Here is a 57671-nt window from a genome sequence, read left to right as displayed (position 1 = left end):
TAGTTGGTCGCCAGCCCCAATGCCGCGATCAACTTCACGTCACCGGCCCCCAGACGGCCCAGCGCGTAACCCGGCAGGGTAAACAACAGCGCCAGGGCAAATGCCCCGCCACCCTCGGCGGCGGGCGCGCCGAGCCAGGTGGTACCGCTCCAGAGCAGGTAAACCAGCGCCAGCAAGCCTGCGCCGAGGGTCAAGCGGTTAGAGATCTGACGTAGACGGATATCTTGCACAGCGCACAGCGCCAGCCAAACGAATAGGACGAGGCTTTGAATCACGTAAAAAAAATCCCTTTTTGCTGATTGATTCTATGCTGATATCAGGTAGTGGTAGTCAGGGTAGACGAGTCATGAAAAAAGGCCTCCCTAGAAAGCAAAAAGGTGCCGCCGCGCTGGAGTTCGCGATGGTCTTCATGATTTTTTTTGCCGTGTTTTATGGTCTGGTCAGCTACAGCCTGCCGTTACTGCTGATGCAGTCCTTTACCCAAGCCGCCGCTGAAGGCGTAAGGCGTAGCGTCGCGCTGGACCCCTCCACGCCAAGCTACACAACGGCACTGCCCCAGCAGGCCGTCACGGCGGCCCAGGCACAATTGTCCTGGATCCCTTCCCAGTTCAAATTCCTGCCCACGTATGTCACGGCAACCTATAGCGCGAGCTCGCTGCTGACAGTGCAAATCAACTATCCAACGTCCAGCCTTCAGAACGTGTTGCCGTTTCTGGTACTGCCAGGCTTTGGGACCGTCCCCGCCCTGCCTCCCACGCTTTCGGCCCAATCGAGCATGCAGTTTTGACCTCAGGGGATAAATTGTTCGGCCGCCTGCTCGGCCGTGGCAACCACCTGGATGCGGACGCACCCGCAGCGCTGCCCCCCACCGCCGCCTTGTTGTTCTACCTGGACGCCCAGGGCCGGGTGCTGGACATCCACGGCCCGCTGCGCCATCGACTGGAACAACCCGCCGCGCAACCGCACCAGCCTGCCTTGCTGCTCGACTACCTCACGCCGATGAGCAGCCTGGTGATCGAAGGCACGCCGGGCGACTGGCAGGGGCAAAGCCTGGACCTGGAGTTCAAAGGGCTTGCCGGGCAAACCCTGCATACCCGCGGCTGGGTTCAACCCGAGGGCAAGGCTTGGCTCCTTCAATTGCTGGACATTGGCGACCTGATTGCCCATCGCCAACTGACTCAGCGACGCGAACACAATCAGCGCGTAAACGACCAGATCAGCGAGCAACTGCGGGTCTGCAGCCTGACGCGCCTGCCCGAGGTGCTGCAAGACACTCTCCAGACCATCTCCCAGCACTGGCACATCCCCTGCACTGCCATTGCCTTGCTGGACGAACAGGGCCAGGAGTGGTGTATCCAGGGCTGTTACACATCCCACGACGCTCCGGCACTCTGGAGCAACGGGCAAGCCCTGGGCGCCAGCCTCGACAGCCTGGGCGGTACAGCGCCGGTGAGCCTGGGGGTAAACCGAGGCCACAGTGACCACCCGCGCCTGCAAGGGCTGTTTGGCAATACCGATGGTTTTCTGGTGCCCTATCACGATGGTCATGGCGTGGGTGCATGGTTGCTGTGCGGCCTTTATAGCCGCCAGGAACCCACCAGCGACCGTGACTGGCTGCAACTGACCGCCGCCCTCGCCGCACCGTTGCTCGGCCGCCTGCGCGAACAGCACCATCAGCAGCAACTGGAGCGCCTCGACGCCCTGCAAGGACTGCTCGGCACCGGCTGGTGGGAACTGCCCCCACACAGTGAGGACATTGAACTCGCCCCGCAGTTGCTGCACACCCTCAACCACGGCGAGTCCACCACACGGCTCTCGTTGCCGATGTGGCTCAAGCTGATTCACCCGGCCGACCGGGAAGAACTCGCCAGCCGCCTGCAAGACCTCAAGACCCTGGGCAAGCCGCTGTCCACCAGCGTTCGCCTGCAACCTACCGACCCGACGCAAAACCCCATCTGGTACCGCGTACAGGGGCAAGCGCTGGGCTCGGGCGGGCACCGCCGCCTGGTGGGCTTCATGCTCGACATCAGCGATATCAAAAACCAGGCACAACAGGCCGCCGCCGCCCACGCACGCCTGGACAACCTGATCGCCAGCTCCCCGGCCGTGATCTACGTGCAGCGCTACGTCGAAGGCACGCTGCAACCGGTGTTCTTCAGCGACAGCCTGCTGCCGCTGCTTGGCCGCACCCTGGCTGATTTCACCCCGGCGACGCTGAACCAATGGATCCACCCCGAAGACCGCGACCTCTACTTCGACCGTACCCGCCAACTGCTGCGCGAAGGCAGCGTGCGCAGCCGCTACCGAGTGCTCGACAAACAGGGCGATTACCACTGGCTGCTGGATGAAGCCCGGCTGCTACGCGACGACCTGGGCTTGCCCGTGGAAGCCGTGGGCCTGTGGCTGGATGTGACCGAGACCACCCTGGCGGCGCAACGGGTCAAGGAGAGCGAGGAACGCTATCGAATCCTGGTGGAAGACTCCCCAGCGATGATCTGCCGTTACCGCCCGGACCTGACCCTGACCTTCGGCAATACTCCCTTGGCCAATTACATGGAGTGTTTGCCTGAACAACTGCCGGGCATGAACCTCAGCCAGTGGTTGTCCGAAGAACAACGCGAGGCATTTGTGCAGCGCATCCGGCAGTTGACCCCGGAGTTCCCCGTGAGCACCGCCGAAATCAGCCTGCAACTGCCGGGGCGCACACATGCCTGGTGGGTGTGGTCGGACCGGGGCGTATTCGACGAACAGGGCCAGTTGCAGGAAGTGCAGGCCGTGGGCCGCGACAACACCGAAGTGCGCCGCTCCCAGCAGCAACTGACCCAAAGCGCCAAAATGGCCACCCTCGGCGAAATGGCCACCGGCCTGGCCCACGAGATCAACCAGCCGCTGAATGTGATGCGCATGGCCATCGTCAACGTGCTCAAACGCTTGAGCAACGGCGATGCACAGATCGACTACCTGACGGAAAAACTCCAACGCATCGATTCCCAGGTCCAGCGAGCCGCCCGCGTGGTGGACCATATGCGCGTGTTCGGCCGCCGCTCTGAAGTCGAACAACAACCCTTCAACCCGGCGCAGGCGGTGGAAGGCACCTTGTCGCTGCTCACTGAAGGCCTGCGTGGCAAAGGCATAGAACTGCGGGTGACGCAGACGGACATTGCGGTGCAGGTCAAAGGCTACGTCGACCAGTTGGAGCAGGTGCTGATCAACCTGATGGTCAACGCCCGCGATGCCCTGCTGAGCAAGCGCGAACACGACCGCGACCTGCGGCCGTGGATCTCGGTGCAGATCGAACACGACAGCCGTCACGTGCGCATCTGGGTCGAGGACAACGGCGGCGGGATCGACCCACGGCTGCTGGAGCGGATTTTCGAACCGTTCTTCACCACCAAGCCGATTGGCGTGGGCACCGGCCTGGGGTTATCAGTGAGCTATGGCATTGTCGAGAACATGGGCGGCCGGTTGAGCGTCGCCAACAGTGAACATGGGGCGAAGTTTTGTGTGGAGTTGCCGCTGGTGAGCGAGGTTTAGATCACCAGGTACGCATTACCCGAGTGGCAACTGAGGTTGGCGCCCACGCCGACCTGGTTAAGGTCGACTCCCAGCCCCAGCAACAGGGTATTCACCAACGAATTGATCAAGGGTATCAGCGTGGCATTCAACACGTTGAGCAGCAGCGTGGTCACACCACTCAACACGGATCCTAGCCCACCGATCAGGTTGCCCAGCACGTTCGCGTTGCCGGGGGTAGGCCCGTACATATTCAGGTTAAGCCCGGCCGTCACGCCGTTCACCGGATCGGTCAGGCCGCTGACGATATTGGTGGTGCTGTAGCTGGAGTAATATGGCGGCTGGGAAATCTCCGGCAAATTCGGCGATTGGTAGGTGTAGGGAATGTTGTAAGTACCGCCTACCTGAATATTGGCCGACAATCCCAAACCACCGCCTACGCCCGTGACCACCGGATTGCAGAACACAATTAACGTGCAGGTCTTCGTACCGATATCGACGATCTTCAACGGCGTCACCACCACCGTAGGGGGTGTAGGGCCAGTGCCGAAAACGCTGCTGCTGGCAATCTGGCCCATCCGCAGATTGACCAGTGATGTGTTGGTGGCCGTGGTCAGGGTTTTACTGGTCGGGCTGGCGCAGCTGTAACCTGTGACCCAACTGGCGGCACTCGCCGCATCCAGCTCGATATCGATACCCACCGGCGGCGGCAGCACTTGCAACACCGGCGACGTACACGAGACCGCGCAGGTCAACGAATTGATCACCCCGACCAGGTTCAGGCTGAGCAGCGCATCCAGGGTGCCCAGCAACGGGCTCGCCAACCCGTTCACCGCGTTCGTCAGCGTGGAGACGGTGTTGAGTATCGGCAGGTTAACCGACAGCTTCGTGCGTAACTGAGCCGTTTGGACGTAAATCCGGTTTGGGCCGGTCATAGGATTCTGCCCGGGCGCCGTGGCAAGCGCCGGGTTACCGATGGCCGACAGCTGTGGCGGCTGCAACACCTGGACGCTGGCAGTGATTTGCGCCACCCCCGGCAAGTTGATGGGAAAACTGGCCACTAGGCCGTTTTGCTTGTTGGCCAATTGCACGAACCCCTGAATCAGATCGAATACCCGCATGTTGACCGCCAGGGCGGCGACGCTGGCACCACTCTCCACCGACAGCACATTGCCCAGCACCACCGTGGTCGCCCCCGCTGCGACTTTAAGGGCCTGCAGGCTGGCAATGGTCGCGGTGGCCGACAATGTATGCGTGGGGTCCAGCACATTGATTGCCGACTGAATCAGTTGGCCAACCGCGATGGTGTTGCCCAGTACCTGTGTATAACCACCGGCCGTCAGCCCCAGGTCGAGCTTCAGTTGGTTCAGGTAACTCAGCAAAGAAATGTTGGTGTTGATCAGGCCGTTCCAGCCCGCCACCGAGAGGTTCACAGCGCCACCCAACAATCCGCCGGTCAGCGCGTTAAGCAGGGGCGCGTTATTCGTATCCACCACCAACGCCGTGCTGCGAATGGTCAATGACGCCAGCGGTGGCCCCAATGCGGCGACCGCCACTGCACTCACCGTCGTCTGTGCGGCCACCGCGGTACCGTTGACCATATTCCATATGCCGCCGGCAACGCTGGTCGCCACAGTCTCGGAGGCCACCACCTGGATCGCATCGTTTTGGCTGGCGTTGGCGCTGAACACCCGCTGATTGCTGGCATTGGTCACCAACGTGCCGCAGGTGACCACCAGTGCCCGGGTGTTGGCGACTATCGTGAAGCCATTGCGCGTGGCGTTCTGCGTGGCGTAATCGTTGGCCGTGGTGCTCGATGCGCATTGCCCGCCCCGATTGGCAGCTTCCAGGGCTGCCGTATCGGCCACGGACTGCAACTTGCGCTTTTCCACGTACAGGCGACTGCTGTCGATGACCAGCAACAGGAATAGCAAGGCCATCCCCAGGGTCAGGGCCGCCATCAGGCCAATCGCACCGCGTTGCCTTGCAGGCCCGCCCTGGCGACCGGAACGAAGTCGAAGAGACATCGAGCACTCCTTTGCCGGCACACTGCCGAGCGCTTACTCTCCTGTGTTGCCTGGGAGTGTAGTCAAGAGCGGCGGGGGCTGCAGGCCAGTCGCCATGGGCAGGCGACTGGCGGAGGGCGGATTAACGAATCAATGCGGCGGGTAGTTGGACAGCACCTTGGTCACCGTTGCACGAATCGCCGCGCTACGGTCTTGAGGGTCAGGCGAGCTGGCGAGGATTTGCTCATCGCTGCCACGCCACACCAGTTTGCCGTCCTTGCCGTCGAGCAAGTCGATCTGGATGGTGGCGACCTTGTAGGTAATGTTGCGGGTTTCGTTATACATCGGCGCGCCCCAGTAGCCATTCCATGGGCCGCCCCAGGCGCCGCCGTAGTTGGTGGTGACTTGCTGCTGGCGGTCTTCGACGATCAGATAGGTCTGCACATTCAGGTCAGCCTTGGTACCCGGCGCCGCAGGGCGCAGACCACGCTGGTCGAGTTGCTCGCCCACGGCCTGGCGGATGCGCTGTTCGGTGAGGTCACTCTTGATCCGCGGGTCATCCGGGCGGTATTGCAATGCGGGCTCTTTCCAGCTCCAGCTGCGGTAGGCGCCAAAGTCCCGGCTGGCGTCGAAATCATGGTTGACCTGGCTGGTCTGGCAACCGCCCAGCAACACAACAACAGCAAGTGCAGCAATACGACGAAGCATGGTTGTTCTCCAAAAGACGATCCGGGCCTGAGATGAGAATAGCTGCTAACTGGGTGGGTAGGCAGTCATTGCCTTTTGCATCGCCTCACGCAGGGAGTCGGCGCGTTCGCTGAGGCTGCCCTGGCTCGTGGTTTCGGCGCTGGTGCTCCAGACCGGCTGGCGGCTACGGGCATCGAACAGGCTGATGCGCGCCACCGCCACTGTCACTTCATAGGTGCGTACCACCGGCACGCTGTTGTACATGCCGTAGCCGTTGCCGTAGCGGTTATAGCCGCCGTAACCGTAGCCATAGTCGTCCTGGACCTGGCGCAGGCGTTTTTCCAGGCGCACATCGGCGCTCACCAGCAGGTCGGGGGCGCGGTTGTCATGCAAAGGGCGCAGGCCGCGCTGGTCGAGGGCGCCGCTGACGGCCTCGGCAATCTGCGCCGAATCGGCCCAGGCCGAACCCGCCGGCAGTTGGTTGTTGAGCCAGGCCCAACTGCGATAGGCGCCATAGTCGCGCACCGGCGCCGGGTAGGCGCTGGCATCAAAGGTGTTGGCCGCCTGGGCAGGGGCCGGCGGCATCGGGGCAGATGCCGCCACATACGGGTTGGGGCTTTGGCAACCCGCCAGGCCCAGGCCCAGCAGGATCAGTCCAAGACAGCGCTTCATTTCGACCTCCGCAGACTGGGCCGCTTAAACCGGACGGCAGATCCAGTGCAAATAACGCCCAAGTCCGGCAAAGCTTGGGTGACGACGGTGTGCGAGCTCCATCTCCAACAAATCCTGCAACTCGGCGCGGGCCTGGAATTCCACCGGCATATAGTCGTTGAACACCCGCACGCCACTTTGGGTTTCGACCTGCCACAAGCCCTCTAGTTGCGTCGCCAACTCCCGTGGGTCCAGGGGTTGTTGCGGCGTGAGGCTCTGCTTTTCGCCGGCCATGTCGTTCTTGCGCATTTTGCGGAAGTGACCTTTGAGCAGGTTGCGGTAAATCAAGGCATCGCGATTGTAGAAGGCCAGGGACAGCCAGCCACCGGGCGCGGTCAACTGGTGCAGCACCGGCAGGATCGCGTGGGGTTCGGCCAGCCATTCCAGCACGGCGTGGCACAGCACCAGGTCGTAGGGTTCGGTGAGCTGGCCGAGCAGGTCTTGCCAGGGTGCCTGAATGAAGGTGGCGGTCTGCCCGGCTTCGGCGAAACGCTGGCGGGCGCCTTCGAGCATCGGCTCAGCGGGTTCGGCCAGGGTCACGTCGTGGCCGCGCTCGGCCAGCCACAGTGACATATGGCCCAGGCCGGCACCGATATCCAGTACCCGCAATGGGCGATCCGGCAGCGCTTCAATCAGGTCGGCCTGGAGCACCGCCAGGCGAATCGCACCCTTGGCACCGCCGTAGATCTTCTCGGCGAAACGGGTGGCCAGCTGGTCGAAATGACGGTCACTCATTTGGCAAACCGCCGTTCGCTGTCGGCCAGCTTGGCCTGTACCACCTGATCCATGTCCAACCCCAATTCGCTGCACAACAGCAGCAGGTACAGCACAATGTCACCCACTTCCTGGCCGGCATGAGCGAGTTTGTCGGCGGGCAACTGGCGCGACTGGTCTTCGCTCAGCCACTGGAATATCTCCACCAGCTCGGCCATTTCAACGCTGGCGGCCATCGCCAGGTTCTTGGGGCTGTGGAATTGCTTCCAGTCGTTGGTATCGCGGATGCGGTGCAGGCGTTCGGTGAGGTGGTCGAGATTCATGGGGCGCTCCTGAAGGTGTATAGCTTCGGGCGCAAGCCGCGCGAAGGCAAGTGAATCCCTGCGGCCCGTAAACCTCTATGCTAGAAGGGAACTAGCTTGGGCCAATAACGAACAAAGGCTCAGGTTCGGCAGCTACGCCCACCGTCTTATCAGGACACACACATGCAAACAGACTTTTTCGGATGGCTGGGTCTCAAAATCGGCCAGATCATCCACTTTATCGTCGAGTTGTTCAGCGGGCTGTTCAACACCCTGTCCCACGCGGGCGGCGACTTTGTCGACGGGCTGTCCAGATCCTTAGGGATGGACACCTCGATCATCAGCATCCTCATGCTGATTATCGGCTTGATGCTGTTGTACTCGGCGGTGCGCGCCTTTATGCGGGCTTCGATCATCATGGGGATTATCTGGTTGATGCTCGGGCTCTGGGTGCTTAGTTGGGTGGTGCATTAATAAAGGGCCAGCAAGGCAAATCCCTTTAATTTGAGGGACGTTTCCGAGACAATCTTTCAGCCTTGTGCCTGCCCGGACCGGTGGCTAGTCTTCGCTCCTTCACTGCCTATCAGTGATCGGGTTTAGTCGCCCGGAATTAGTGAGCGCAAGTTGTCGCCATGCTTCATGGCGGCTGTGCGCAGGGCACCTTCGGGTGCGCCGGGTTCCACTAGCCGGTCGACTAACCTGCGTACAGCCGCCACCCTCGATTAGTCGCGCGGGTGTCAGCTCCTTACCTACTAGTGGAGTTACACCATGCATAAGCCTGTTCCCGACCCACCCAGCGACCTCCTCAACGACCGCGCCGCCTTCAATCGCGCCCTCGAACACTACCTGCCCTCGCAGGGTTTCCACACCATCAACGAAGACCTGAGCTTCGAAGACTCCCTGCTCTACACCGCCAGCCTGCTCAGCAGCGCCTCGGCCACTGCGCTTGATTGCGGCGAACTGCTGGAGAGTCCACAGCGGGCGAAGATCCTGGCGGTTTGGCATCTGCTGGAAATTGCCAAGACCACCGTCGACCGCTCCATCGAATGCCTGCACCCCCGCAAAACCTGACACTACGCGGTCAAAACTGTGGGAGCGGGCTTGCTCGCGAAAGCGGTGGATCAGCCAATACATCCGGCGACTGACACACCGCTTTCGCGAGCAAGCCCGCTCCCACATTGGCCCTGCGGCGCAGCTAATGGACAGTTACACTACCGCTCCCCAAAGGAGCCCGCATGACTTCCCTGCTAACCGACTGGCGCGACCGCCCCACCCACCGCCGTGTGTGGGCCCTCGCCGCGCCGATGATCCTGTCGAACATCTCCGTGCCGCTGGTGGCGCTGGTGGACAGCATGGTCATCGGCCACCTGCCCCACGCCCATCAACTCGGTGCCGTGGCCGTCGGGGCCAGCCTGTACACCTTCCTCGCCTGGGCCATGGGCTTCCTGCGCATGGGCTCCACCGGGTTTGCCGCCCAGGCCGCCGGGCGTGGTGATGGCGCGGCGCTGCGGCAGATTCTGTTGCAAGGACTGTTGCTGGCGCTGGGCCTGGCCATAGTGCTCGGCAGCATCGGCATTCCGTTAAGCGGCCTGGTGCTGGACTGGATGCAGCCCTCCCCTGAGCTAAACCAACTGACCCGGGAATTCTTCCACACCCGCCTCTTCGGCCTGCCCGCAGCCCTGGCCAGCTACGCGCTGGTGGGCTGGTTCCTCGGCACTCAGAACGCCCGCGCGCCGCTGGCGATTCTGCTGACCACCAACCTCGTCAACATCGCCCTCAACCTGTGGTTCGTGCTGGGCCTGGATTGGGGCGTGGTCGGCTCGGCCCGCGCGTCGGTGATCGCCGAATGGACCGGCGCCCTGCTCGGCCTGGCCCTCACCCAAAAAGCCCTGCGCGCCTACCCCGGCCATATCGCCTGGGCCGCACTCACGCTGTGGCAAAGCTGGCGCCCGCTGCTGGCGGTAAACCGCGATATCTTCATCCGCAGCCTGGCCCTGCAATCGGTGTTTTTCATGATCACCGTGCAAGGCGCCAGATTGGGTGATGCGACGGTGGCGGCGAACGCGCTGCTGCTGAATGGTCTGTTGCTGACGGCTCACGCCCTGGACGGGCTGGCCCACGCCGTGGAAGCCTTGTGCGGCCACGCCATCGGCGCCCACGACCGCCAGGCCTTGCGCCGCTCGCTGGTGGTGGCCTGTGGTTGGTCGCTGCTGGCCAGTATCGGTTTTGCGATCCTGTTCGCCGTGTTCGGCCACTTGTTTATCGCCATGCAAACCGACATCCCGAGCGTGCGCGAAACCGCCGACATCTACCTGCCCTACCTCGCCGTACTGCCATTGATTGCCGTGTGGAGCTACCTGCTGGACGGCCTGTTTATCGGCGCCACCCGCGCCCGGGAAATGCGCAACGGCATGCTGCTGACGGTGGTGATTGTGCTGCCCTTCGCCTGGGCCTTGCAGGGCCTGGGCAATCACGGCCTGTGGATAACCTTCCTGCTGTTCATGGCCCTGCGCAGCCTCACGCTGTGGGCAATTGCCTGGCGCCTGAACCAACAGGACCGCTGGCTCACTGGCCCGGCGTGAATTTTATAAACGCCGTGACCCGGTCCAACACGGGCGCCAGCCAGCGCAGCGGCCGGGAGATCGAGGCCACCAATGTCGCGTGGCTGGTCTTGGTGAAGTAGAACGCCTCCACCGGCACGCCCGCCGCCCGCAGCTTGTTCGCCAACCCGCCGGTATTACGCGTGGGGTTGACCAGGTTGTCGTCCACCGAGGCAATCAACAGGCTCGGCGGCGCGTCATGGCTGACGTGGTTGATGGGTTGGGAATCGGGTGGCGAATCCGGGAAGAAGAACACCGGGCGCACCTCGCGGTTTTCAATCGGCAGGAAATCATACGGCCCGGCGAGGCCGATCCATCCCTTGAAGACTGACGGCGACAGGCCGACCCCGGCCAACCACTGTGGGTCCAGCGCCAGCATTGCCGCGTTGTACGCACCGGAACTGTGGCCCATCACATACAGCTTGCGGGGATCGCCACCGTACTCGGCACTGTGCTGATACGCCCAGGCCACCGCTTGGGCGCCGTCCTGCAAAAACGCCGGGTAACGCACCTGTGGATAAAGTCGGTAGTCAGCAATCACCACCACGATGCCCCGTGAGGCCAGGGCTTCGCCGACGAAACCGTAGTCATCCTTGGAGCCGCTGTTCCAGCTGCCGCCATAGAAAAACACCACGACGGGCGCGTCGGGCAAGGCGGTGACGGGACGGTAGATATCGAGTTTCTGGCGGAGGTCATCGCCGTAGGCGATGGAGGAGGTTTTGGTGAAGGTGCTGGTGGGGGTGAGTGCGTTGAGCACTTTGATGGGGGAGCAGGCTGCGAGCAGAGTCGCGATGGCCAGGGTGAACACTTGCAGGAGCTTTTTCGACATTATTCAGGCCCTATAAAAACTGCAGGACTTGCGGCGATCCAAATGTGGGAGCGGGCTTGCTCGCGAAGGCGGTGTATCAGTCTGCACATGTATTGACTGACACACCGCCTTCGCGAGCAAGCCCGCTCCCACACTGGATCTCTGTCACGTTGAGATCTTTGTCAGCCTGGGAGCGGTGTGCTTACGAGGACAGGTACGACGAACGGGTCAAACCAAGACGCAACGCATCCAGGAACTGAGTCCGCTCCGCCGCCGTGATCTTCGCGCTGGCGCACTTGTCACGGTAGTGAGTCATCAACTCCTCCGGCGACAAGTGCACGTAGCGCAGCATGTCTTCGATGGTGTCGTGGGTCTCGATCCCGGCGCTGTACACCGAACCGTCTTCGCGCTGGTAGATGTTCACCGAGTCGGTGTCACCGAACAGGTTGTGCATGTCACCAAGGATTTCCTGGTAGGCACCTACCAGGAAGATCCCCAGCAGGTAGTCCTCACCTTCTTTCACGGCGTGCACCGGCAGGCTGGTCTCGATGCTTTGCTCGTCGACGTACTGCTTGATCTTGCCGTCGGAGTCGCAGGTCAGGTCCTGCAGCACCGCACGGCGCAGCGGCTCTTCGTCGAGGCGATGCAGCGGCAGGATCGGTAGCACCTGGCCGATGGCCCAGGTGTCCGGCAGGCTCTGGAAGACCGAGAAGTTGCAGATGTATTTGTCGGCCAGCTTGTCGTTGAGCTCGTCCAGCACCTGGCGGTGGGAACGCTGACGGGCTTTCAACGAGTCGTGCAGGCGGCGGCAGACGGCGAAGTAGCACTGCTCGGCCAGGGCTTTCTCGGCCAGGGTGATCTTGCCGTCGGCGTACTGGGTGGCCACGTCGCTCATGTAGTGAGTGGCGCGCCAGTAGGTTTCGGTGACCATTTCGATGTCGGTCGGGCCCAGCAGGTCCACCAGCCATTGCACGGTTTCCGGCAGGCTTTCCTTGTTCTCGATCAGCGGCACGTCGTCGTTGTGTTTCTCGACGTCGGTGACTTGCACCACCAGCATGGCGTGGTGGGCGGTCAGGGAACGGCCGCTCTCGGAGAAAATGTGCGGATGCGGCAGGCTCTGGGCGTCGCAGAATTCCTTGAGCATGCCCACGACCACGCCGGCATAGTCATCCATGTCGTAGTTGATGGAGCTGGCGTTACGCGAGTGCGTACCGTCGTAGTCCACGCCCAGGCCGCCGCCTACGTCGATGTGGTCCACCGGCAGGCCGAGGTTGCGCAGTTCGCCGTAGTAACGAATGGCTTCCTTGAACCCGTGCTGGTAGTCGGCCAGGTTGGCGATCTGCGAGCCCATGTGGAAGTGCAGCAGGCGAATGCCCTGGTCCAGGCCCGCCGCGCGGAAGCGCTCGACCACCGACAGCAGTTGCGCCGCCGACAGACCGAATTTGGATTTCTCGCCGCCGGTGTCTGCCCACTTGCTCGACGCCAGGGACGACAGGCGCACCCGCAGGCCCACCTGTGGCTTGACCTTGAGGTTGGCGGCTTCTTCGATCACCAGGCCGACTTCGGATTCTTTCTCGATCACGATGAACACGTTGTGGCCGAGCTTCTGGCCCATCAGCGCGAGGCGGATGAACTCACGGTCTTTGTAACCGTTGCAGACGATGGTGCCGCCTTTCGGCGCCAGGGCCAGCACGGCCAGCAGCTCGGGCTTGGAGCCGGCTTCGAGGCCGATGGACACGTCCTGGGTGGCGATGATGTTTTCGATCACCGCCTCCTGCTGGTTCACCTTGATCGGGTACAGCGCGGTGTATTGGCTCTGGTATTCCAGGCGCTCGATGTTGGAATCGAAGGCACCGGTCAGCTGGCGAACACGGTCTTGCAGGATGTCGGGGAAGCGCACCAGCAACGGCAGGGACAAGCCGCTTTTGCGCAGCTCGTCGACTTGCTCGTACAGATCGACAGGCGTGCTGTTCGGGCCGTTCGGACGGACTTCAACGCGACCGGCATCATTGATCGCGAAATACCCGGCCCCCCAATGGCGAATCCCGTAAACACTGCGGCTGTCCGCAACTGTCCATTGGCTGCCATCGTCTTTGCGTGTGCGTCGTACGGACATCGAAGTCCCCTATAAATGAAGTCGAAGTGCACCGGCCTGATCAGAGGCTGGCGCAGTCTAAAGAATGAAAATGACGATTTGCCTGTGAGAGGGGTAGACCCCACTTGCAGGACAGAGTTTAGACACCGGTCAGGAACAGGCTCTGTGAAAACCATGGAGACGACAGTTTGCGTTCAGCAAGCGGGTCATCGGGGTGGTTTTCACAGAGGCTGCTAGCCGCCGGATTTCTTCGCCTTGTAACCCAGCTTGATCAGCTCGGCCAACAGCAACTCGACGTGGTCGCCCTGGATCTCGATGACACCGTCTTTCAAGGCGCCACCGGTGCCACAGCGCTTTTTCAGCGTCGTGGCCAACTCCTTCAGGGCCTCTTCGGCCAGGGGCACGCCGGTGATGGTGGTCACCGTCTTGCCGCCACGGCCCTTGCTCTCGCGACGGACGCGGGCAATACCATCGCCTTCGGGAATCAGGGTTGTTTTGCAGGTACACGCGTCCACGGGCTGGCGACAGTCCGGGCAGTGTCGACCTGCGTCGGTGGAAAATACCAGGCCACCAAGGGCGGCGAAGGATGCGGCTTTTTTGGCCACCGGCAATCCTCTTGGGAGGACAAAGACTGATCGATGGGGTCATCGACCGCGAAGCCCCACTCAGGCAGGGGCAGCGCTACTGAGCCGCGAGAGCGGTTCAGCCTGAAAAGTCGCGCAGTGTAACGGCAAAAAGGCCCCTTGCTAAGAGCCAAATGGCGCCAATTTATGCAACTTTAGCGACGCAGGGCCAAATAACGACGCAGCCCTTCCTGTGCATCCGGGCAATAGGGCTTTTGTTCGGCCTCCTCCAGCACCGTCGCCAGTGGCAGAAAGCGCGCCTCCATGACTTCTTCCGGCTGGATCCGCAGGGGCCCGTCCCACACCGCCGAGAACGAGGTGCACCAGAGCCGGCTGTCGCCGTCTTCGAAATAGAAGTGGTCGTGCGGGGTCAATTCGACGCCGCTGACGCCCAACTCCTCTTCCAGCTCCCGGGCTGCCGACTCGGCGTAGGACTCATGAGCCGCCACCATCCCGCCCGCCGCCGTGTCCCAGAACCCCGGGTACATGGCTTTGCTCAAGGTGCGCCGGTGCACACACAGCTCACCGGCCGAGTTGAACAGGAAGATAAAGGTGCAGCGTCCGATCAGCCCGCGCTGGCGCAAATCGGAGCGCACCAGGCTGCCGAGCAGGTTGTCCTGCTCGTCGACCCAGGCAATCAGTTCGGCGTCGGAGGCGGCGCGGTGCGCAGCCTCCCTGGTGGAAGCGTCCATCATCAACCCTGGTTCAGGAGCTGACGCAAGTCGATCACTGCAGCGTTGGCCCGGGAAATATAGTTGGCCATGACCAGCGAATGGTTGGCCAGGATGCCAAAACCGCTGCCGTTGAGAATCATCGGGCTCCACACCGGTTCCTGCGAGGCTTCCAGCTCACGAATGATCTGGCGCACGCTGACGGTGGCGTTCTTCTTGGCCAGCACATCGGCGAAGTCGACTTCAATGGCGCGCAGCAGGTGGGACAGGGCCCAGGCCTGGCCGCGGGCTTCGTAGAACACGTTGTCGATCTGCATCCATGGGGTTTCCACCACTTCTTCGTCGAGCTGCGGCACTTCACCCGGCGCCAGCGCTTCGGTTTTCAGCGCGGTGTTGAGCTTGACCCGGCCCACGCTGGCCGACAGGCGTTGCGACAGCGAACCCAAGCGGGTCGCCACATCACCCAGCCAGTTGTTCAGGTTGTCGGCACGGGCATAGAACAGCGCGCCGCGCTGATTCGGGTCGGACAAGCGTGCTTCGTAGCGGCTCAGGGAATTGATGCCTTCCTGGTATTCCGACTCGCTGGACGGCAGCACCCAGCTTTTGTTGTCGAAGTTGAAGCGCGGTTCGGCCTTGGCCAGGTCCGCGTCTTCCGCCGACTGCGACTGGGAACGGGCGAAGTCCTTGCGCAGGGCACGGGTCAGGTCACGCACCTGCACCAGCACGCCGTATTCCCAGCTCGGCATGTTGTCCATCCACAGGCCCGGCGGGAAACGGTCGTTGGAAATATAGCCACCCGGCTTGTTCAGCAAGGTGCCGGCCACGGTCTTGAGGGTTTCGACGGTGGTGAAGCCTACCACCATTTGCTTGCCTTCCTTCTCGGCCGCAATCTGCGCGTTTTGCTGGACCGGGAACAACGCGGGCTCTTCACTCCAGTACCAACCCAGGGCACCGGTGACCAACAGATACAACGCAACCAGCGAGAGCAACGCACGGCTCATCAGCAAATTACGGAAATAGCTGCGGGGGGCCGACTTGGTTTCAGGGGCCGGGCCCTTTGCACTGCCTGCGCGGTTTTTCCAGTCCAGCATGGCGATATCCTTTCAATCACTTGAGTTCAATAGCTACGACCACAACCCTACCCCATCGTGCCGAGCATTGCGGCGCTTTTAGTCGGGGTGGCGCAAGTGCGCGGCTCGACTATAAAGGATGCACGATGTTTACGCCCGCGCGACTGCATGGTCGGTAAATGAATATCCAGGACCTTGCAGTTAATTGACGTATGACACTCGTGCAACGGAAAAGAGGTGCTAGCATAGAGCCATCAGTTCGACCTCAGCATGCAGCCTAACTAGTAGTCAGGATATGACCGAGCCAGAAGACCCCAGCCGTGAGCGTCTCAAGCACCATTTTGCCCAGCGGGTAATTCATCAGGCACGTCAAATTCTTGAGATCTGGCAGCGCCTGCAACGCAGCGAATGGTCGACCGCCGACTTGACCGAACTCGGCGAGGCCAACCTGCGCCTGCTGCGTTTTGCCGAACGCTTCGAGCAGCCGGAACACGGCCAGCTGGCACACCAGATCAGCGCTTCACTCAAGGCGGTGGACGACAACCGCGGCCGCCTGAGCAGCCACCTGATCACCGAACTCAATCGCCTGATGCAGCGCCTGTCCCGCACCGGCCTGCGCCAGGGCGACCACTTGGAACAAACCCTCCTGCCGCCGATGCGCAAGCCGATCTACGTGATGCTGGCCGACCACGACCGTGCCGAGCGCCTGGCCAAGCAGTTGGAGTTTTTCGGCTTGAGTGCCCAGTCCCTCGACAGCGTGGCAGCATTTCGCTCATCGATGGCCGAGCGCTTGCCGGCGGCCATCGTCATGGATGTGGATTTCTGCGGCACCGGCCTGGGCCTGAAGCTCGCCGCCGAAGCCCAGGAAGGCCTGGAGCAAAAGCTGCCGCTGCTGTTTTTCAGCCTGCACGAAACCGACACCCCCACCCGCCTGGCCGCCGTGCGCGCCGGCGGCCAGGAGTTCCTCACCGGAACCCTGGAGGCGTCGAGCCTGCTGGAAAAAATCGAAGTACTGACCTGCGTCGCCCAGTACGAACCTTATAAAGTGCTGATCATCGACGACTCGCGGGCCCAGGCGATGCACACCGAGCGCCTGCTCAACAGCGCCGGCATCGTCACCCGCACCCTGATCGAACCGATCCAGGCCATGGCCGAGCTGGCGGACTTCCAGCCCGACCTGATCATCCTCGACATGTATATGCCGGCCTGCACCGGTACCGAGCTGGCCAAGGTGATCCGCCACAATGACCGCTACGTCAGCGTGCCGATCATCTACCTCTCGGCCGAAGACGACCTGGACAAGCAACTGGACGCCATGAGCGAAGGCGGCGACGACTTCCTCACCAAGCCGATCAAGCCTCGGCACCTGATTACCACCGTGCGCAACCGTGCGGCGCGGGCGCGCAACCTCAAGGCGCGGATGGTGCGCGACAGCCTCACCGGGCTGTACAACCACACCCACATCCTGCAATTGCTCGAAGACTGCAGCTTCCGCGCACGCCGCGAGAGCAAGCCGCTGAGCTTTGCGATGCTCGACATCGACCACTTCAAGCGGGTCAACGACAGCCACGGCCACCCCATGGGCGACCGGGTGATCAAGAGCCTCGCGCTGTTTCTTAAGCAGCGCCTGCGCAAGACCGACTATATAGGCCGTTACGGCGGTGAAGAATTTGCCATCGTCATGCCCGACACCGATCTCGACGCCGCCTGCAAAGTGCTCGACGAAATCCGTGGGCGCTTTGCCGAGATCCACTACCCCGCACAGCCCCAGGATTTGTGGTGCACCTTCAGTGCCGGTGTGGTGGAGCTGTGTGATGGCTCCGACAGCCTGATGATGGCGGCCCAGGCCGACGAGGCGCTGTACCGCGCCAAGGATGCGGGGCGTAACCGGGTGATGGCGGCGCGCGCATCAAAGCAAAGTGCCACCTTTTCACCGGAATCCACCGAATCCGTCATAACTCTGTAATGGAAACGCAATAACTTCAGGCACTTACTTCTGCTGTCGGTTGAAACCACGCATGCGCCTGAAGCTGCTGACGAATCTGAACACCCTCCTTCTGGTCGCCGTTTGCCTGGCCCTGGGCGCGACGCTCTGGTGGTCGCAACGCGCCCTGGAGCGGCCCTATCTGTTGATGGAGCGCTACCTGGGCCTGTCGCAGACCTTTCAAAACCAGGCCGCGCGCAATATCGACGATTACCTCGCCAGCGGCGACGCCCTGCGCCTGAGCAGCGCCAGCCAGAGCCTGGAAAACCTGTTGCAGCATCTGGATGAGTTACCCGCGGACCTGGCGCAAAACCTGCGCCCCAGCCTGTTAGACCTGGATACCTTCAGCAAGACCGACCTGCTGGCCGCCGGCAAGCTGGCGGGCGACCCGCAGGCCTTGCTGCTGCAAGCCGAACGCGAGCTCGGCGCCAATCTGGAGCAACTCAACCAATACGCCAGCGGTGTCACTGCCCCCGACGCGGCACGTTACCTGCCGCCGTTGCTCGCCGCGTCCCAGCACCTGGCCAAACTCTCCCTGGCCCGGGACAAGCTGGTAAGCAGCGGGCGCAGCGAACTGGCCGACGATGTGGAGCGCGAAGTCAGCAATATCCGCAGCCAGGCTGACGTGCTGGGGCAACTGCCGTTGCTGGGAGTGACCGCCAGCAGCGAGTCCAATACCGACGACTTCTCGGCCATGATGGGCCTGGAAAACGCTGAAAAAACCGTAGCCCAGGACACCGGCGTCGACCTCAAGCGCGAACTCAACAGCCTGCTGACCCGCTACCCCGCCGAGCTGAAACGCACCCGCGAGCAAATCCAGCAACGCACCGAACTGGCCAGCAGCACCCACCTGAAAATCAACGCCGTGCAGCAAGCCATTGCCGGGCTGGAGCCGGTGGTGCGGGCCCAGCATGCGCAGATCCAGGGCGAAGTGCGGCTGATGCAAGGCGTTATGATCGGCCTGATTTTGCTGATCGCGCTGTTGATCGACACCTTGCAACGGCGCCTGGCGCGGGTGCTGACCAACCTGGCGCCCGCCTTGTCCACCTGGGCCGAAGGCGACTTCAGCCAGCACATTGCCTTGGGCAAGACCAACCGCGAACTGCACGATATCGAGGAGTCCCTGAATCGCCTGCGTGCCTATCTGGTGGACCTGGTGGGCACCATCCGCGGCAACGCCGAGCAAGTGGCCGGTAGCAGCAGCGCCCTGGCGGAATTGAGCAGCGGCATGCACGACGGTGCCGAGCGCCAGGCCGGTGACACCGCGCAGATTCGCGATTCCCTGGGCGAACTGGAAGCCACGATCCAGCAGGTTGCCGGCGACGCCAGCCAGGCCGCCCAGGCCAGCCGCAGTGCAGGCCAAGCCGTGGAACAGGGCCAACGGGTGATCGGCCTGAGCCTGACCGGGTTGCACGCCTTGGTCGGCGAAGTGCAGATCAATGCGCAGATGATCGAGAAACTCGCCGAGGAATCCGCAACCATCGGCGGCGTACTCACGGTGATTCGCTCCATTGCCGACCAGACCAACCTGCTGGCGCTGAACGCCGCCATCGAAGCCGCCCGGGCCGGTGAGGCCGGGCGCGGGTTCGCCGTGGTAGCCGATGAAGTGCGCTCCCTGGCCCAGCGCACCGCCGGCGCCACCGCCGAAATCCAGCACCTGATCGCCGGCCTGCAAACCGCCGCCCGGCAATCGGTAGAAGGCATGCGCGCCCAGGTCGAGCACGCCGAAGCCACCGCCGAGCAGGCCCAGGCAGCTGACGGCGCGCTGGATGAAATCGTCGGGGCGATCCAGACCATTTCCGACACTGCGGTGCGAATTGCCGATGTCACCGCCCAGCAAAGTGGTGCCGTGAGCGAAATCCGCGATAACAGTGAGCGGATTCACCAGCTGGGTGAGGACAACTTGCTGCGAATTGGCCAGGGACGCCGCCAGGGAGAGCACTTGCTGGTACTTGGCGGGCAACTCAATACCGCCGTGCAGGCATTCCGCGTCTAACCGGCTCTCCTGTCTTATGAAGATCAAAATGTGGGAGCGGGCTTGCTCGCGAAGGCGGCGCACCCGTCAACGCATGTGGCGGCTGAACCACCGCCTTCGCGAGCAAACCCGCTCCCACACTGACCGGATTCAGCCTTGCGGTCACATATTTTGCGCAATCCTCGCTAATCGTGCAGCCTACTGCATAGAACTGGACAGTCACAAAGCCTTTGCGGCATAGTCGCCGGGTTCTACCGTGCCCACATCAATAACAAGGAACAGCCGATGGCGACCTTACTGGTTCTTCACGGACCCAACCTGAACCTGCTCGGCACCCGCGAACCGGGCGTCTACGGGTCAGTGACCCTCGAACAGATCAACCTCGATCTGGAACGACGGGCACGTGATGCCGGCCACCATCTGCTCTACCTGCAAAGCAATGCCGAGTACGAACTGATTGATCGCATCCATGCCGCGCGCAGCGAAGGCGTGGACTTTATCCTGATCAATCCCGCCGCTTTTACGCACACAAGCGTTGCATTACGTGACGCGCTGCTGGCGGTGAGCATCCCATTCATCGAAGTGCATTTATCGAACGTGCACAAACGCGAACCTTTCCGCCATCACTCTTACTTCTCCGACGTTGCGGTAGGAGTGATCTGCGGCCTTGGCGCCAGCGGTTACCGACTGGCCCTGGAGGCCGCCCTGGAACAGCTTGAAGACACGGCCAAGCGCCCCTGACCGACCCTTTGGGAGTTGATGATTCATGGATATCCGTAAAGTTAAGAAACTGATCGAACTGCTGGAAGAATCCGGTATCGACGAGCTGGAGATCAAGGAAGGCGAGGAATCCGTACGGATCAGCCGTCACAGCAAGACCCCGGCCCAACAGTTCTACGCACCGCAGATGCAAGCGCCGGCTCCGGCCGCTGCGCCAGTGGCTGCTGCTCCGGTTGCGGCTGCTGCCGAAGCCCCTGCTGCGCCAAAACTGAACGGTTTCGTGGTCAAGTCGCCAATGGTCGGTACCTTCTACCGCACCCCGGCACCGACCTCGCCAGCCTTCGTTGAAGTCGGCGCAACCGTGAAAGTGGGCGACACCATCTGCATCGTTGAAGCGATGAAGATGATGAACCACATCACAGCTGAAAAAGCCGGCGTCATCGAATCCATCCTGGTAGAAAACGGTCAGCCGGTTGAGTACGACCAGCCGCTGTTCACCATCGTTTGAACCGCGGAGCGCCTTCGATGTTGAAACCTGCGAAGAAACTGCAAAAAGTCCTGATCGCCAACCGCGGCGAGATCGCGCTGCGTATCCTGCGCGCCTGTAAGGAAGAGGGCATCAAGACCGTCGCTGTTTACTCGACGGCCGATACCGAATTGATGCACGTGAAACTGGCGGACGAAAGCATCTGCATCGGCCCGCCACTGGCCACGAACTCGTACCTGAAAGTCTCGAACATCATCGCCGCCGCCGAAGTGACCGGCGCCGATGGTATTCACCCGGGCTACGGCTTCCTCGCGGAAAACGCCGATTTCGCCGAACAGGTGGAGAAGTCCGGGTTTGCCTTCATCGGCCCGAAAGCCGAAACCATTCGCCTGATGGGCGACAAGGTATCGGCCAAGGACGCCATGATCGCGGCCGGCGTGCCAACCGTTCCAGGTTCCGACGGCCCGCTGCCTGAAGACGAGGCAACCGCCCTGCGCATTGGTCGCGAAGTCGGTTACCCGGTGATCATCAAGGCCGCCGGCGGCGGTGGTGGTCGCGGCATGCGCGTGGTGCACAAGGAAGAAGACCTGATCGAAGCCGCCAAGCAGACCCGCTCCGAAGCGGGCGCCTGGTTCGGCAACCCGATGGTCTACCTGGAAAAGTACCTGACCAACCCACGTCACGTGGAAGTGCAGGTACTGTCCGACGGCCAGGGCCACGCCATCCACTTGGGCGACCGCGATTGCTCGCTGCAACGTCGTCACCAGAAGGTTCTGGAAGAAGCGCCGGCACCGGGCCTGGATGAAACTGCTCGCCAGGAAGTACTGGCTCGCTGCGTCAAGGCGTGCATCGACATCAACTACCGTGGCGCGGGCACTTTCGAGTTCCTGTACGAAAACGGCCGTTTCTACTTCATCGAGATGAACACTCGTGTGCAGGTAGAGCATCCGGTTTCGGAAATGGTCACCGGTATCGACATCGTCAAGGAGATGCTGAGCATCGCCGCTGGCAACAAGCTGTCGTTTACCCAGGATGATGTGAAGATCCACGGCCACTCCCTGGAGTGCCGGATCAACGCCGAAGACCCGAAAACCTTTATCCCAAGCCCTGGCCTGGTCAAGCATTTCCACGCGCCCGGCGGCAACGGCGTCCGTGTGGATTCGCACCTGTACAGCGGCTACAAGGTTCCGTCCAACTACGACTCGCTGATCGGCAAGCTGATCACCTGGGGCGCCACCCGCGACGAGGCCATGGCCCGTATGCGTAACGCGCTGGACGAAATCGTGGTAGACGGCATCAAGACCAACATCCCGTTGCATCGGGATCTGGTTCGCGATGAAGGCTTTTGCGAAGGTGGTGTGAACATTCACTACCTGGAACACAAGCTGGCTAATCAGTAAGCGAAGTGATCCACCCAACAAAGCCGCCTTCGGGCGGCTTTGTTGTTTGTGCCCACCCGACTTTTCTGGATGGATACATTCCCCTTGTGGGAGCGGGCTTGCTCGCGAATGCAGTATGCCAGTCAACCCATCCATGACTGACACACCGCATTCGCGAGCAAGCTCGCTCCCACATTTTTGTTCTGTGTACACCAGCAGTACAGTCGTCTTCTGCTGTTCGCTCGCGTAAACTTGCGCGTCTTTCGCAGCCCTACCCCGCTGCACACTCATTTTTCAAAGGTGCCCGCCATGCCTTGGCTGCAAGTCCGTCTCGCCATCAGCCCAGAACAAGCCGAAACCTACGAAGACGCGTTCCTCGAAGTGGGCGCCGTGTCGGTGACCTTCATGGACGCCGAAGACCAGCCGATCTTCGAGCCCGAGCTCAACACCACCCCACTGTGGTCCCACACCCATCTGCTGGCCCTGTTCGAAGACGGCACCGATGCCGCCAGCGTGCTGGCCCATATGGAACTGCTCACCGGCGGCCCACTGCCGGAACACCACAGCGAAATCATCGAAGACCAGGACTGGGAACGCAGCTGGATGGACAACTTCCAGCCGATGCGTTTTGGCCAGCGCCTGTGGATCGTGCCGAGCTGGCACGCCGCCCCCGAGCCTGACGCCGTCAACCTGCTGCTGGACCCGGGCCTGGCCTTCGGCACCGGCACTCACCCGACCACCGCCCTGTGCCTGGAATGGCTCGACGGCCAGGACCTGAAAGACTGCAACGTGCTGGACTTCGGCTGCGGCTCGGGGATCCTGGCCATCGCCGCCCTGCTGTTGGGCGCCAAGGAAGCCGTCGGTACCGATATCGACGTGCAAGCCCTGGAAGCCTCCCGCGATAACGCTGGGCGCAATAACATCGCCGAAGAGAAATTCCCGCTGTACCTGCCGGAGCAATTGCCCCAGGTGCAGGCCGACGTACTGGTGGCCAACATCCTCGCCGGACCGCTGGTCGCGTTGGCACCGCAGCTGTCGAGCCTGGTCAAGCCGGGCGGCCGCCTGGCGCTGTCGGGCATCCTCGCCGAACAAGGCGAAGACGTAGCCGCCGCCTACGCCCAGGATTTCGAGCTGGATCCGATCGCCAACCGTGATGGCTGGGTACGCATCAGTGGTCGTCGGCGCTAGAATGAGCGCCTGCATGAATCGGATGGCCGCATGACCGACAGTTTCGTCACCCAGTGCCCACATTGCCAAGCACGCTTTCGCGTCAACCACGCTCAATTGAGCGTGGCCCGTGGCGTGGTGCGCTGCGGCTCATGCCTGCAAGTGTTCAATGCCGCTCGCCAACTGCTGGAGCAGCGTGGCAGTGCGCCCGCGCCCCAGGCACTCCCGGCGGTAGCGCCACCGCCAGCAGTAGAACCGCCACCCGAAGCACCGCGGGCCATCAGCCAGAAACAGTGGACCTCCGAAGAGCTTGACCTGGATAACCTGGACCTCGACGAAGAACTGGCCAAGCTGGAACGTCGCGAGATTCAGCACACCCAGCCGGTAGGAGCCGATCGTCGCCAACCCGGCGCCGACCGTCGGCAAAAGGAAGACGCCCTCAGCGCCAGCCGCGATACGGCCAAGGCCGAGGAAGAGCAATGGGCCGCCAGCCTGTTCAGTGAGCCACGGGATGAACGGGCGCAAGCCCCGCAACCGGCCGATGATGAACCGCAACCGGCCAAGGCAGGCCCCGGCAAACCCAAGCGCACCGAACCGTCGATGTCGTTTGAAGCGGTCCAGCCCGACGACGAACCAGCGCTGCACGCCAACACCACCGATGACGAACTCGATCCACCGGTAACCGCCGTAGCAGAAGAGCCGGAAGCCGAACAACCGGAACGCCCGCAGCCCAAACGCAAGCGCCCTCGCCCCGAGGCCGGCGTCCACAACGACCTGCTTTCGGACCTGGAAGACGATCCGCTGCACCTCTACTCCCAGAAGCGCGCCTCCGGCTGGGGTCGCCGCCTGTTCTGGGGCTTGCTGGTGTTGCTGGCTGCCGCCGGCCTGGCGGGACAATACGTCGCCTACCAATTCGACGACCTGGCACGCCAGGACGCCTACCGCCCATGGTTCCAGGAACTGTGCCCGAAACTGGGCTGCACTGTGCCCTCACGGGTCGATATCGCCCACATCAAGAGCAGCAATCTGGTCGTGCGCAGCCACCCGGAGTTCGCGGGCGCCCTGGTGGTGGACGCGATCATCTATAACCGCGCGACTTTCTCCCAACCGTTCCCGCTGTTGGAGCTGCGCTTTGCCGACATGAACGGGAATATGATCGCCAGTCGTCGCTTCAAGCCCGCCGAATACCTCAGCGGTGAGTTGGCCGGCGTAACCGAGATGCCCTCCCAGACGCCGATCCACATTGCCCTGGACATCCTCGACCCGGGAAACAAAGCGGTGAATTACAGCCTGAGCTTCCATTCTCCCGAGTGATCCGGCACACGGGGCAAGGTTTGACGGCGGATTCTTGACTGCACCGCCCTTGACCAAACCAGCGGCGATAAGAAAATAACTGTTCAGATTTTATCCAATTCAGCCTTTATCCAGTCATCGAGAGCGGGTATCATGCCAACCCTTTTTCGAACTCTAATGATCCGGCCCCACAACAGGGAAGTCCTATGTCGGCGGTACGCATCGGCCCATACACATTGCACAACGGCTTGATCCTCGCCCCGATGGCGGGCGTCACCGACCAGCCCTTTCGTCAGCTTTGCAAACGTTTGGGCGCAGGGCTTGTAGTCTCGGAAATGGTTACCAGCGACATGAGCTTGTGGAACACCCGCAAATCGCGGATGCGCATGATCCACGAAGGTGATCCCGAGCCCCGCTCGGTGCAGATCGCCGGCGGTGATGCGCAAATGCTGGCGGATGCGGCCCGGGCCAACGTGGAGTTGGGGGCACAGATTATTGATATCAACATGGGTTGCCCGGCCAAGAAGGTCTGCAACAAAGCCGCAGGTTCTGCCCTGTTGAAGGATGAGCAGTTGGTGAGCGAGATCCTGCATGCCGTTGTCGCTGCAGTGGATGTGCCGGTCACCCTGAAGATCCGCACCGGTTGGGACCGGGACAACAAGAATGGCCTGACGGTGGCGAAGATCGCCGAGCAGGCGGGCATTACAGCGCTGGCAGTGCATGGCCGCACCCGCGCCGACCTTTACACCGGTGAAGCCGAGTACGACACCATTGCCGCGATCAAGCAGGCGGTGTCGATTCCCGTCTTTGCCAACGGCGACATCGATTCAGCCGAGAAAGCCCGGCGCGTGCTGCACGCGACCGGCGCCGATGGCCTGTTGATTGGCCGGGCGGCCCAGGGGCGGCCATGGATTTTTCGTGAGATCGAGCATTTTCTGCGTACCGGCGAAACCTTGCCGGCACCGGAGCTGATCGAGGTGGAACGTATTCTGCTAGAGCATCTGGCCGCGCTGCACGCCTTCTATGGAGACGTGATGGGCGTACGCATTGCTCGCAAGCATGTGGGCTGGTATCTCGCAACCTTGCCGGGCGCCAAGGAGTTTCGCGCCCACTTCAATCGTTTGGATGATACGGAAGCACAGTGCGCCAACGTTCGTGAGTTCTTCACCGAGCGTTACAAGAGCCTGGTGACAGGGGACGGAGAAGGGGTGGCCGCATGACGATGATGACCGAGACTTTAGTGAGTGGAACAACACCCGTGAGCGACAACGTCAATTTGAAACAGCACCTCAACACGCCGAGCGAAGAAGGCCAGACCCTTCGCGGGAGTGTCGAGAAGGCGCTGCACAATTATTTCGCCCACCTTGAGGGCGCTGCCGTCACGGACGTGTACAACCTGGTGCTCTCCGAAGTCGAAGCGCCGTTGCTCGAAAGCGTAATGAACTACGTCAAGGGCAACCAGACCAAGGCCAGTGAGCTACTCGGTCTGAACCGTGGCACGCTGCGCAAGAAACTCAAGCAGTACGATTTGCTGTAAGCATTCAATCAAACCAGAAAGGCGCCCGCGTAAAAACGGACGCCTTTTTTGCTGACTCCTTTGCTTTTGATGGAAATTGAAATGACCGACCAGACTACCCGCCTGCCGATCCGCCGTGCCTTGATCAGTGTCTCCGACAAGACCGGCATCCTCGAATTTGCCCGGGAGCTGGAAGCCCTGGGCGTGGAGATTCTCTCCACCGGCGGGACCTTCAAACTGCTGCAGGACAACGGCGTGGCCGCAGTGGAAGTGGCGGACTACACCGGTTTCGCAGAAATGATGGACGGTCGGGTCAAGACCCTGCACCCGAAAATCCACGGCGGGATCCTCGGTCGTCGCGGTATCGACGACGCCATCATGAGCGAGCACGGCATCAAGCCGATCGATCTGGTGGCCGTTAACCTGTACCCGTTCGAAGCCACCATCAACAAGCCAGGCTGCGACCTGCCGACCGCCATCGAAAACATCGATATCGGCGGCCCGACCATGGTTCGCTCGGCAGCCAAGAACCACAAAGACGTGGCCATCGTGGTGAACGCCAGCGACTACGCCAACGTACTGGAAAGCCTGAAAGCCGGCGGCCTGACCTACGCCCAGCGCTTCGACCTGATGCTCAAGGCCTTCGAACACACCGCCGCCTACGACGGCATGATTGCCAACTACATGGGCACCGTGAACCAGGCGGCCGAAACCCTGAGCACTGAAGGTCGCAGCCAGTTCCCGCGCACCTTCAACAGCCAGTTCATCAAGGCCCAGGAAATGCGCTACGGCGAGAACCCGCACCAGAGCGCGGCGTTCTACGTTGAGGCCAAGCCTGCTGAAGTCGGCATCGCCACCGCGACCCAACTGCAAGGCAAAGAGCTGTCCTACAACAACGTGGCCGACACCGACGCCGCGCTGGAATGTGTGAAGAGCTTCGTCAAGCCAGCCTGCGTGATCGTCAAGCACGCCAACCCGTGCGGCGTGGCCGTGAGCCCGGACGCTGAAGGCGGTATCCGCCAGGCCTACGAACTGGCCTACGCCACCGACACCGAATCAGCCTTCGGCGGCATCATCGCCTTCAACCGTGAGCTGGACGCCGAGACCGCCAAGGCGATCGTTGAGCGTCAGTTCGTTGAAGTGATCATTGCCCCATCCGTCAGTATCGAGGCCCGTGCCATTGTTGCTGCCAAGGCCAATGTGCGCCTGCTGGCCTGCGGCGAGTGGTCGGCCGAGCGTGCCGCTGCCTGGGACTACAAGCGCGTCAACGGCGGCTTGCTGGTACAGAGCCGCGACATCGGCATGATCGGCAGCGCCGACCTGAAAGTAGTGACCAAGCGCGCCCCGACCGAACAGGAAATCAACGACCTGATCTTCGCCTGGAAAGTCGCCAAGTACGTTAAATCCAATGCCATCGTCTACGCCAAGAATCGCCAGACCATCGGTGTTGGCGCCGGCCAGATGAGCCGCGTGAACTCGGCGCGTATCGCTGCGATCAAGGCTGAACATGCCGGCTTGCAGGTTGCCGGTTCGGTGATGGCGTCCGACGCATTCTTCCCGTTCCGCGACGGCCTGGACAACGCCGCGAAAGCCGGTGTTACCGCCGTGATCCAACCGGGCGGCTCGATGCGTGACGCAGAAGTGATTGCAGCGGCTGATGAAGCCGGCATCGCCATGGTCTTCACCGGCATGCGCCACTTCCGTCACTGATTGCTCATTCCCACGCTCTGCGTGGGAATGCAGCCCGGGACGCTCCGCGTCCCAAAGCCTGACGCAGAGCGTCACAAGAGGCATTCCCACGCAGAGCGTGGGAACGATCAGAATTCAGCGTCATCCGAGGTTTTTGAAATGAATGTTTTGATCATTGGCAGCGGTGGCCGTGAACACGCCCTGGCCTGGAAAGTTGCCCAGGACCCGCGCGTCCAGAAAGTATTCGTCGCCCCCGGCAACGCCGGTACCGCCATTGAAGCCAAGTGCGAAAACGTCGCCATCGACGTGTTGGCCCTTGAGCAACTGGCGGACTTTGCCGAGAAAAACGTTTCCCTGACCATCGTCGGTCCGGAAGTGCCCTTGGTGGCTGGCGTTGTGGACCTGTTCCGCAGCCGTGGCCTGGACTGCTTCGGCCCAACCGCCGGCGCTGCCCAGCTGGAAGGCTCGAAAGCCTTCACCAAGGATTTCCTGGCACGCCACAAGATCCCGACCGCCGACTACCAGAACTTCACCGAGATCGAGCCAGCCCTGGCTTACCTGCGTGAGGTCGGTGCACCGATCGTGATCAAGGCCGACGGCCTGGCCGCCGGCAAAGGCGTGATCGTCGCGATGACCCTGGCCGAAGCCGAAGACGCCGTGCGCGACATGCTCGCCGGCAACGCTTTCGGTGAAGCCGGTTCCCGCGTGGTGATCGAAGAGTTCCTCGACGGCGAAGAAGCCAGCTTCATCGTGATGGTCGACGGCAAGAACGTACTGCCGATGGCCACCAGCCAGGACCACAAGCGTGTGGGCGACGGCGACAGCGGCCCGAACACCGGTGGCATGGGCGCTTACTCCCCGGCTCCCGTAGTGACTGCCGAAGTGCACAAACGCGTGATGGACCTGGTGATCTGGCCAACCGTGCGCGGCATGGCCGAAGAAGGCAATGTGTACACCGGCTTCCTGTACGCCGGCTTGATGATCGACAAGGCCGGTAACCCGAAAGTCATCGAGTTCAACTGCCGCTTCGGCGATCCGGAAACCCAACCGGTGATGCTGCGTCTGCAATCGAGCCTGGTACTGCTGGTGGAAGCGGCGCTGGCCCAGGCCCTCGACAAGGTCGAAGCCCAGTGGGACCCGCGCCCAAGCGTCGGCATCGTGCTGGCCGCTGGCGGCTACCCAGCCGACTACGCCAAGGGCGATGTGATTGAAGGTCTGGAGGCGGCTGCTACGCTGGAAGGCAAGGTGTTCCACGCGGGCACCGCGCTCAAGGATGGCAAGGTCGTCACCGCCGGTGGTCGCGTATTGTGCGCCACCGCCATGGGCAGCAGCGTAGATGCCGCCCAGCAACAGGCTTACAAGCTGGCGGCGAAGATCGACTGGAAAGGCTGCTTCTACCGCACCGACATTGGCTACCGCGCCATTGCCCGTGAGCGTGGCGAAAGTCAGTAAACAGCTATCCGTTCGGTTAGGCAGGGGCCCTTGGCCCTTGCCCTACGCTTGTGGCCCCGCGCATAGTTATACCCATGCATCAACCTACGAAGGGATTTCGCCGTGCGCTGGCTCAGGATCGCCATAGGTTTCACTGTCAGTCTGCTGACCTTGCTCTGCTTGCTTCCGGCCCAGGCCGCGGCACAAGGCAGTGGCTGGGCGGTATTGCTTGACGAACAGGCCGATCTGCAACTGAGCGACATCCGCTCGCCCCGCTACATCAATCAATTCAGCCCCATCGAACTGGACCGGATTACCGCCGCGCAACCGGACGGTGCGTTGTGGGTGCGCTTCAGGCTGCAACCCGGCAAGCACGAGCAAGTGCTACGGGTATTCGCCCCAGACCTGGCACACCTGAACCTGTACGTGCTCGACGGCGACACCCTGGTGGAGCAACAAGCCACCGGCCCCCGCCAGCCCCAGGCCGAGCGCCCGCTGCCCAGCAGCGACTTCATGCTGCCGATGCCCCAAAGCCAGAAGCCGCTGGACGTGTACCTGCGCATGGTCTCGGAACACGAGCTGCGCCCCTACATCACCCTGGAGCCCGCCGTACTCGCCGCGGCCAACCAGAACCAGACGCTGATCTACGGGCTGCTGTTCGGCTGCCTGGTGATGCTGATCCTGCATAACCTGACCCGCTACGCCTACCATCGCTCCCGCAGCAGCCTGTGGCTCGCCGCCTGCGAAGTGTTGTTGCTGCTCAGCCTGGCGCTGCTGCTCAACCTGGTCGGGCCGTGGCTGCCGAACTGGCACGCGGTACAAACCCCTGGTGCGTACCTCGCCCTGCTGCTGACGGCGCCGTGCGGGCTGATGTTTGCCTATCGCTTCTTTGCGCCCCTTGGCCCGCATCCGCTGAACAAGCTGTTGATGGCCGACATTCTGCTGATCGTTCTCAGCGGGCTGTTGCTGCTGTTCGTCAACACGCTGCCACTGAATATCATCACCTACGCCCTGGTGGCGCTGGCCGGCCTGAGCATGCTGTTCGTCTCGGCCTATCACTGGCAAAAAGGTTATCGCCCGGCGCGCCTGTTCATGGTGGCGATGGTGATTTTCAACATCGGCACGCTGATTATCCTGCCGGCCTTGCTGGGCCTGACATTGGTGGCGCCCCAAGGCTTGATCGTCACCCTGCTCGGTTTTATCTGCCTCAGCGGCCTGTTGATGAGCCTGGCCTTGGGCGAACGCCAGCGCGCCATCACCGAAGACAACTTCAGCCTCAGCCGCGACCTGGCCGCCAGCAATGCCGAAATCGCCGCCAAGGCCGAGTTCCTGGCGAAGATCAGCCACGAGATCCGCACCCCCATGAACGGCGTGCTGGGCATGACCGAGTTGCTGCTGGGCACGCCACTGTCGGTCAAGCAGCGCGACTACGTGCAAACCATCCACAGTGCGGGCAACGAATTGCTCACGCTGATCAACGAGATTCTCGACATCTCCAAGCTCGAATCCGGGCAGATCGAACTGGACGACGTGCAGTTCGACCTCAATGCGTTGATCGAAGACTGCCTGAGTATTTTCCGCGCCAAGGCCGAGCAGCAAAACGTCGAGCTGATCAGCTTTATCCAGCCCCAGGTGCCACGAGTCATCAGCGGCGACCCGACGCGCCTGCGCCAGGCGCTGTTGAGCCTGCTGGAAAACGCCCTGCAAAAGACCGATGAAGGTGAAGTGCTGATCGTCGTGGCGCTGGACGAGCGCAGCAGCAAGCCGCGTTTGCGAATTGCGGTGCAAGACAGCGGCCTGCCGATGGAGCCCGCCGAGCGCGACGCCCTGCTGCACAGCGAATTGCACAGCAAGAATTTCCTGTCTGCCACACGTTTGAGCGGCCATCTGGGCCTGGTCATTGCCCGCCAGTTGATCCTGCTGATGAACGGCGAGTTCGGCATCAAGAGTGGCAGCCAACAAGGCAGCACCCTGTGGCTGACCTTGCCACTGGACCCGGAACGTCTCGAACATCCCACCTCCGACCTCGACGGCCCGCTCAAGGGCGCGCGCGTGCTGGTGGTGGACGACAACGACACCTGCCGCAAAGTGCTGGTGCAGCAATGCACGGCCTGGGGCCTGAACGTGAGTGCCGTGCCTTCGGGCAAGGAAGCCCTGGCGCTGCTGCGCACCAAGGCGCACCTGCGGGATTACTTCGATGTGGTGCTGCTGGACCAGAACATGCCCGGCATGACCGGCATGCAACTGGCGGCGAAGATCAAGGAAGACCCGAGCCTGAACCACGACATCTTGCTGATCATGCTCACCGGCATCAGCAATGCGCCGAGCAAGATCATCGCGCGCAACTGCGGGATCAAACGCATCCTCGCCAAACCCGTGGCCGGCTACACCCTCAAGACCACCCTGGCCGACGAGTTGACCCAGCGCAGCAAGGGCACTGTGCAACCGCGCCAGGCGGCGATCAGCGCGCCGGTCCCGGTGACCGTGCCGAATGACTTCCGGATTCTGGTGGCCGAAGACAACAGCATCTCCACCAAGGTGATTCGCGGCATGCTCGGCAAGCTCAACCTGCAGCCGGACACCGCGAGCAATGGTGAAGAAGCGTTGCAAGCGATGAAAACCCAGCGGTATGACCTGGTGTTGATGGACTGTGAAATGCCGATCCTCGACGGCTTCTCCGCCACCCAGCAACTGCGGGCGTGGGAAGTCAGCAACCAGCGCATTCGTACGCCGGTGGTGGCGCTGACGGCGCACATTCTTTCGGAGCACAAAGAGCGTGCGCGCCAGGCCGGGATGGACGGGCACATGGCCAAGCCGGTGGAGTTGTCGCAATTGCGCGAGTTGGTGGAGTACTGGGTGGCACAGCGCCAACAGCGCCCTGAGCACGCACCTACCTAACCCAGGCATGGCACAGATCAAAATGTGGGAGCGGGCTTGCTCGCGAAAGCGGTGTGTCAGCCAATACATGTTTGACTGATACACCGCTTTCGCGAGCAAGCCCGCTCCCACATTGGATTGTTGTCGCTTCACAGATAGCGCTCAGCCACAGGCCTGATAAACTCCCGCTCGCCCTCCTTCGCTGCGAGCTCCCACCATGCTCCATGTGCTATTCAGCGTTTACCTGAAGATGCTGGTGCTCTACAGCCCCTTCTTCGTGCTTTCCTGCTTTATCAGCCTGACTCGTGGTTACTCCAGCAAGGAGCGGCGGCGCCTGGCCTGGAAAGTGGCCCTCGCCACCCTGGTATCAAGCGTGTTGCTCTACCTGTTCGGCCGGGTGATTTTCAGTGTGTTCGGCATCACCGTCGACGCCTTCCGCATCGGCGCCGGCAGTGTGCTGTTTATCTCGGCCCTGGGCATGGCCCAAGGCAAGTCGGCGGTGCAGACCGACAACGTGCAGCAGGACGTGACCATCGTCCCGCTGACCATCCCCCTGACCGTCGGCCCCGGCACCATCGGTGCGCTGCTGGTGATGGGCGTCAGCCAGCCGCACTGGGACGACAAGATCACCGCCATCCTCAGCATCGCCCTGGCCAGCCTTACGGTGGGCGTGGTGCTATACCTGTCCAACCGTATCGAACGCATCCTCGGCGACCAGGGCCTGCAGATTGTCAGCCGCTTGATGGGGTTGTTTGTGTGCGCCCTGGCCGCACAAATCATCTTCACCGGGGTACGCGGCTACCTGGTGCCGTAGGTCAAATCCTGTATTGGGCGATGGCCAGGCGGACCTTGTCCCCTGCGCTGTCGCGCATCAGTTGAATCGTGGCTTCGTTGACCACCGAACTGTTCAGCACCAGGCAGGTGCGGCCACTGAAGGCTTCAACGGACGCGCTGTCCCACTCCAGAAACGGCATGCCCCACTGCTTGCTGACGCCGTGGGAGCTGTAAGTCACCAGCACCATCGACACTTCCCCCGCCGTTTCCGAACAGGATGCCAAGCCGAAATCGCCGCCCTCATGGGTCGTGGTATTTCGTTTGAATAACTCAAATGAGGCCGGGAGCTGTTTCAAGGCTTCGATAGCCTCCCCCACCCGCTTGGGCAGTACACTGATCAATGGCCCCGACAGGAACGTCGAGGCCACGGTCGCTGCCACCAGGTTCAGCGCCGCCAGCTGCACCGACAATCCTTTGCGGGTCGTGTATACCCGCTCGAAACTGCTCCTGACCGGCATCCAGCCCAGGCTGCTCATCACCTTGATGAATTCGTTGTACCAGGCCTCCGTTCCCCGGGCGATCCGCAACACATCGCTGACGTAGCTGCTCGCCAGCAAATAGCTTTTGCGGGTGTACTCCTTGTTGAGGCTCGTCATGCCTTCCACAAACGACATGACACTGTTGTTCACCACTGCCGCGTTCAGCTCATCATCACCGTCGAGCTTCTCCGGCGCGCGCAACCCCGACGCCAGGCCGGGCGCGCCCGGAAGCCGGTAGGCGGCAATCAGTTTCCTCCTTTTTGCGCTGTTGATCCGTCTGTTATTTCGCTCCATAGCCATTTCTCCATAACCCCCAACATGGGGCTTAACGCCAACACTAGTCGACTTGCCGGGGATTTTGAGCTGCTGGAAATTGACCACGGGACGCGCCGCGACCCGCAGGAAAAATCACTGCAGGGAGCACAGATGAGTAAACGCTGGGGATGAGGCGACGGCGCACAAAGACGCCGTGCTTTTCTTCAAACCGTAGAGAAAGGTATGACGTGAGTCGATGCAAAAAAAACTCGGCAAGCAGACCTTTCCGGCATCAATGACTGACGTTTCAAGGCGGCCCCATGGCGAGGCCGCCGTCGTTTTCAGGAGACCGGTTTCTCGCCATACCAACGTGGCGTATACACCCACTCGCCACCACCCGCCCGCGCAAATACACAGGTGGTGGACGATCCGATCAGCACCATGGTGCGCATGTCCACCTGCTCCGGGGTCAGTTGCCCCAGGGTGGTGACTCGCAGGGTCTGGCCCGGTCGACCGATATCGCGGCCCAACACCACCGGCGTCTCGGCCGTGCGGTGCTGCGCGACGATCTCCAGAGCGCGCCCCAACTGCCAGGGCCGAGCACGGGAAATCGGGTTGTAGAACGCCAGCGCCAGGTCGGCCTGGGAAGCCAGGTCCAGGCGCTTCTCGATGATCGACCAGGGCTTGAGGTTGTCCGACAGCGACATCACGCAGAAGTCATGCCCCAGCGGCGCCCCCGCCTGCGCCGCCGTGGCGAGGGATGCCGACACACCCGGCAGGATTTCCAGATCGACCTGATGCCAGGCCGGGTCGCTGGACTCATGCAGGGCCTCGATCACCGCAGCGGCCATGGCGAATACGCCTGGGTCACCCGAAGACACCACCACCACCGAACGTCCCTGCGCCGCCAGCTCAAAGGCGTGACGGGCGCGCTGCATCTCTTCGCGGTTGTCGGTGCAATGCTGGATTTGATCCGGGCGGAACGGCCCCGCCATGCGCACATAGGTTTCGTAACCCAGCACGTCGGTGCAGCGGGCCAGTTCAGCCTTCACCGCTGGCACCATCAGTTCCGCAGCGCCGGGGCCCAAACCGATGACCGCCAGGCGGCCGCGGGGGCGACCGATCAGGGACAGGTCCAGCGGTGCGTCGGCCACCGTAATGGCGATGTCCGTTTGGGTCGCCAAACCGGCGAAGCGCAACGGTACGCCCAACTCGATTGAAGCCTCATGCAGCGACGAATCGGCCATCTCGGTTTCAGCCGCCAGCAAACACGCCAGGGACTGCACGGCGAGCCCTGCATCCTGCAACGCCGCACGAATGCGCGCGGCCAGTTTCGGCCCCGGCTGGCAGGTGACCAACACGTTCTTCGGATAAATCAGTAGCTCATTAGCCGCGGGCGTACGCTCGGCACTGCCGACGTGAATCGCCAGACGCGCCTGCTGGTCCTGGGGCAAGTTGGCCTGATCCAGCCACGGCGCCGCACCTTCAATGCGTACCGATTCCCCCGCCAGCAAATCGGAAACAAAGCGTTTGCCCAGTTCCAGATCGCCGAGCTGATAACCGCTGGGCGGGTTGAGCAAGCAGGTGCCGAAACGCAGTTCGCCACTGGTGGTGATCGCGGCGGCCACGCCCAAGGCCGCGGCGATTTCCCGCGCCATTACGTTCACGCCCCCCAGGCCACCGAGCAGCGGCACTACGGCGCTGCCGTCTTCGGCAACTGCCAGCACCGCAGGCTCGACGCCCTTCTCCAGCAGCAGCGGCGCCAGGGTGCGGATCACAATTCCGGCGGCGCACAACGCGATGATCGGCGTGCCCTGTTGATACAACTGGCGCACAGTGGCACCGAATTCGTTATAGGCCTGATCCGCACCTTCAACCCGTCCGGCCAGGCCGTGGATCAGTGCGGCGGGATACACCTGCTGGATAGCCCGGGCAGTGGCGAGGCTGCCCTGCCCCAGAATGACAATCGCGGGAGCCGTCATCAGCCTTGCCACCTTTCACCGGGAACGATGATCAGCGAGAAATACGGCGAAGACGTTGGATCGACCTGGTCCAGGGCGACGATTTTCTGATTGGCCATGGTCGCGCGCTCGACGTACAACGCCCGGCTCGCCAGCCCCAGCTCTTCCAATACCTGACGCACCTTGGTGAAGTTGCGGCCCAGCTTCATGATCACCGCCGCGTCGGCATCCGCCAGGCGACGCTTGAGTTCGTCATGGGGCAACACGCCGGAGAGCACCGACAGGCTCTGGTTGCGATACACCAACGGCGCCCCCAGCACGGACGCGCCGCCGAGCATCGAGCACACACCCGGGATCACCTGGGCTTCGTAGCGCTCGGCCAGGCGGTCATGCAAATACATGTAGGAGCCGTAGAAGAACGGGTCACCTTCGCAAATCACCGCCACATCGCGCCCGGCATCCAGGTGTGCGGCAACGTCGACACTGGCGGTGTCGTAGAAATCACTGATCACTTGCTCGTAGGACAGCGGCGCGGGCAACACTTCAGTGGTCACCGGGTACACCAGCGGCATCAGGGTTTGCTGCGGCACCAAATGGTCTTCGATGATACCGAACGCGTTGCCTTTCTTGCCCTTGGCCACGAAGTACGCCACCACCGGCGATTCCCGCAGCAGGCGCAGGGCTTTCAGGGTAATCAGTTCCGGGTCTCCGGGGCCTACGCCCAGGCCAATCAAACGTCCGCGTGCCGGCATTATTCGACCTCCGTGGCCAAGGCGTTGACCGCGGCGGCGGCCATCGCACTGCCGCCCAGGCGGCCCTGCATGATCACGAACGGTACGCCGCGGCTGTCTGCCGCCAGCATCGCCTTGGATTCGGCGGCGCCGACAAAGCCCACCGGAAAACCGAGAATCAGCGCGGGTTTTGGCGCGCCGGCGTCGAGCATTTCCAGCAGGTAGAACAGCGCTGTCGGCGCATTGCCGATCACCACCACGCTGCCTTCCAGGTGCGGGCGCCACAGCTCCAGGGCGGCGGCGGAACGGGTGTTGTCCAGCTCGCGGGCCAACGCCGGCACGCTGTCATCGCGCAGGGTGCAGATCACCTGATTGTTGGCCGGCAGGCGCGTACGGGTCACGCCTTCGGAAACCATCCGCGCATCACACAGGATCGGCGCACCGGCGGCCAGGGCTTCGCGCCCGGCCTTGCCGGCACCTTCGGAAAATTGCAGGCCGTCGATGGCGTCGACCATGCCGCAGGCATGAATCACCCGCACGGCGAGTTTTTCCAGGTCGGCAGGAATGCGATCCAGCTTGGCTTCTGCGCGAATGATCGCGAAGGAGTTGCGATAGATCTCCTGACCGTCGCGGATGTAATCAATCATCGGTGTTGCTCCGTGGGTGGGCGCGCAACAAGGCGCCCGCCGCTTCAATGGAAAGAGTGCGCGCGTGCAGGCGGCCGAAACCGGGCTGGCCTGCGTCGCGGAAATAGAGGTCGTAGTGGCCGGGGCTTACCGCCAGCAAGGTGACGGGCGCGGTGTGTGCGGCGGCGCAGGAACGTGGGCAGCCGGACAGGTGCACGCTGTGGCCAGGCGCGAGTGTTGCCAATTGCAGGGCGTCGGTCTTGGTGTCGGACAGGCCTTTGGCGCATCCGCTGGAGCCGGTGCAGGCGATCAGGCGCGCCAGGGGCTGGTCCACCGAGCACAAAAAGCCAAGCCGTTCGAGGCGTTCAATGACAGCCGCCGCGTCACGGATATTGGGCAGCAGCAGGCCCTGCCATGGCGTGACACGCAGGGTGGCGTCGCCATGGTCGACGGCCAACTGCGCGGCGCCCCTGAGCATCGCCGAATCCAGGCGGCCCAAGGGGGCGACGGCAGCGACGTAGACTCGATTTTTTTGCCGCTGTGGATAACTTCCCAGGTGCAGCGGCGCGGGGTTGGAATGGCGTGAAAAGCCGTCAACCGGCTGCAAGGGCAGGTTTAGCTGCCGCAGAAAGTTATCCACAGACGTTTCAGTCAGCAGGTGGCGCATGCGGGTTTGATCGGGCCGGGCCAGTTCAAGGAACAGCTCCAGAACCGCCACCACCAGTGCATGCCCTTGCGCCAAAGGCACGGCGGCCAATGGCGCGTCCTGCGCCGGGCAGCCTGCCAGGCCGAATGCCAACAGCGTCTGGCCATTGGCGTCGAACGCCGACAACCACAGGTCGTGATGATGCTCGATCATCGCCAGGGCTTCACCGCCGTCCAGTTGCACGGCGAACTTGGCTGACAGCTCATGGAATCGCGGGTGGGTTTCCAGGGTGGCGAGGATTTCGTCGGCCAGCGGCCGTGTGTCGAACAGCATCTCGCGGTCGATGCCGGCGCTGGGGCTGAGCATCAGGTTGCGCACATCGTCACCGGCGGCGCTTCTGGGCCCAAGGTCAGCGGCCAGCAAGGCGGCGATCAATGCGTCCTGTTCGGCACCTATCCCGCGAATCTGCAGGTTGGCGCGGTTGGTCGCCTCGATTACCCCGCCGGCATGGGCCTGGGCCGCATCAGCCACGGCAAATGCCTGCTCGGCGCGGATCGAACCACCGGCCAGCTTGATCCGGCAAATCCCGCCATCCAACGCCTGGACAATACGCAGCAACCCCGGACAGGCCGAGGGGCGCAAGGTATTGGACGGTGGTATTGGTTTCACAGGGCTACCGGTTCACGGGTAAAGGCGCGGTATTATGCCTGCTTTGTCCGGCGGCATGAAAAGCCTGCCCGTCGGATGTCGTTCAAGGAATTCATATGTCGCCCTGGCTGACGGTAGTAGGCATCGGTGAAGACGGCTTCAAGGGCCTGGGCAGAAACGCCCGGCACGCCCTGCTGCGCGCCTCGCGCATTGTTGGCGGCCAGCGCCAGCTGGACTTGTTGCCGGTATGTATCCGTGGCGAACGCCAGCTGTGGCCGAGCCCGTTTTCCCTGGAACCGGTGTTGGCCAGGCGCAGTGAAGCGGTGTGCGTGCTGGCCAGCGGCGATCCGATGTTCTATGGCGTAGGCGCGAGCCTGGCGCGGCAGGTGCCCGCCGATGAGCTGCTGATTCTGCCGGCGCCTTCGTCGGTGTCATTGGCGGCGGCGCGTTTGGGCTGGCCGCTGCAGGACGTGGTGACGCTGTCGGTGGTTGCCCGGCCATTGGCGGCGCTGAATGTGCACCTGGCCAGCGGCGTGCGCATGCTGGTGCTGAGCAATGACGGCCAGAGCCCGGCGGCGATGGCGGCGCAGTTGGCTGAGCGTGGCTTTGGCGCAAGTCGCCTGAGGGTGTTTGAACACCTCGGTGGACCGGATGAGCGGCGCCTCGACGGCATCGCCCGGGATTGGCCAGGTGAACCGATTGCGGCATTGAACCTGGTGGCCATCGACTGCGTGGCCGACGCCAACACAGCCCGCCTGTCACGCCTGGCGGGGCTGCCGGACTCGGCCTTCAAGCACGATGGCCAACTGACCAAACGTGACGTGCGCGCCATGACCCTCGCCCGCCTCGCGCCGATGCCCGGCGAACTGCTGTGGGACGTCGGCGCGGGCAGCGGCTCCATCGGGATCGAATGGATGCGCGCCCACCCCTGTTGCCGAGCGCTGGCCATCGAAGCCGATGAAGGTCGGCAACTGTTGATCGAACACAACCGTGACGCACTCGGCGTCCCAGGCCTGCAGTTGATTCGCGGCACCGCGCCCCACGCACTCGCTGGCCTGGAAGCGCCCGACGCCATCTTCATCGGCGGAGGCGTCACCCGCGACGGCGTGCTCGACACCTGCTGGCAACACCTGCGCCCCGGCGGTCGGCTGGTGGCCAATGCCGTGACCCTGCAAAGCGAAATGACCCTGATGGCCTGGCGCGAACAACACGGCGGCGAACTCACCCGCATTCATGTGGCCCAGGCCCAGCCGCTGGGGGATTTTGATACCTGGCGCCAGGCGCTGCCGATCACTCTGCTGGAAGTGATCAAGCCGCTATGAAACGCATCCTGCTGCTGGGCGGCGTGACGGAAGCCCTGGCCATTGCCCGCACACTGGGGCCGGAGCATATCTACAGCCTGGCGGGTGTTGGTCGGGTACCGACGGACCTTACTTGTGAAGTGCGCGTCGGCGGCTATGGCGGCGCTGATGGCCTGGCGCAGTTTATTCGCGACGAAGGCATCGAACGGGTGGTGGACGCGACTCATCCGTATGCCGCGCAGATCAGCGCCAACGCGGCCCGCGCCGCGGGTATGTGCGGCATTCCCTGCTGGGCCCTGCGCCGTCCGGCGTGGCAGCCACAGGCCGGTGATGACTGGCGCGAGGTCAGTGACTGGGCGGAGTTGATCGAAGCCCTGAAAACCTTCAAGCGACCGCTGTTCACCCTGGGGCGCGAACCGTTGCAGCACCTCGACGAAATCCCCGCCGAGCAGTTCTGGACGCTGCGCGCGCTGGACGTATATCCGGGCAATGAACGTTGCGAAGTGATCGCTGCCCGTGGGCCGTTTTTGATCGAGGATGAGCGGGCGTTGTTTGAGCGCCGGCAGATTGATGTACTGATCAGCAAGAACAGCGGCAGCAGCGCCACGGAGCCAAAGCTGGAAGTGGCGCGGGAACGTGGGGTGCCGGTGCTGGTGTTGAAGCGGCCGGTGTTGCCGGAGGTGGACCGGGAGTTCACGACCGTCAACTCGGTACTACAAGCCTTACAGTCGTTATGACCTGACACGAACAAATGCCAAGTCGCAACTCAGCCCGTTGGCCGAGGCCAGTGCTTCAATAAGGTTGATCAACAGCTCTTCGGTGCGGATTCCATCGGCTACAGGCACTGACTGAAACGGGCGTCCTCAGGACGCCCGTTTTGCTTTTAAGCTTGAGGCTTGAAGCCAGCGGCTGTTTTTTCTATCACCTCCCAATCAATTACCGGCTTATGCGCTCGTGACAGCAGGGTGTAGACCGACGGCAACACGAACAGCGTAAACAAGGTGCCCACCAGCATCCCGATAACGATCACAAGCCCCAGGCCAAATCGACTGCTGGCGCCGGCGCCGGACGAGAACAGCATCGGTACCAGGCCAACCACCATCGCGGCGGTGGTCATCAGGATCGGCCGTAGACGAATTCGCGCTGCGCGGATGATCGCCTGGGCCGGCGTGCAGCGGTATAGCAGCTGTAACTCGTTGGCGAACTCGACCATCAAGATCCCGTGTTTGCTGATCAGTCCGATCAGCGTCACCAAGCCAATCTGCGTGTAGATGTTTATCGTGGCCAAACCCAGGGCCAGCGGGATCAACGCGCCGCAGATCGACAGCGGCACCGTGATCAGGATGATCAGCGGATCGGTCAGGCTTTCATACTGCGCGGCCAGCACCATGTAGATCACGATCAGCGCAAACAGGAACGTCAGCATCAACGCATTGCCTTCGTGAATGAACTGGCGCGAATCGGCCTGCCAGTCATGGCTGAAGCTGGCCGGCAGCTGTTGGCTGTGCGCCTGCAAAAACGCCACCGCCTGACCCAGGCTGACCCCCGGCGCCGGGATGCCCTGGAAGGTCGCGCTGTTCTGTTGATTGAACTGCTTGAGCTTGTTCGGCTCGATCACGCTGTGAAGGCTGACCACGGTTGACAGCGGCACCTGCTGGCCGGCGTCGGTATCGAGGTAGAAGGCATTCAGGTCCTGAGGCGTGAGGCGGCGCGACGCCTGGCTCTGGGGGATCACATCATATGAACGGCCCTGCAAGGCGAAGCGGTTGGTGTAATTTTCGCCGATCAACACCGCCAGGGTGCTGCCGATGTCCTGCATGCGAATCCCCAGGCTGTTGGCCTTGCTGCGGTCGATGCGCACCTGGGTCACCGGGTTGTTGAAGGCCAGGTCACTATCGACCACCGCAAACAGGCCGCTGGCCCGCGCCTGGGTCTTCAGCTCTTCCATGGCCTGGTACAACGAGCGGTAGTCCTCGGTGCTGCGCATCACCAGTTGTACCGGCAAACCGCCGGTCGAAGCGGGCAGTGGCGGCAACTGGAACACAAAGATCGAGTTGCCCTCCACCGCATCCACGCTCTGTTGCAGTTCGGCCTGGATACTCGCGGCGCTGCGTGAACGTTGCGACCACTCGCTGAAGTTGACGCCGGCGAAGCTGGCCGCCACCCCGTCGTTGCCATTGATGATCCAGGTACTGACGGTCTCCGGCAGTTGGCCGAGAATCTCGCTCAACTGATAGGCGTAGCGCTCCACGTAATCGAGGTTGGCGTGTTGCGGTGACTTGATCGCCAGCAGCAGGTTGCCCTGGTCCTCATTCGGCGCCAGTTCCTTGCTGGCCTGCCCGTACAGCCAGGGCAGGCTGATCAGCACCAGTGCGCCCAGCAGCAGGATCAGCCCTCGCCTGCGCAACGAGCCGAGCAGCGCGCGCTGGTAGAGGCGCGCCAGACGCTGGAAGAAGCGCTCGGCCAGGCGGCTCATGCGCCCTTCGTGTTCCTGGCTGGGCAGCAGCTTGGCGCACATCACCGGGGTCAGGGTCAGGGCGATGACCCCGGAGACCAGCACCGCGCCGGCCAGGGTCAGGGCGAACTCCTTGAACAACGCGCCGGTCAGGCCGTTCATCAGTCCGATGGGCATATAGACGGCGGCCAGGGTGATGGTCATGGCGATCACCGGCGAAGCAATTTCCCGTGCGCCGAACAGCGCGGCTTGCAGGGCCGTGCGGCCTTCCTTGAGGTGACGGTGGATGTTCTCCATCACCACGATGGCGTCATCCACCACCAGGCCGATGGCCAGCACCATCGCCAGCAGCGTCAGCAGGTTGATGCTGAACCCGAACAACGTCATCAGCCCCAAAGCGCCGAGCATCGACAGCGGGATGCTGACGATAGGGATGATCACGCTGCGCACCGAGCCCAGGCACAGGTAGATGATCACCACCACGATCAGGATCGCTTCGATCAGGGTCTCGATCACTTCGATGATCGACGCCTCGATAAAGTGCGCGGTCTCGAACGCCAGCGCCACCTTGACCCCCGGCGGCAAGGTTTTCTCGATGGCCGGCAGCAGGCGCTTGATATCGGCGACGATCAGCAGCGGATTGCCCTTGGGCGTTGCGTACAGCCCCAGGTGTACCGCCGGCTTGGCATCCATCAGGGCACTGGTTTCATAGGCCGCCGAGCCGAGCTCCACCGTGGCGATATCGCGCAGGCGCAGCAGGTGGTCACCATTGTTGCTGATGACCATGTTGCGAAATTCATCCAGGCTGCTCAGGTCGGTATTGACCTGGATCGAGGAGACCACGTACTGGCCCTTGATCTGCCCCGGTGCTGCCTGGAAGTTATTGTCGCGGATGGCCTGTTCGACCTGAGCCGCGCTGATGCCGTGGCCTGCCATGCGCTGCGGATCGAGCCACAGGCGCATCGCGAGGCGCTGGCCGCCGAAGGTCTCGACCTTGGCCACACCCTCGATGGTGGAAAACAGCGGCTGCACCACGCGACTGAGGTAATCGCTCAAGGCCGAAGCGCTGAGGGAATCACTGGAAAATCCCACATAGGCCACGGCCGTTGCGTCGCCGGCGGAGCGCTCGATCACCGGGTCGTAGGCCTGTTCCGGCAGGCGATATTTGACTTGGTTGACCTTGGCAATCACATCGCTCAGGGCCTTGGCCGAATCCTGATTAAGGGCCATGCGCAAGGTGATCTGGCTGCGTCCCTGCACCGAGGTCGAGCTGACGTAGTCCACGCCTTCCACCGAGGCCAGGGACTGGTTGATCGGCTGGGTCACAAAGCCTTGCATCAGCTCGGCGGGAGCGCCGGGATAGTCAGTGGTGACGCTGATCACCGAGCTTTCCAGCAGCGGGTACTGGCGCACGGGCAGGTCGAGGTAAGCCTTGAGGCCGGCCAGCACGATCAGCAGGCTGACCACAAGCGCCAGCACCGGGCGGCGCACAAAGAGGTCGGTGAATTTCACGGTTGCTCTCCGGACATGCTCAGCCGCGGGGGCGTGTTGGCGTCGTTCAACACCGTGCGCTCAAGGGGTTCGATGGCGGCGCCGTCGCTGAGCTTGATCTGCCCGGAAATCACCACCTGTTCACCCGGATTCAACCCCGAGTCGATCACTACCCGGCCATCCCGGCGTTCGCCGGTCTTGACCAGCACCCGCCGTGCAACCGGCGGGGTGTTGGCGTCTGGCGAGGGTTGCACCACAAACACATCTTCACCATAGGCGTTATAGGTGATCGCGGTTTCCGGCACGGTCAGGGTATTGCTCGGCAGCGGCTGGGGCAGGCGCACTTTGGCGAACATGCGCGGCAAGGCGCCGGGCGTCGGCGCTTGCAGCAGCGCCTGGACACTCAAGGTGCGCGCGCGATCGAGGAACGGGTCGATGCTGCTGATGCGCGCGGTGTAGCGTTGCCCCGGCAGGGCATCGAGCTGCACGTTCACGCGGTTGCCGACCTTGAGTTGCGCCAGCGCTTGTTCCGGCACGCTGAAATTGACGTACAGGCCTTGGTCGCCGACCAGGTTGATCAGGCTGTCGCCCGGATTGACGTACTGCCCCAAGTGCACCTTGCGAATCCCCAGGGTGCCGGCAAAAGGGGCGCGAATGGTCAGTTGATCAATCTGCGCCTTGAGTTCCTGCAGGGCTCCTTGAGCCGTGGTGTACTCGGTCTGGGCATTGTCGAAGGCTTCGTGGGAGATGGCGTTGACCTTGACCAGGCTGCGCGAACGTTCCAGCTTGACCTTGGCGTTTTCCAGCTCGCTTTGCAGGCGCATCAGGCTGCCGCGCTGTGGCGCGTCGTTGAGCTTGACCAGCACTTGGTCCCGCTCGACACGCTGGCCGGATTCCACCGGCAATTGCACCACGCGCCCGCCGACTTCGGCGGGCACGCTCACCTGTTGCACCGCCTCCAGTTCGCCAATGGCCTCCAGGTAGCGGGTGAACGGTGCATCGCTGACTGGCGCAATCGCGACTTTTATCGGCGCCGGGGCGTAGGAGGCAACGGCCGGATGGCTCCAGCGCCATAAGCCCCAGGCCAGGGCGAGCAACAGTAGCGCGGCGATCAGCAATGCCACGGTGGTTCGGGAAACGGCACGTCCCGGAGTGCTGACGTGAGGCATAAGCTTCATTCCTTGAAGAGCAATCAGTAAATGGGCCAACAGCCCGGTGTCAGCAGTTCGACGAGGTTCGCATCCGGGTCACGGAAGTAAACGCTCGATCCGCCCTTGGGCCAATGCGTACGCCCTTCGATGGCGATATCGGCCGCGCCCAGGTGCGTCTCCCAGGTCGGCAGGTCTTCGGCATCGATGGCAAAGCAGATATGAATACGCCCGCTGGCGTCGTGGGGCGGGATCTCGCCGCCGCTCAAATACTTGGTCTGCACGGAGGCGCCCCGTTTGAACAGCAAGAGAGTATTCTGTTGGCCAACGTTGAACGCGACGAGCACGCGGCTCTCAACCATCACTTCCAGTTGCAGGTGCTGGCTGTAAAACGCTTTGGCGCGCTCAAGGTCATCCACGTACAGCGCGGTCTCAATAATTCGTTTGATTTGAGGCATGTTTTGCTCCTTTTTAAAGGGTTGCTCCCTGAAATGGAATTCATCGCATGGTCACGGTCTTACTGCGCAACATCGATTTGAATCTGTTGGTGGTGCTCCATGCACTGCTGACCGAAAAACACGTCACCCGCACGGGGGAGCGGCTGAATTTGAGCCAGCCGGCCATCAGTCATTCCCTGAGTAAGTTGCGAGTGCTGCTGGACGATCCGATCCTGATCCGCAAGGGTAATGAGGTGATGCTTAGCGCCCTGGCGCAAAACATCCAGGACCCGCTGCGCGAGATTCTCAGCCAGATTGAAACGCTGTTCGGCAAGTCCATCGACTTCGACGCGGCCCGTTCTCAACGCACCTTCCAGTTGGCGATGTCGGATTATGGCGCGGCGATTATCCTGCCCAAATTGCTGGTGCGACTGCGTCGAGAGGCGCCGAACACCACCCTGGTGGTGACCCAGGGCAGCCGGCACGGGATGTTCGAGCAAGTGGCGCAGGGCAAGATCGACCTGGCCCTGGGGGTGTTCCCCAGCCTGACGCCCGATGTGTCGATGGAAGTGTTGTTCGAGGAAAGTTTTTCCTGCCTGCTCGACCGGCGGACCTTGCCCAAGGAAGGCATGCTGGACCTGGAGAGCTACCTGGAGCGCCCGCATATCCAGGTGTCCATGGACGGTGGCGCCAATGGCGAAGTCGACAGCGTGTTGCGCGCCGAGGGCTTGCGCCGTCGTATCGCCGTGAGCGTGCCGCACTGGCGCACCGCGCCAGGTTTGTTGCACAACACTGACCTGATCCTCACCGTCGCGACGCGAACCCTGGAGGACACTCTGCTTAACCCGGACCTGGTGCAATTGCCGCCACCGTTCAGCATTCCGCGCTTTCCGTTTGTGCAGATCTGGCACCAGCGTTTCTGTGACGATCCGGCACATGCGTGGTTGCGCGATCAAGTCAAGCAAGTGGTGGCTCATACCGTACTGGTCGATTGATCGGGGCGCAGGCGTAAACGCAGGTCTTGCCCCAGTTGGGCGACGTCGTACAGGGTAAAGTCCAGTGAGTGCGTCAGGTGTTCCAGCTCCGGCAAATGCACCAATGGCCGTGCCAGGTCGCCGAGCAGACGCGGTGCCACGTACAGCAGCAACTCGTCGACCAGGCCTGCGCGCAACAAGTTGCCGGCCAGTGTCGGGCCGGCTTCCACCATGACGTCATGCAGGCCGCGCTCGCTCAGGTGAGCCATCAGGGCGTGCAGGTCCAGACCCTGCTGATTGCCCGGCAGGCCGAGCAGGCGTTCGCCGTTGGCGTCTTGCGGAACATGGCGCTCGTGCATCACATGCAGGCTCGGCGCCCGGTCGTCGAACACTCGTGCGGTCTGCGGCACGCGCGCCTGACTGTCGAGGATCACCCGTACTGGCGCGATGGCCTCGGCGGACGCCATTTCACGCACGGTCAGCGAGGGGTTATCCGCCAGCACGGTGCCACTGCCGGTCAGGATCGCCGCACTGCGCGCGCGCCAGTACTGCACATCGGCGCGCGCCCGGGCGCTGGTGATCCACTGCGAACTGCCATTGTTCAGCGCGGTGCGGCCGTCCAGGCTCATGCCCATCTTCAACTGCACCCAGGGCCGCTTGCGCTTGACCGTGGACAAGAAACCCCGGTTCAGTTCCCACGCCGCGACGTTGAGCAAGCCGACCTTGACCTCGATCCCGGCGGCGCGAAGTTCGGCGATGCCGCGCCCGTCGACCTGCTTGAACGGGTCTTCATGGGCCACGATCACGCACGCTACGCCGGCCTCGATCAGCGCTTGATGGCAGGCCCCCGTGCGGCCGACATGGCTGCACGGTTCGAGCGTCACATAAGCGGTGGCGCCCTTGGCCAGGGAACCGGCCTGGCGCAGGGCAAACACTTCGGCGTGCGGGCCACCCGCACGCCGATGCCAGCCTTCACCCACGATATGCGTACCGTGGGCGATGACACACCCGACCCGAGGATTGGGCCAGGTGGAGTGACTGCCGCGCTCGGCCAACGACAATGCATGCTGCATATGTTGAAAGTCGATTTCGCTGAAGTGGGTCATGGGCGCGTTTGCCGTGCCGAAGCCTGGGCGGTGATCGGGTAGATGCGGCCATCATAGGCACTGGCGAGGAAGCCGCTGCCTTCGGCGTCGTGGGTCAGGCAGGAGATACCGCTGGCGGTAATCTTCTCCACCTTTGCCCAACTGCGCTTGGCCAGGTCGAACACGGCCACGGTGCCACCGTAGCTGCCGGTGGCGATCATCTTGCGGTCCTTGGAGATGGCGATGCACTTGATCGAGTGGCTGTGGGGGGTGTCATAGACTTCGCTGTTGCCAGCCTGCCACAGGCGCAGCTTGAGGTCCCGACCGATGCTGGCAAAGCCGCCCTGGATCTGTGTGCAACCGTTGGAAATGCGGTCGTGGGCTTTGTCGAGGTAGGTCTCAAGCTCGAAGTCGGCAATGCGGAAAAACGCCGCCGCCGCCGTCGCGCACACGCTGAACAAGTACTGTTCATCCGCCGCGATGCCTTTGATCGCATTTTCATGCATGCGCACTTCGCGCAGGAACAGCGGCTGCTGATCCATCAGTTTGAAGATCAAGGCCTCGCCGGTGTAGGTACCAATCGCAGCGTGCAGCTCACCGTCCTTTTCAAAGGTAGTGCCACAGTTGAGCGGTGAGCGGTGCTGGTAGATCACGTCGCCGGTCTTGGCGTCGAACACCGTGCCCATTTGCCCGCCGGTCAACACGCTGTCGCCGAATGGCAGCAGGAAATTGCACAGGCTGCCGGCCTTGGTGCTGGGCTGGCCATTGATCTGCAGGATGCCGGCGTCGCCAATGCTGTAAATGTCGTCGCCGACCACCGTCACCGCGTTCAGGCTGATGGCCGGCTCGATGCCGCTGACGTCCCATTGCTGGGTAGTGAAATCCCAGGTGGCGTAGGTGGAACCAAAGGTCACGAAGGCGATGCGCTGGTCACCGAGCAATGCGCAACTGCGCGGCCAGATGATGCTTGGCAGTGAGGTCTGTGCGGTTTTTTCCAGGCGGTTGTCGGCGGTCAGTTTCCATAGCATGACGCAGCGGTCGTAGCTCAGGCTGACCAGCAGGCGCTGGGCGTCGTTCCACACAATGCGTTTGATCCCGGCGGCGTGGGCCGGTTGCAGGTAGGTGCCGCGGCTGCTGATCACCGAAATCTTGCCCTCGTCGTCACCGGCAAAGATGATGCCTTCGCGGGACAAGGCCACGGTATCGGTCTCGACACCGCCGAGGTCGATGATGTCCAGTTGCTCGCCGGTAGCGGCGTCCCAGCGGCGGATCGAACCGTCATCGCTGCTCGACACCAGGGTCTGGCCGTCTGCGGACCAGCACACCGAGATCACATCGGCCTCATGGCCTGTCAGGATCTTCTGGGTTTGCCCACTGAGGTTGAACAGGCGGATGGTGTGGTCGCGGGAGCAAGTGGCGATGGTCTGGCCATCCGGCGAGAAGGCTGCCATTTCGATGTCGTCATCGTGGCCGACCAGCACGCTCTTCAGGCGCAGCGAAGGAATTTCCCAGACGCGGGCGGTGTAGTCGCTGCTGGCACTGACCAGCAACGTGCCGCTGGCGTTGAACGCGCATTGGTTGGCCAGGTGGTCGTGGAGTACGCGCTGGATCGGGGTTTTGGTTTTTGCGTCCCAGAGGATGACCTGGTTGTCATAGCCGGCGGTGGCGACGTAGGTATCGTTGAACGTTGCAATACCGCTGATAGGGCCAAAATGTCTCATGCGTCATTATCCTTAATGTTGAGGTTGGCTTATTGCGGGCGACCTGAATGATGCGGCCGCGCAAGCGAGTTACTTCACCAGCTTGATCACGTGATTTTTCTTATCGACTTTGGCTTGCAGGTAATGGGTGTTATGGCGCGTGACAAATACGCCGGTGGGAATGACCTTATCGACGACAATGCCGTTATCAACCAGGGCCTGAACTTTATCCGGATTATTAGTGATCAATTGGCAACGCTTGATATCCAACGCTTTTAACATGCCGGCGGCCATGGAAAAGTCGCGATCATCTTCGGGGAAGTTAAGGTGTGCATTCGCCTCGAAGGTATCCATGCCAGAATCCTGCAGGCGGTAAGCATCCAACTTTGCATATAAGCCAATACCGCGACCTTCTTGGCGCAGGTAAATCAAATAGCCACCGGCTTCTCGCATACGGTCGATGGACTCATTTAATTGAGGGCCACAATCACAGCGCTGTGAACTGAATACGTCACCCGTCAGGCACTCGGAATGAATCCGCACTAACGGACTGACCGGATTAGCCGGCCCCAGTTTAATGACAATATGTTCGAGGGCGGTTTCCAATCCACTGAACGTATAAAAAGTACCGGGATGCGACGTGTCATCCAAGGGAATATCAACGTGATTGCGTACGCTTAGGCGGGTCATTTGCGGTTCCTTCCATGCTGAATGATTAACGCGTTTTTGTTTGAAGTTATTCGTTGTAAAACAGCGAGGGGTCTACAGGGTCTTGGCGAGGCGAAAACCCATTACATAAATCTGTCGCGGGTATTTGCCGTGGCGTCGGCAATTGCGCGTCAGGTCGCGAAAGCGGGTGAAGCTGCCGCCGCGGGCGATCCGGTGGTTGCCGACCACGGTGACCAGGTCGTCGGTGACAGCCGTGCCGCCTGGGTAGGGGGCATAGTCATCGCTGACGTACTCTTCGACATTGCCGGCCATGTCCAGGCAGCCAAAGGGCGAGGCGCCTTCGATCAACAGGCCGACCGGGGTGGTGTCGAACAAGCCCATTTCGGCGGTGTTGGCGTGCTGCGGCAGAAAGGTCGGGCCCCAGGGGTATTCGAGGTTTTCCGGGCCGGCCGCGGCGTATTCCCATTCGGCTTCGGTGGGCAGGCGGTAGGCCTGGCCACTGGCTGCGCTGAGCCAGGCGGCGTAGGCGTCGGCGTCTTCGGCGGTGATGCCGTACACCGGGTGATTGGCGCGCGCGTTGGGATATTGGCCGAACGCCCAGCTATCGGGAATCCGCGCCTGGCCCGAGGCTTCGAGGAAGGCGCGGTATTCGAGGTTGGTGACCGGGTATTTGCCAATGGCGTAGGGTTGCAGGTGTACCGGATGTCGCGGTACTTCCTTGGCGATCCAGTCGCGGTCCAGGCCGAGGCCCTGCAGGTCGTGCATGACTTGATCCACCGCCGATTCCGGCAGGCCGATTTCGACCTGGCCCCCACTGATGTGAATCATTGCCGGGTTGAGCACGTCGAGCCGTGGGTCCATAGTCAGGGCCAGCAGTTGGGCGGCGGCATAGCGCCAGGCCAGTGGCGAGACCGGGTTTTCCACGCGTTCAGCCAACTGTTCGATGGACTCTTCCGAGACCTGGCGCCAGGCGGCCAGGGGCAGCTTCAGATTAAGCGCGTCCTGGAAGTGCTCAGGCAGGCCCATCAAAAAGCGGTCGGTCATCTCGGCGGTCAAGGGGCCGTCGAACACCGGCCAATGGTTGAAACCCTTGGAAGTCATAACGCTTGGTTTCCTGCTGCTGTAAAGAAAAGGCACGCGCACCCAGGTGCCGCGTGCCCGGCTTTCATAGGGTGCAGATCAGCCCGGTTTGCAGGCAGTTGCGCTCGAAATCATCCCAATAGCCTTTAGGGTGCTTGGCCCGTTCGGCTTCGGAGATGAGGGGTTTTTGCCATTGCAGGCGCGAGAAGCCGGCCTTCATGATCGCCAGTTCATAACGCTCACGGCTCCAGCGATGAAAGGTGAAGGCGCTGGGCGGCTGGGTGACGAATTCAGCGTGGTGGCGAAAGCCGCCTTCGTGGGCTTCTTCGGTCAGCACATGCACGCCGTACTTGGTGAAGTTGCCGCGTTGCAGTTGGAACGTCGGCTCCACGGTGTAGGCCACGACGCGGCCGCCGGGGGCGAGATTCTTGGCGACCACCTGGAACATCTTGTCCAGTTTTGCCGGCGAGTCGGCGTAGTTGAACAGCCAGGCGGCGGTCACCAGGTCGAATTTGCCGAGGATGCCCAGGTCGCAGATATCGCTGACGTGGAACTCGATCGCTTCCTGGTTACGCGCCGACTCCTTGCGAGCCAGGTCAATCATCGAGGCGGAAATATCCACCCCGACCACTTTGCTGGCGCCCTGGTGATACAACTCACGGCCAAAGAAACCGAAGCCGCAGGCCAGGTCCAGGACGGATTTGCCTTTGACATCACCGACCATATGGAAAAACGTCGCGGTTTCTACTGAGCGCTGGGAAGCCGTGTCCGTGAACGCCTCGAAGCGTTCGCCAATGGCGTCATACGTAGCAGTTGCAGATTGGTTAGTCATTGCCTCACCTTTTAAAAATAATAGCTGTCGTCAATCCCTGACTCGGGAACATGAAGAAGTCTTCTGTTTCGGTGACCCCGTCGTTTGTTTTCAAGTGCGCGTAGTAATAAGAAAACCTCCAATGACGACGATTACGCCGACCAGTTTATTAATATTAAGAGACTGCTTGGGAAAGCCGATCAGGCCAAAGTAGTCAATCGCGATTGAAACGATAAGCTGGCCGACCAATACCGCCATGATGAAGTTCAGCGCACCGAGCCGGGGGGCCATCAATAAGGCGACGGTGATGTAAAACACACCTGCGACACCGCCCATCCAAATCCACCACGGACCTTCTTGTACCGCCGACAAGTTCGGACGGGGCGCTTTGACAACAATGATGACAACGATGAGGACGACCAGACTGACCAACAAGGAAACTGCGGTTGCCCACAAAGGGTGGCCCAGGAGACTGCCTAATTTTGCGTTAGTCCCGGCTTGCAAGGGCACTGCGAAGCCGGCGAATAAGCTGAGCAGGACAAACATCAGTAAGGTCATGGAGTGTACTTTCCTTTTTTTTGAAGTTTTACGGTGATCGGTTTGTCGGCGCCAATTCTTTGTTTTGATGAGTTGTATTCGTCGCACTGATCAGCCGGAAATTTCCGTGGACGGCCTCCACATTCGAATCGGGCCCATTTGAAAAAAATGGAAATCCCTGATTCCCGTCTATCCTGAAACCCAGCACTGCGACACCAAACCACACCGCTCCTTTTTACTTATCCCCCCCGATCAGGCTAAATACCCACCTGATCGCTTAACCCTACGGATTGTCCGCCATGGCCCGTCAACGCTTTGCATTTGCCTGGATCGCCTGCTTTGCAGTGCTGTTCAATGCGTTTGCCATGCCGATGGCCGGGGCGATGCAGCGTTCGAACAATGCCCTCGACCAACTGCTCTGGGGCAGTTTCTGCTCCTCCAATGCCAACAAGCTGACGGCGATTGCCCTGGGCAAGCTGGAGATTCCAGCGCCGCAGCAGGACGATCACTCCACCATGCAGCATTGCTGGTGCTGCTCGGGCTCGGCGCCATTAGTGGCGTTGCCGGGGCACTCACCAACACTGTATTTCGCACGATTCGACGCGGTGCAAGACCTGCCACCGCCGTCATTGCAATCCCCTACCCCGCGCCAGCAATGGCCAAGCCTTAATCCCCGCGCCTCTCCAACGGTCTGATTTCTTCGCAAGTGAACTGCGTTTAGAACCGTTCTGGAGAACTGCCATGCTCAAATCTTCCCTGCTTCTGGCTGCGTTGTTGCTGCCGGTGTGTGCTGCTGCCAATGCCGAAGACTTCAAGGTCGGCGAACTGGTGGTCAGCGAACCCTGGTCCCAGGAACTGCCGCCCAACGCGCCGACCGTCGCGGCGTATTTCGTGATTCATAACCAGGGCGAAAACGCCGACCGGCTGCTCAGCGTCGACACGCCCGTGGCTGCCAAGGCCGAGCTGCATGAGCATGTGATGCAGGGCGACCTGATGAAGATGCAGCAGGTGACCAGCGTCGCGGTGCCGGCCAAAGGCGACCTGACGTTCGCCCCCATGGCCTACCACGTGATGCTGCTGGACCTGAAGGACCGCAGCGCATTGCGTGACGGCCAGCATTTCCCGCTGACCCTGAATTTTGAAAAGGCCGGGGCGGTGAAGGTGGAAGTGTCGGTGCAGAAGCAACCGCCCATGGCCGGCCACGAGCACATGCACGCCCAATAGATAACGCTTGATGGGCGCCCCACGCGCCAGGTTGTCCCCACACCGCCGTAAGCCTGTGAGCCTTATGCGCGGCAGCTGGATCAGCCTGTTCGCCATGCTGATGATCTTTATCGGTCCGCTGATTTCCCAAGCGATGCCGATGGATCATCACGCCGGTATGTCCATGGAAATGTCCATGGACGCGCCGAGCTGCCATGGCGACGCATCGCCTGCGACCGACCACAACAAGGCCCCCGACGAACACCACGTGCTCTGGGAAAAGTGCGGCTATTGCAGCCTGCTTTTCAGTTGCCCGGCGCTGCCTGGCAGTGTGTCGTTTGTCACCCTTGGCAGCCCGCCACCCGCCAATGCCCTCACCCCCGCCCCACGACTGGGGCATGCCCGGCAAACCGTGTTCCCCGGTGCCCGCAGCCGCGCCCCGCCCATCATCGCGTAAGCACTTCACACCGTTACTTCACCCCGGCCGACTTTAGACAGACAGCCGCAGGCTGCTGGCCGTGTTGTTTACGAATGATTGATGGAATTTTTCATGTCCAGGTTTTCTGCTGACACCCGTTTGGGATGTACTCCCGTGTTCGCTGTTCTGTGTGGCGCGCTGCTGGTTCCACAGGTCCACGCCGACGAGCACGCCGACCACAATGAACTGAGCCCGACGGTGATCACCGCGATCGCCCCGAGCTCGCCGCTGACCGTCGTCACTAACCCGAAAGACCCGCGCCAACCGGTGCCCGCCAGCGATGGCGGCGACTACCTCAAGACCATCCCCGGCTTCGCCCTGGTGCGCAACGGCGGCACCAACGGTGACCCGGTGCTGCGGGGCATGTTCGGCTCACGCCTGAACATCCTCACCAACGGCAGCATGATGCTCGGCGCCTGCCCCGGCCGGATGGATGCGCCCACCTCCTATATCTCGCCGGAAACCTACGACAAGCTGACGGTCATCAAAGGCCCGCAAACCGTACTCTGGGGCCCGGGTGCTTCAGCCGGCACGGTCCTGTTCGAGCGCGAGCCCGAGCAGTTCGGCGAGTTGGGCACGCGGGTCAACGCCAGCATCCTGGCGGGCTCCAACGGGCGCTTCGATAAAGTTGTCGATGCGGCAGCCGGCGGGCCGCTGGGGTATGTGCGGGTGATCGGCAACCAGGCCCACGCCGATGACTACAAGGACGGCAACAACGACACCGTCGCCTCGCGCTACGACAAATGGAACGGCGACGTGGCCGTGGGCTGGACCCCGGACGCCGACACCTTGCTGGAACTCACCGCTGGCCGTGGCGATGGCGAAGCCCGTTACGCCGGGCGCGGCATGGATGGCTCGCAGTTTTTGCGCGAGAGCCTCGGATTGCGCTTCGAGAAATCGAATATCGGCGAGGTGCTGGATAAGGTCGAAGCGCAGGTCTACTACAACTACGCCGACCATGTGATGGACAACTACACCCTGCGCGTCCCCTCAGGCACCGGGATGATGGCCGGGCCCATGGCGGCCAACGTCGATCGCCGTACTCTGGGGGCCCGTATCAAGGCCACCTGGCGCTGGGCCGATGTGCAGTTGATCAGCGGCCTTGATGCGCAAACCAATGAGCACCGCCAACGCAGTGCCATGGGCGTCGACACCTACAAGGACCTGCCCCGTAGCAAGGACGCCAACTTCCACAACTACGGCGTGTTCGGCGAACTGACCTGGTACGCCGCCGACCGCGACCGCCTGATCACCGGCGCCCGTGTGGACCGTGCCTCGGCCAAGGATTTCCGGCAAACCATCAGCTCCGGGATGATGAGCAGCCCCAACCCCACCGCCGGTAAAACCCGCGCCGATACGCTGCCGTCCGGCTTTGTGCGCTACGAGCACGATCTGGCGGACAGCCCTACCACCCTGTACGCAGGGCTTGGGCACTCGGAGCGTTTCCCTGATTACTGGGAGCTGTTTTCTCCCGACACCGGGTCGGTCGGTTCCGTGAATGCCTTCGACGGTGTGAAGCCTGAAAAAACCACCCAGCTGGATTTTGGCCTGCAATACAAATCCGCCGATCTCGACGCCTGGGCCTCGGGCTACGTCGGCCAGGTGCGCGATTTCATCCTGTTCGACTACCAGCCGGGAATGATGGGCACCACCTCCCAGGCGCGCAATGTGGACGCGCGAATCATGGGCGGTGAACTGGGCGCAGCCTACAAGCTGACCGCCAACTGGAAAGCCGACGCCACCTTCGCCTACGCCTGGGGCAAGAACAGCAGCGACGGCAAGCCGCTGCCGCAGATCCCGCCGCTGGATGCGCGCTTCGGGCTCACCTACAGCCAGGACGACTGGAGCGCCGGTGCCTTGTGGCGGGTGGTCGCGGCGCAAAACCGCATCGACCAGAACAAGGGCAACGTGGTGGGCAAGGACTTCGACAAGAGCTCGGGCTTTGGCGTGTTCTCCCTGAACGCGGCGTATCGCATCAACAAAAACTTCAAGGTCAGCACCGGCGTCGACAACCTGTTCGGCAAGGCGTACGCCGAGCACCTGAACCTGGCCGGCAACGCCGGGTTCGGCTACCCGGCCAATGACCCGCAGGCCATCAAGGAACCGGGGCGTACGCTCTGGACCAAGGTGGACATGAGCTTCTAAGCGCATCGCAGGCAAGCCCGCTCCCACAGTTGCAATGCATACCCCTGTGGGAGCGGGCTTGCTCGCGATGGCGTCCTCGATAACACAAAAAATCCAAGCCTTTGCGGAGCACACCCTGATGAACCCACCGAAGATTTCCTTCTACAACCTGGCCTGGCGCTGGCATTTTTACGCCGGGCTGTTTGTCGCACCCTTCATGGTGCTGCTGGCCCTGACCGGCATCATCTACCTGTTCAAGCCTCAGCTCGACCCGCTGATGTACGGCAACCTGCTGACGGTGCAAAGCGCCGAGCACCCACTGAGTGCCGACGAGCAACTGCAACGCGCCCAGGCCGCCTATCCCCAAGGCAAGATCAGCAAGTACCTGCCCCCTGCCGACACCACCAGCAGCGCGCAATTCGTGATGCATAACGACGGTCACGACGTGACGGTATTCATCGACCCGTATCGCGGCACCGTGCTCGGCGAACAGGACGCCAAGTACAACCTGCAAGCCATCGCCCGCGCGCTGCATGGCGAGTTGATGATCGGCACCGTCGGTGATCGTCTGGTGGAACTGGCTGCCGGCTGGGGCGTGATGCTGGTGATCTCGGGCCTGTACTTGTGGTGGCCGCGAAACAAGTCAGCAGCGGGCATTTTGTGGCCACGGCTGGGCAGTCGCGGCCGCTTGTTCTGGCGGGATTTGCACGCAGTCGCTGGCTTCTGGGGCGCGGCGTTCCTGCTGGTGATGCTGCTCAGCGGCATGACCTGGACCGGCTTCTGGGGCAAGCAATATGCGGAACTGTGGAATAGATTCCCGGCGGCGATGTGGAACAACGTACCGCAGTCCGACCAACAGGCCCGCAGCCTCAACACCGCGAGCCAACAGACCGTGCCGTGGGCGATGGAAAACACGCCGATGCCGATGTCCGGCGAGCATGCCGAGCACATGAAACACGCCGTCATGAGCCAGGCCCCGGCAGCCCCGGGCATCCGCCTGCAACAGGTGGTCGACCTTGCCAACTCACGCAAGGTCGAGCCCGGCTACAGCATCACCTTCCCCACCACCGCCGAAGGCGTGTTCACCATCGCGGTGTTCGCCAACGACCCGCGCAATGACGCGACCCTGCATGTGGACCAATACACCGGCAAGGTCCTGGCCGATGTGCGCTGGGAGCACTACAACAGCGTGGCGCGGGTTACCGAATCCGGCGTGATGCTGCACGAGGGCAAGATGTTTGGCGTGGTCAACCAGATCATCGTGCTGCTGATCTGCCTGATGATCCTGCTCAGTGCCGTCAGCGGTGTGGTGATCTGGTGGAAGCGCCGGCCGCAGGGTGGGCTGGGGGTTCCACCGCTGCGCCATGACCTGCCGAAATGGAAAACCGCGATGGTGATCATGCTCGGGCTGGCGATTGTCTTTCCGCTGGTGGGCGCCTCGTTGATCGTGGTCTGGGCACTGGATCGCCTGGTGCTTTCGCGATGGTTTGGCCAACGTGAATCGGCTTCAGGTTCAGCGTGAAACAGGCGAGATGCCCTGCATGGAGGCGTTATGTAGTCTTGCGCGGGCTTTCGCCCACGCCACACAAAGTGTTATGTTGTAACACTTAATGCGCTCCCCCACTCGCCGCGCCTTGCGGCGAGTACCGCCTCGAAGAAGCGATTTATCGTCCGATGAAC

50 protein-coding genes and 2 pseudogenes (1 of these 52 only partly in view) are annotated in these 57671 nt (G+C 62.1%); 26 read left to right on the top strand and 26 right to left on the bottom strand.

Annotated features, from left to right (window positions below; translation table 11 throughout):
* Nucleotides 1–275, bottom strand: the 5' portion of a protein-coding gene (locus D109_RS0120050; RefSeq protein WP_026078099.1) for a prepilin peptidase. Its footprint begins 211 nt before the window's first position; only the first 275 of its 486 coding nucleotides appear in the window; it begins with the start codon at nt 273–275; its stop codon lies off the left edge, out of view.
* A 71-nt stretch (nt 276–346) separates the two neighbouring features.
* Between D109_RS0120050 and D109_RS0120045 the strand changes: the two genes are divergently transcribed.
* Nucleotides 347–787: a TadE/TadG family type IV pilus assembly protein gene (locus tag D109_RS0120045; RefSeq protein WP_026078098.1), complete on the top strand. Its 441-nt coding sequence runs from the start codon at nt 347–349 to the stop codon at nt 785–787.
* Nucleotides 784–3534, top strand: a complete 2751-nt coding sequence (locus D109_RS0120040; RefSeq protein ID WP_017478440.1) for a PAS domain-containing sensor histidine kinase — start codon at nt 784–786, stop codon at nt 3532–3534. Before D109_RS0120045 ends, D109_RS0120040 begins: the two co-directional genes overlap by 4 nt.
* Here D109_RS0120040 and D109_RS0120035 read toward each other — a convergent pair.
* From D109_RS0120035 to D109_RS0120015, 5 genes are all read right to left on the bottom strand, one after another.
* Nucleotides 3531–5540, bottom strand: a complete 2010-nt coding sequence (locus D109_RS0120035) for a pilus assembly protein TadG-related protein (protein ID WP_026078097.1) — start codon at nt 5538–5540, stop codon at nt 3531–3533. The genes D109_RS0120040 and D109_RS0120035 overlap by 4 nt on opposite strands.
* 129 nt (nt 5541–5669) lie before the next feature.
* A complete protein-coding gene (locus D109_RS0120030; protein WP_017478438.1) occupies nt 5670–6227 on the bottom strand; it encodes a DUF4136 domain-containing protein in 558 nt (185 codons plus the stop codon).
* A 45-nt stretch (nt 6228–6272) separates the two neighbouring features.
* Nucleotides 6273–6878: a DUF4136 domain-containing protein gene (locus D109_RS0120025; protein ID WP_017478437.1), complete on the bottom strand. Its 606-nt coding sequence runs from the start codon at nt 6876–6878 to the stop codon at nt 6273–6275.
* A gap of 24 nt (nt 6879–6902) precedes the next feature.
* Nucleotides 6903–7652 carry a methyltransferase domain-containing protein gene (locus D109_RS0120020; RefSeq protein ID WP_017478436.1) on the bottom strand — a complete coding sequence of 250 codons (750 nt, stop codon included), beginning with the start codon at nt 7650–7652 and terminating at the stop codon, nt 6903–6905.
* Nucleotides 7649–7954 carry a MazG-like family protein gene (locus D109_RS0120015; RefSeq protein ID WP_017478435.1) on the bottom strand — a complete coding sequence of 102 codons (306 nt, stop codon included), beginning with the start codon at nt 7952–7954 and terminating at the stop codon, nt 7649–7651. The genes D109_RS0120020 and D109_RS0120015 overlap by 4 nt, the downstream gene beginning before the upstream one ends.
* A gap of 162 nt (nt 7955–8116) precedes the next feature.
* Here D109_RS0120015 and D109_RS0120010 point away from each other — a divergent pair, with 162 nt between their 5' ends.
* From D109_RS0120010 to D109_RS0120000, 3 genes are all read left to right on the top strand, one after another.
* Nucleotides 8117–8407, top strand: coding sequence for a hypothetical protein (locus tag D109_RS0120010; protein WP_003212934.1), 291 nt, complete (start codon nt 8117–8119; stop codon nt 8405–8407).
* A gap of 294 nt (nt 8408–8701) precedes the next feature.
* Complete coding sequence (locus tag D109_RS0120005) at nt 8702–9004, top strand: DUF6124 family protein (protein ID WP_017478434.1); 303 nt, start codon at nt 8702–8704, stop codon at nt 9002–9004.
* A 164-nt stretch (nt 9005–9168) separates the two neighbouring features.
* Complete coding sequence (locus D109_RS0120000) at nt 9169–10515, top strand: MATE family efflux transporter (RefSeq protein WP_017478433.1); 1347 nt, start codon at nt 9169–9171, stop codon at nt 10513–10515.
* Here the strand turns inward: D109_RS0120000 and D109_RS0119995 are convergent.
* The 5 genes from D109_RS0119995 to D109_RS0119975 form a co-directional block, all read right to left on the bottom strand.
* Complete coding sequence (locus D109_RS0119995; RefSeq protein WP_017478432.1) at nt 10499–11362, bottom strand: alpha/beta hydrolase; 864 nt, start codon at nt 11360–11362, stop codon at nt 10499–10501. The two genes, D109_RS0120000 and D109_RS0119995, sit on opposite strands and share 17 nt — an antisense overlap.
* 181 nt (nt 11363–11543) lie before the next feature.
* Entirely contained in the window at nt 11544–13457 is a 1914-nt protein-coding gene (gene speA, locus D109_RS0119990; protein WP_017478431.1) for an arginine decarboxylase, read from the bottom strand.
* A 212-nt stretch (nt 13458–13669) separates the two neighbouring features.
* Nucleotides 13670–14041 (bottom strand): translation initiation factor Sui1, encoded by a 372-nt coding sequence (locus D109_RS0119985; protein WP_003217297.1) that lies wholly within the window; start codon nt 14039–14041, stop codon nt 13670–13672.
* A gap of 173 nt (nt 14042–14214) precedes the next feature.
* A complete protein-coding gene (locus D109_RS0119980; protein WP_026078096.1) occupies nt 14215–14751 on the bottom strand; it encodes an NUDIX hydrolase in 537 nt (178 codons plus the stop codon).
* 2 nt (nt 14752–14753) lie between these two features.
* Nucleotides 14754–15821 (bottom strand): DUF2333 family protein, encoded by a 1068-nt coding sequence (locus D109_RS0119975; RefSeq protein ID WP_017478429.1) that lies wholly within the window; start codon nt 15819–15821, stop codon nt 14754–14756.
* 274 nt (nt 15822–16095) lie between these two features.
* Between D109_RS0119975 and D109_RS0119970 the strand changes: the two genes are divergently transcribed.
* The 13 genes and pseudogenes from D109_RS0119970 to D109_RS0119910 all read left to right on the top strand — a co-directional run bounded on the left by D109_RS0119970 (nt 16096) and on the right by D109_RS0119910 (nt 33132).
* Nucleotides 16096–17766, top strand: coding sequence for a PleD family two-component system response regulator (locus D109_RS0119970; protein ID WP_017478428.1), 1671 nt, complete (start codon nt 16096–16098; stop codon nt 17764–17766).
* 1519 nt (nt 17767–19285) lie between these two features.
* A pseudogene (locus tag D109_RS1000000135315) lies at nt 19286–19780 on the top strand (methyl-accepting chemotaxis protein); the annotation flags it as partial.
* A 264-nt stretch (nt 19781–20044) separates the two neighbouring features.
* The gene (aroQ, locus tag D109_RS0119960) at nt 20045–20500 is read left to right on the top strand and encodes a type II 3-dehydroquinate dehydratase (protein ID WP_017478426.1); all 456 of its coding nucleotides are present in this window, start codon (nt 20045–20047) and stop codon (nt 20498–20500) included.
* Between the two features lie 25 nt (nt 20501–20525).
* The gene (gene accB / locus D109_RS0119955) at nt 20526–20987 is read left to right on the top strand and encodes an acetyl-CoA carboxylase biotin carboxyl carrier protein (protein WP_003217309.1); all 462 of its coding nucleotides are present in this window, start codon (nt 20526–20528) and stop codon (nt 20985–20987) included.
* 17 nt (nt 20988–21004) lie between these two features.
* Nucleotides 21005–22366: an acetyl-CoA carboxylase biotin carboxylase subunit gene (accC, locus tag D109_RS0119950; protein ID WP_010174033.1), complete on the top strand. Its 1362-nt coding sequence runs from the start codon at nt 21005–21007 to the stop codon at nt 22364–22366.
* A 288-nt stretch (nt 22367–22654) separates the two neighbouring features.
* Nucleotides 22655–23533 (top strand): 50S ribosomal protein L11 methyltransferase, encoded by an 879-nt coding sequence (prmA, locus tag D109_RS0119945; RefSeq protein ID WP_017478425.1) that lies wholly within the window; start codon nt 22655–22657, stop codon nt 23531–23533.
* A 30-nt stretch (nt 23534–23563) separates the two neighbouring features.
* On the top strand, nt 23564–24826 hold the full coding sequence (locus D109_RS0119940; RefSeq protein WP_017478424.1) for a DUF3426 domain-containing protein: 1263 nt from the start codon (nt 23564–23566) through the stop codon (nt 24824–24826).
* 185 nt (nt 24827–25011) lie between these two features.
* Nucleotides 25012–26025, top strand: coding sequence for a tRNA dihydrouridine synthase DusB (gene dusB, locus D109_RS0119935; protein WP_017478423.1), 1014 nt, complete (start codon nt 25012–25014; stop codon nt 26023–26025).
* Nucleotides 26022–26342, top strand: a complete 321-nt coding sequence (gene fis / locus D109_RS0119930; RefSeq protein WP_003186237.1) for a DNA-binding transcriptional regulator Fis — start codon at nt 26022–26024, stop codon at nt 26340–26342. The genes dusB and fis overlap by 4 nt, the downstream gene beginning before the upstream one ends.
* 81 nt (nt 26343–26423) lie before the next feature.
* Entirely contained in the window at nt 26424–28031 is a 1608-nt protein-coding gene (gene purH, locus D109_RS0119925; protein WP_017478422.1) for a bifunctional phosphoribosylaminoimidazolecarboxamide formyltransferase/IMP cyclohydrolase, read from the top strand.
* 138 nt (nt 28032–28169) lie between these two features.
* A complete protein-coding gene (purD, locus tag D109_RS0119920) occupies nt 28170–29462 on the top strand; it encodes a phosphoribosylamine--glycine ligase (RefSeq protein WP_017478421.1) in 1293 nt (430 codons plus the stop codon).
* A gap of 102 nt (nt 29463–29564) precedes the next feature.
* Nucleotides 29565–32339, top strand: a complete 2775-nt coding sequence (locus D109_RS0119915) for a hybrid sensor histidine kinase/response regulator (protein WP_017478420.1) — start codon at nt 29565–29567, stop codon at nt 32337–32339.
* A 196-nt stretch (nt 32340–32535) separates the two neighbouring features.
* Nucleotides 32536–33132 carry a MarC family protein gene (locus D109_RS0119910; protein ID WP_003217330.1) on the top strand — a complete coding sequence of 199 codons (597 nt, stop codon included), beginning with the start codon at nt 32536–32538 and terminating at the stop codon, nt 33130–33132.
* A 1-nt stretch (nt 33133) separates the two neighbouring features.
* Here D109_RS0119910 and D109_RS0119905 read toward each other — a convergent pair whose 3' ends face one another.
* The 5 genes from D109_RS0119905 to cobG form a co-directional block, all read right to left on the bottom strand.
* Nucleotides 33134–33925 carry a hypothetical protein gene (locus D109_RS0119905; protein ID WP_017478419.1) on the bottom strand — a complete coding sequence of 264 codons (792 nt, stop codon included), beginning with the start codon at nt 33923–33925 and terminating at the stop codon, nt 33134–33136.
* Between the two features lie 302 nt (nt 33926–34227).
* A complete protein-coding gene (gene cobJ / locus D109_RS0119900; protein ID WP_017478418.1) occupies nt 34228–35868 on the bottom strand; it encodes a precorrin-3B C(17)-methyltransferase in 1641 nt (546 codons plus the stop codon).
* A complete protein-coding gene (locus D109_RS0119895) occupies nt 35868–36599 on the bottom strand; it encodes a precorrin-2 C(20)-methyltransferase (protein ID WP_003217336.1) in 732 nt (243 codons plus the stop codon). The genes cobJ and D109_RS0119895 overlap by 1 nt, the downstream gene beginning before the upstream one ends.
* Complete coding sequence (locus D109_RS0119890) at nt 36599–37225, bottom strand: precorrin-8X methylmutase (protein WP_017478417.1); 627 nt, start codon at nt 37223–37225, stop codon at nt 36599–36601. Before D109_RS0119890 ends, D109_RS0119895 begins: the two co-directional genes overlap by 1 nt.
* The gene (gene cobG, locus D109_RS0119885) at nt 37218–38519 is read right to left on the bottom strand and encodes a precorrin-3B synthase (protein ID WP_305366731.1); all 1302 of its coding nucleotides are present in this window, start codon (nt 38517–38519) and stop codon (nt 37218–37220) included. Before cobG ends, D109_RS0119890 begins: the two co-directional genes overlap by 8 nt.
* A gap of 95 nt (nt 38520–38614) precedes the next feature.
* Between cobG and D109_RS0119880 the strand changes: the two genes are divergently transcribed.
* Nucleotides 38615–39820, top strand: a complete 1206-nt coding sequence (locus D109_RS0119880; RefSeq protein WP_017478415.1) for a bifunctional cobalt-precorrin-7 (C(5))-methyltransferase/cobalt-precorrin-6B (C(15))-methyltransferase — start codon at nt 38615–38617, stop codon at nt 39818–39820.
* Nucleotides 39817–40536, top strand: coding sequence for a cobalt-precorrin-6A reductase (locus tag D109_RS0119875; RefSeq protein WP_017478414.1), 720 nt, complete (start codon nt 39817–39819; stop codon nt 40534–40536). The genes D109_RS0119880 and D109_RS0119875 overlap by 4 nt, the downstream gene beginning before the upstream one ends.
* A 12-nt stretch (nt 40537–40548) precedes the next feature.
* On the opposite strand, the pseudogene D109_RS1000000135310 reads toward D109_RS0119875, so the two are convergent.
* The 4 genes and pseudogenes from D109_RS1000000135310 to D109_RS0119860 form a co-directional block, all read right to left on the bottom strand.
* Nucleotides 40549–40644, bottom strand: a pseudogene (locus D109_RS1000000135310) (DUF6124 family protein); the annotation flags it as partial.
* A gap of 38 nt (nt 40645–40682) precedes the next feature.
* Nucleotides 40683–43766 carry a MexW/MexI family multidrug efflux RND transporter permease subunit gene (locus tag D109_RS0119870; RefSeq protein WP_017478413.1) on the bottom strand — a complete coding sequence of 1028 codons (3084 nt, stop codon included), beginning with the start codon at nt 43764–43766 and terminating at the stop codon, nt 40683–40685.
* Complete coding sequence (locus tag D109_RS0119865) at nt 43763–44914, bottom strand: efflux RND transporter periplasmic adaptor subunit (RefSeq protein ID WP_017478412.1); 1152 nt, start codon at nt 44912–44914, stop codon at nt 43763–43765. Before D109_RS0119865 ends, D109_RS0119870 begins: the two co-directional genes overlap by 4 nt.
* Nucleotides 44915–44937: 23 nt before the next feature.
* Nucleotides 44938–45351 (bottom strand): VOC family protein, encoded by a 414-nt coding sequence (locus D109_RS0119860; protein WP_017478411.1) that lies wholly within the window; start codon nt 45349–45351, stop codon nt 44938–44940.
* Nucleotides 45352–45398: 47 nt separating this feature from the next.
* Here D109_RS0119860 and D109_RS0119855 point away from each other — a divergent pair, with 47 nt between their 5' ends.
* Complete coding sequence (locus tag D109_RS0119855; RefSeq protein WP_017478410.1) at nt 45399–46325, top strand: LysR substrate-binding domain-containing protein; 927 nt, start codon at nt 45399–45401, stop codon at nt 46323–46325.
* Here D109_RS0119855 and ribD read toward each other — a convergent pair.
* From ribD to D109_RS0119825, 6 genes are all read right to left on the bottom strand, one after another.
* On the bottom strand, nt 46304–47410 hold the full coding sequence (gene ribD, locus D109_RS0119850; protein WP_017478409.1) for a bifunctional diaminohydroxyphosphoribosylaminopyrimidine deaminase/5-amino-6-(5-phosphoribosylamino)uracil reductase RibD: 1107 nt from the start codon (nt 47408–47410) through the stop codon (nt 46304–46306). The two genes, D109_RS0119855 and ribD, sit on opposite strands and share 22 nt — an antisense overlap.
* Nucleotides 47407–49110, bottom strand: coding sequence for a WD40 repeat domain-containing protein (locus tag D109_RS0119845; protein ID WP_017478408.1), 1704 nt, complete (start codon nt 49108–49110; stop codon nt 47407–47409). Before D109_RS0119845 ends, ribD begins: the two co-directional genes overlap by 4 nt.
* A 69-nt stretch (nt 49111–49179) precedes the next feature.
* Nucleotides 49180–49779, bottom strand: coding sequence for a GTP cyclohydrolase II (gene ribA / locus D109_RS0119840; protein ID WP_026078095.1), 600 nt, complete (start codon nt 49777–49779; stop codon nt 49180–49182).
* Between the two features lie 72 nt (nt 49780–49851).
* Complete coding sequence (locus D109_RS0119835; protein WP_017478406.1) at nt 49852–50859, bottom strand: SUMF1/EgtB/PvdO family nonheme iron enzyme; 1008 nt, start codon at nt 50857–50859, stop codon at nt 49852–49854.
* Between the two features lie 64 nt (nt 50860–50923).
* Nucleotides 50924–51670 (bottom strand): class I SAM-dependent methyltransferase, encoded by a 747-nt coding sequence (locus D109_RS0119830; protein ID WP_017478405.1) that lies wholly within the window; start codon nt 51668–51670, stop codon nt 50924–50926.
* A 90-nt stretch (nt 51671–51760) separates the two neighbouring features.
* Nucleotides 51761–52207 carry a DMT family transporter gene (locus tag D109_RS0119825; RefSeq protein WP_017478404.1) on the bottom strand — a complete coding sequence of 149 codons (447 nt, stop codon included), beginning with the start codon at nt 52205–52207 and terminating at the stop codon, nt 51761–51763.
* A 278-nt stretch (nt 52208–52485) separates the two neighbouring features.
* Between D109_RS0119825 and D109_RS0119820 the strand changes: the two genes are divergently transcribed.
* The 5 genes from D109_RS0119820 to D109_RS0119800 all read left to right on the top strand — a co-directional run bounded on the left by D109_RS0119820 (nt 52486) and on the right by D109_RS0119800 (nt 57513).
* Nucleotides 52486–52881, top strand: a complete 396-nt coding sequence (locus tag D109_RS0119820; RefSeq protein WP_017478403.1) for a DUF2946 domain-containing protein — start codon at nt 52486–52488, stop codon at nt 52879–52881.
* Between the two features lie 46 nt (nt 52882–52927).
* Complete coding sequence (locus tag D109_RS0119815; protein ID WP_017478402.1) at nt 52928–53410, top strand: copper chaperone PCu(A)C; 483 nt, start codon at nt 52928–52930, stop codon at nt 53408–53410.
* Between the two features lie 64 nt (nt 53411–53474).
* Nucleotides 53475–53846 carry a DUF2946 domain-containing protein gene (locus tag D109_RS0119810; protein ID WP_017478401.1) on the top strand — a complete coding sequence of 124 codons (372 nt, stop codon included), beginning with the start codon at nt 53475–53477 and terminating at the stop codon, nt 53844–53846.
* 93 nt (nt 53847–53939) lie between these two features.
* On the top strand, nt 53940–56012 hold the full coding sequence (locus D109_RS0119805; protein WP_032868772.1) for a TonB-dependent copper receptor: 2073 nt from the start codon (nt 53940–53942) through the stop codon (nt 56010–56012).
* A gap of 118 nt (nt 56013–56130) precedes the next feature.
* A complete protein-coding gene (locus D109_RS0119800) occupies nt 56131–57513 on the top strand; it encodes a PepSY domain-containing protein (RefSeq protein WP_026078093.1) in 1383 nt (460 codons plus the stop codon).
* The last annotated feature ends 158 nt before the right edge of the window (nt 57514–57671 follow it).

The sequence above is a fragment of the Pseudomonas sp. PAMC 26793 genome (assembly GCF_000313235.1).
GTDB lineage: Bacteria > Pseudomonadota > Gammaproteobacteria > Pseudomonadales > Pseudomonadaceae > Aquipseudomonas > Aquipseudomonas yamanorum.
The sequence above is the reverse complement of the archived record's forward strand: the minus strand, read 5'-3'. Positions and strand labels throughout refer to the sequence as shown.

Bases quoted from the DNA above. Each gene is read 5' to 3' on its own strand.
- D109_RS0120045 (WP_026078098.1), top strand. From the start codon at position 347: ATGAAAAAAGGCCTCCCTAGAAAGCAAAAAGGTGCCGCCGCGCTGGAG.
- D109_RS0120035 (WP_026078097.1), bottom strand. From the start codon at position 5,540: ATGTCTCTTCGACTTCGTTCCGGTCGCCAGGGCGGGCCTGCAAGGCAA.
- D109_RS0120030 (WP_017478438.1), bottom strand. From the start codon at position 6,227: ATGCTTCGTCGTATTGCTGCACTTGCTGTTGTTGTGTTGCTGGGCGGT.
- D109_RS0120025 (WP_017478437.1), bottom strand. From the start codon at position 6,878: ATGAAGCGCTGTCTTGGACTGATCCTGCTGGGCCTGGGCCTGGCGGGT.
- D109_RS0120020 (WP_017478436.1), bottom strand. From the start codon at position 7,652: ATGAGTGACCGTCATTTCGACCAGCTGGCCACCCGTTTCGCCGAGAAG.
- D109_RS0120015 (WP_017478435.1), bottom strand. From the start codon at position 7,954: ATGAATCTCGACCACCTCACCGAACGCCTGCACCGCATCCGCGATACC.
- D109_RS0120010 (WP_003212934.1), top strand. From the start codon at position 8,117: ATGCAAACAGACTTTTTCGGATGGCTGGGTCTCAAAATCGGCCAGATC.
- D109_RS0120005 (WP_017478434.1), top strand. From the start codon at position 8,702: ATGCATAAGCCTGTTCCCGACCCACCCAGCGACCTCCTCAACGACCGC.
- D109_RS0120000 (WP_017478433.1), top strand. From the start codon at position 9,169: ATGACTTCCCTGCTAACCGACTGGCGCGACCGCCCCACCCACCGCCGT.
- D109_RS0119995 (WP_017478432.1), bottom strand. From the start codon at position 11,362: ATGTCGAAAAAGCTCCTGCAAGTGTTCACCCTGGCCATCGCGACTCTG.
- speA (WP_017478431.1), bottom strand. From the start codon at position 13,457: ATGTCCGTACGACGCACACGCAAAGACGATGGCAGCCAATGGACAGTT.
- D109_RS0119980 (WP_026078096.1), bottom strand. From the start codon at position 14,751: ATGGACGCTTCCACCAGGGAGGCTGCGCACCGCGCCGCCTCCGACGCC.
- D109_RS0119975 (WP_017478429.1), bottom strand. From the start codon at position 15,821: ATGCTGGACTGGAAAAACCGCGCAGGCAGTGCAAAGGGCCCGGCCCCT.
- D109_RS0119970 (WP_017478428.1), top strand. From the start codon at position 16,096: ATGACCGAGCCAGAAGACCCCAGCCGTGAGCGTCTCAAGCACCATTTT.
- aroQ (WP_017478426.1), top strand. From the start codon at position 20,045: ATGGCGACCTTACTGGTTCTTCACGGACCCAACCTGAACCTGCTCGGC.
- accB (WP_003217309.1), top strand. From the start codon at position 20,526: ATGGATATCCGTAAAGTTAAGAAACTGATCGAACTGCTGGAAGAATCC.
- accC (WP_010174033.1), top strand. From the start codon at position 21,005: ATGTTGAAACCTGCGAAGAAACTGCAAAAAGTCCTGATCGCCAACCGC.
- prmA (WP_017478425.1), top strand. From the start codon at position 22,655: ATGCCTTGGCTGCAAGTCCGTCTCGCCATCAGCCCAGAACAAGCCGAA.
- D109_RS0119940 (WP_017478424.1), top strand. From the start codon at position 23,564: ATGACCGACAGTTTCGTCACCCAGTGCCCACATTGCCAAGCACGCTTT.
- dusB (WP_017478423.1), top strand. From the start codon at position 25,012: ATGTCGGCGGTACGCATCGGCCCATACACATTGCACAACGGCTTGATC.
- fis (WP_003186237.1), top strand. From the start codon at position 26,022: ATGACGATGATGACCGAGACTTTAGTGAGTGGAACAACACCCGTGAGC.
- purH (WP_017478422.1), top strand. From the start codon at position 26,424: ATGACCGACCAGACTACCCGCCTGCCGATCCGCCGTGCCTTGATCAGT.
- purD (WP_017478421.1), top strand. From the start codon at position 28,170: ATGAATGTTTTGATCATTGGCAGCGGTGGCCGTGAACACGCCCTGGCC.
- D109_RS0119910 (WP_003217330.1), top strand. From the start codon at position 32,536: ATGCTCCATGTGCTATTCAGCGTTTACCTGAAGATGCTGGTGCTCTAC.
- D109_RS0119905 (WP_017478419.1), bottom strand. From the start codon at position 33,925: ATGGAGCGAAATAACAGACGGATCAACAGCGCAAAAAGGAGGAAACTG.
- cobJ (WP_017478418.1), bottom strand. From the start codon at position 35,868: ATGACGGCTCCCGCGATTGTCATTCTGGGGCAGGGCAGCCTCGCCACT.
- D109_RS0119895 (WP_003217336.1), bottom strand. From the start codon at position 36,599: ATGCCGGCACGCGGACGTTTGATTGGCCTGGGCGTAGGCCCCGGAGAC.
- D109_RS0119890 (WP_017478417.1), bottom strand. From the start codon at position 37,225: ATGATTGATTACATCCGCGACGGTCAGGAGATCTATCGCAACTCCTTC.
- D109_RS0119880 (WP_017478415.1), top strand. From the start codon at position 38,615: ATGTCGCCCTGGCTGACGGTAGTAGGCATCGGTGAAGACGGCTTCAAG.
- D109_RS0119875 (WP_017478414.1), top strand. From the start codon at position 39,817: ATGAAACGCATCCTGCTGCTGGGCGGCGTGACGGAAGCCCTGGCCATT.
- D109_RS0119865 (WP_017478412.1), bottom strand. From the start codon at position 44,914: ATGCCTCACGTCAGCACTCCGGGACGTGCCGTTTCCCGAACCACCGTG.
- D109_RS0119860 (WP_017478411.1), bottom strand. From the start codon at position 45,351: ATGCCTCAAATCAAACGAATTATTGAGACCGCGCTGTACGTGGATGAC.
- D109_RS0119855 (WP_017478410.1), top strand. From the start codon at position 45,399: ATGGTCACGGTCTTACTGCGCAACATCGATTTGAATCTGTTGGTGGTG.
- ribD (WP_017478409.1), bottom strand. From the start codon at position 47,410: ATGACCCACTTCAGCGAAATCGACTTTCAACATATGCAGCATGCATTG.
- D109_RS0119845 (WP_017478408.1), bottom strand. From the start codon at position 49,110: ATGAGACATTTTGGCCCTATCAGCGGTATTGCAACGTTCAACGATACC.
- ribA (WP_026078095.1), bottom strand. From the start codon at position 49,779: ATGACCCGCCTAAGCGTACGCAATCACGTTGATATTCCCTTGGATGAC.
- D109_RS0119835 (WP_017478406.1), bottom strand. From the start codon at position 50,859: ATGACTTCCAAGGGTTTCAACCATTGGCCGGTGTTCGACGGCCCCTTG.
- D109_RS0119830 (WP_017478405.1), bottom strand. From the start codon at position 51,670: ATGACTAACCAATCTGCAACTGCTACGTATGACGCCATTGGCGAACGC.
- D109_RS0119825 (WP_017478404.1), bottom strand. From the start codon at position 52,207: ATGACCTTACTGATGTTTGTCCTGCTCAGCTTATTCGCCGGCTTCGCA.
- D109_RS0119820 (WP_017478403.1), top strand. From the start codon at position 52,486: ATGGCCCGTCAACGCTTTGCATTTGCCTGGATCGCCTGCTTTGCAGTG.
- D109_RS0119815 (WP_017478402.1), top strand. From the start codon at position 52,928: ATGCTCAAATCTTCCCTGCTTCTGGCTGCGTTGTTGCTGCCGGTGTGT.
- D109_RS0119810 (WP_017478401.1), top strand. From the start codon at position 53,475: ATGCGCGGCAGCTGGATCAGCCTGTTCGCCATGCTGATGATCTTTATC.
- D109_RS0119805 (WP_032868772.1), top strand. From the start codon at position 53,940: ATGTCCAGGTTTTCTGCTGACACCCGTTTGGGATGTACTCCCGTGTTC.
- D109_RS0119800 (WP_026078093.1), top strand. From the start codon at position 56,131: ATGAACCCACCGAAGATTTCCTTCTACAACCTGGCCTGGCGCTGGCAT.